The sequence below is a fragment of the Malikia granosa genome, from assembly GCF_002980595.1.
Classification (GTDB): Bacteria; Pseudomonadota; Gammaproteobacteria; order Burkholderiales; family Burkholderiaceae_C; genus Malikia; species Malikia granosa.
Genome location: NZ_PVLQ01000031.1, coordinates 1 through 54,115 on the forward strand (window position 1 = coordinate 1; position 54,115 = coordinate 54,115).

At 66.6% G+C, this 54,115-nt stretch carries 57 protein-coding genes (1 of these 57 cut by a window edge); 32 read left to right on the top strand and 25 right to left on the bottom strand.

Going from position 1 to position 54,115, the window contains the following annotated elements; all coding sequences use genetic code 11:
- The first annotated feature begins 361 nt into the window (after positions 1 to 361).
- From ytfE to C6P64_RS09675, 3 genes are all read left to right on the top strand, one after another.
- Positions 362 to 1,081, top strand: coding sequence for an iron-sulfur cluster repair protein YtfE (gene ytfE / locus C6P64_RS09665; protein ID WP_105748358.1), 720 nt, complete (start codon positions 362 to 364; stop codon positions 1,079 to 1,081).
- A gap of 71 nt (positions 1,082 to 1,152) precedes the next feature.
- Positions 1,153 to 1,875, top strand: a complete 723-nt coding sequence (serB, locus tag C6P64_RS09670) for a phosphoserine phosphatase SerB (protein ID WP_105748359.1) — start codon at positions 1,153 to 1,155, stop codon at positions 1,873 to 1,875.
- A 26-nt stretch (positions 1,876 to 1,901) separates the two neighbouring features.
- Positions 1,902 to 3,194 (top strand): DEAD/DEAH box helicase, encoded by a 1,293-nt coding sequence (locus C6P64_RS09675; RefSeq protein ID WP_105748360.1) that lies wholly within the window; start codon positions 1,902 to 1,904, stop codon positions 3,192 to 3,194.
- A gap of 4 nt (positions 3,195 to 3,198) precedes the next feature.
- Here the strand turns inward: C6P64_RS09675 and C6P64_RS09680 are convergent, their stop codons facing one another.
- On the bottom strand, positions 3,199 to 3,510 hold the full coding sequence (locus C6P64_RS09680; RefSeq protein WP_105748361.1) for a DUF6172 family protein: 312 nt from the start codon (positions 3,508 to 3,510) through the stop codon (positions 3,199 to 3,201).
- A 114-nt stretch (positions 3,511 to 3,624) separates the two neighbouring features.
- Between C6P64_RS09680 and C6P64_RS09685 the strand changes: the two genes are divergently transcribed.
- Positions 3,625 to 4,227: a 3'-5' exonuclease gene (locus C6P64_RS09685; protein WP_105748454.1), complete on the top strand. Its 603-nt coding sequence runs from the start codon at positions 3,625 to 3,627 to the stop codon at positions 4,225 to 4,227.
- A gap of 36 nt (positions 4,228 to 4,263) precedes the next feature.
- Here the strand turns inward: C6P64_RS09685 and C6P64_RS09690 are convergent, their stop codons facing one another.
- Positions 4,264 to 5,475 (bottom strand): aminotransferase-like domain-containing protein, encoded by a 1,212-nt coding sequence (locus C6P64_RS09690; protein WP_105748362.1) that lies wholly within the window; start codon positions 5,473 to 5,475, stop codon positions 4,264 to 4,266.
- A gap of 15 nt (positions 5,476 to 5,490) precedes the next feature.
- Between C6P64_RS09690 and nth the strand changes: the two genes are divergently transcribed.
- From nth to C6P64_RS09710, 4 genes are all read left to right on the top strand, one after another.
- Entirely contained in the window at positions 5,491 to 6,132 is a 642-nt protein-coding gene (gene nth, locus C6P64_RS09695) for an endonuclease III (RefSeq protein ID WP_105748363.1), read from the top strand.
- A complete protein-coding gene (gene aat, locus C6P64_RS09700; RefSeq protein WP_105748364.1) occupies positions 6,129 to 6,893 on the top strand; it encodes a leucyl/phenylalanyl-tRNA--protein transferase in 765 nt (254 codons plus the stop codon). The genes nth and aat overlap by 4 nt, the downstream gene beginning before the upstream one ends.
- 7 nt (positions 6,894 to 6,900) lie before the next feature.
- Positions 6,901 to 7,644, top strand: a complete 744-nt coding sequence (locus tag C6P64_RS09705; protein WP_105748365.1) for an arginyltransferase — start codon at positions 6,901 to 6,903, stop codon at positions 7,642 to 7,644.
- Between the two features lie 61 nt (positions 7,645 to 7,705).
- Positions 7,706 to 8,485: an IclR family transcriptional regulator gene (locus C6P64_RS09710; RefSeq protein WP_105748366.1), complete on the top strand. Its 780-nt coding sequence runs from the start codon at positions 7,706 to 7,708 to the stop codon at positions 8,483 to 8,485.
- 73 nt (positions 8,486 to 8,558) lie between these two features.
- Here C6P64_RS09710 and C6P64_RS09715 read toward each other — a convergent pair whose 3' ends face one another.
- From C6P64_RS09715 to C6P64_RS09745, 7 genes are all read right to left on the bottom strand, one after another.
- Complete coding sequence (locus C6P64_RS09715; RefSeq protein WP_245911691.1) at positions 8,559 to 9,701, bottom strand: D-alanyl-D-alanine carboxypeptidase family protein; 1,143 nt, start codon at positions 9,699 to 9,701, stop codon at positions 8,559 to 8,561.
- A 115-nt stretch (positions 9,702 to 9,816) separates the two neighbouring features.
- Complete coding sequence (locus C6P64_RS09720) at positions 9,817 to 11,358, bottom strand: 2-isopropylmalate synthase (protein WP_105748368.1); 1,542 nt, start codon at positions 11,356 to 11,358, stop codon at positions 9,817 to 9,819.
- A gap of 252 nt (positions 11,359 to 11,610) precedes the next feature.
- Positions 11,611 to 12,420 carry a CDP-diacylglycerol--serine O-phosphatidyltransferase gene (pssA, locus tag C6P64_RS09725; RefSeq protein ID WP_105748369.1) on the bottom strand — a complete coding sequence of 270 codons (810 nt, stop codon included), beginning with the start codon at positions 12,418 to 12,420 and terminating at the stop codon, positions 11,611 to 11,613.
- A 151-nt stretch (positions 12,421 to 12,571) separates the two neighbouring features.
- Positions 12,572 to 13,588, bottom strand: a complete 1,017-nt coding sequence (gene ilvC, locus C6P64_RS09730) for a ketol-acid reductoisomerase (RefSeq protein ID WP_105748370.1) — start codon at positions 13,586 to 13,588, stop codon at positions 12,572 to 12,574.
- Positions 13,589 to 13,708: 120 nt separating this feature from the next.
- Positions 13,709 to 14,200: an acetolactate synthase small subunit gene (gene ilvN, locus C6P64_RS09735; RefSeq protein ID WP_105748371.1), complete on the bottom strand. Its 492-nt coding sequence runs from the start codon at positions 14,198 to 14,200 to the stop codon at positions 13,709 to 13,711.
- A 97-nt stretch (positions 14,201 to 14,297) separates the two neighbouring features.
- Positions 14,298 to 16,073 carry an acetolactate synthase 3 catalytic subunit gene (locus C6P64_RS09740; protein WP_105748372.1) on the bottom strand — a complete coding sequence of 592 codons (1,776 nt, stop codon included), beginning with the start codon at positions 16,071 to 16,073 and terminating at the stop codon, positions 14,298 to 14,300.
- Positions 16,074 to 16,299: 226 nt separating this feature from the next.
- Positions 16,300 to 17,868: a methyl-accepting chemotaxis protein gene (locus C6P64_RS09745; protein ID WP_105748373.1), complete on the bottom strand. Its 1,569-nt coding sequence runs from the start codon at positions 17,866 to 17,868 to the stop codon at positions 16,300 to 16,302.
- 357 nt (positions 17,869 to 18,225) lie between these two features.
- Between C6P64_RS09745 and C6P64_RS17945 the strand changes: the two genes are divergently transcribed.
- From C6P64_RS17945 to C6P64_RS09760, 3 genes are read left to right on the top strand one after another with little or no spacing between them, the layout of a single operon-like run.
- Entirely contained in the window at positions 18,226 to 18,696 is a 471-nt protein-coding gene (locus C6P64_RS17945; RefSeq protein WP_146115893.1) for a hypothetical protein, read from the top strand.
- Positions 18,697 to 18,718: 22 nt separating this feature from the next.
- Positions 18,719 to 19,081, top strand: coding sequence for a response regulator (locus tag C6P64_RS09755; RefSeq protein ID WP_105748375.1), 363 nt, complete (start codon positions 18,719 to 18,721; stop codon positions 19,079 to 19,081).
- Positions 19,082 to 19,103: 22 nt separating this feature from the next.
- On the top strand, positions 19,104 to 20,873 hold the full coding sequence (locus C6P64_RS09760; protein WP_105748376.1) for a chemotaxis protein CheA: 1,770 nt from the start codon (positions 19,104 to 19,106) through the stop codon (positions 20,871 to 20,873).
- A 100-nt stretch (positions 20,874 to 20,973) separates the two neighbouring features.
- Here C6P64_RS09760 and cheY read toward each other — a convergent pair whose 3' ends face one another.
- The 14 genes from cheY to flhD form a co-directional block, all read right to left on the bottom strand.
- On the bottom strand, positions 20,974 to 21,363 hold the full coding sequence (gene cheY / locus C6P64_RS09765) for a chemotaxis response regulator CheY (RefSeq protein ID WP_105748377.1): 390 nt from the start codon (positions 21,361 to 21,363) through the stop codon (positions 20,974 to 20,976).
- A gap of 54 nt (positions 21,364 to 21,417) precedes the next feature.
- A complete protein-coding gene (locus C6P64_RS09770; RefSeq protein ID WP_105748378.1) occupies positions 21,418 to 22,491 on the bottom strand; it encodes a protein-glutamate methylesterase/protein-glutamine glutaminase in 1,074 nt (357 codons plus the stop codon).
- 33 nt (positions 22,492 to 22,524) lie between these two features.
- Complete coding sequence (gene cheD / locus C6P64_RS09775; RefSeq protein ID WP_105748379.1) at positions 22,525 to 23,148, bottom strand: chemoreceptor glutamine deamidase CheD; 624 nt, start codon at positions 23,146 to 23,148, stop codon at positions 22,525 to 22,527.
- A gap of 27 nt (positions 23,149 to 23,175) precedes the next feature.
- Positions 23,176 to 24,051, bottom strand: coding sequence for a CheR family methyltransferase (locus tag C6P64_RS09780; RefSeq protein WP_105748455.1), 876 nt, complete (start codon positions 24,049 to 24,051; stop codon positions 23,176 to 23,178).
- 13 nt (positions 24,052 to 24,064) lie between these two features.
- Positions 24,065 to 26,308 (bottom strand): methyl-accepting chemotaxis protein, encoded by a 2,244-nt coding sequence (locus C6P64_RS18715; RefSeq protein ID WP_281257960.1) that lies wholly within the window; start codon positions 26,306 to 26,308, stop codon positions 24,065 to 24,067.
- Positions 26,309 to 26,360: 52 nt separating this feature from the next.
- On the bottom strand, positions 26,361 to 26,879 hold the full coding sequence (locus C6P64_RS09790) for a chemotaxis protein CheW (protein ID WP_105748380.1): 519 nt from the start codon (positions 26,877 to 26,879) through the stop codon (positions 26,361 to 26,363).
- Between the two features lie 53 nt (positions 26,880 to 26,932).
- Positions 26,933 to 28,819 (bottom strand): chemotaxis protein CheA, encoded by a 1,887-nt coding sequence (locus C6P64_RS09795; protein ID WP_105748381.1) that lies wholly within the window; start codon positions 28,817 to 28,819, stop codon positions 26,933 to 26,935.
- Positions 28,819 to 29,604, bottom strand: coding sequence for a protein phosphatase CheZ (locus tag C6P64_RS09800; protein WP_105748382.1), 786 nt, complete (start codon positions 29,602 to 29,604; stop codon positions 28,819 to 28,821). The genes C6P64_RS09795 and C6P64_RS09800 overlap by 1 nt, the downstream gene beginning before the upstream one ends.
- A gap of 21 nt (positions 29,605 to 29,625) precedes the next feature.
- Positions 29,626 to 31,200, bottom strand: a complete 1,575-nt coding sequence (locus C6P64_RS09805) for a methyl-accepting chemotaxis protein (RefSeq protein WP_105748383.1) — start codon at positions 31,198 to 31,200, stop codon at positions 29,626 to 29,628.
- Positions 31,201 to 31,302: 102 nt separating this feature from the next.
- Positions 31,303 to 32,193: a flagellar motor protein MotB gene (motB, locus tag C6P64_RS09810; RefSeq protein WP_105748384.1), complete on the bottom strand. Its 891-nt coding sequence runs from the start codon at positions 32,191 to 32,193 to the stop codon at positions 31,303 to 31,305.
- Between the two features lie 6 nt (positions 32,194 to 32,199).
- Positions 32,200 to 33,060, bottom strand: a complete 861-nt coding sequence (gene motA / locus C6P64_RS09815) for a flagellar motor stator protein MotA (protein ID WP_105748385.1) — start codon at positions 33,058 to 33,060, stop codon at positions 32,200 to 32,202.
- Positions 33,051 to 33,914, bottom strand: a complete 864-nt coding sequence (locus tag C6P64_RS09820) for a class I SAM-dependent methyltransferase (RefSeq protein ID WP_105748386.1) — start codon at positions 33,912 to 33,914, stop codon at positions 33,051 to 33,053. Before C6P64_RS09820 ends, motA begins: the two co-directional genes overlap by 10 nt.
- The gene (gene flhC / locus C6P64_RS09825; RefSeq protein ID WP_245911694.1) at positions 33,883 to 34,470 is read right to left on the bottom strand and encodes a flagellar transcriptional regulator FlhC; all 588 of its coding nucleotides are present in this window, start codon (positions 34,468 to 34,470) and stop codon (positions 33,883 to 33,885) included. Before flhC ends, C6P64_RS09820 begins: the two co-directional genes overlap by 32 nt.
- A 14-nt stretch (positions 34,471 to 34,484) precedes the next feature.
- Complete coding sequence (gene flhD, locus C6P64_RS09830) at positions 34,485 to 34,802, bottom strand: flagellar transcriptional regulator FlhD (protein ID WP_105748387.1); 318 nt, start codon at positions 34,800 to 34,802, stop codon at positions 34,485 to 34,487.
- Between the two features lie 234 nt (positions 34,803 to 35,036).
- On the opposite strand from flhD, the gene C6P64_RS09835 reads away from it, so the two are divergent.
- Positions 35,037 to 36,455: a methyl-accepting chemotaxis protein gene (locus tag C6P64_RS09835; RefSeq protein ID WP_105748388.1), complete on the top strand. Its 1,419-nt coding sequence runs from the start codon at positions 35,037 to 35,039 to the stop codon at positions 36,453 to 36,455.
- Between the two features lie 16 nt (positions 36,456 to 36,471).
- Here C6P64_RS09835 and fliB read toward each other — a convergent pair whose 3' ends face one another.
- On the bottom strand, positions 36,472 to 37,710 hold the full coding sequence (gene fliB / locus C6P64_RS09840) for a flagellin lysine-N-methylase (protein WP_105748389.1): 1,239 nt from the start codon (positions 37,708 to 37,710) through the stop codon (positions 36,472 to 36,474).
- Positions 37,711 to 37,923: 213 nt separating this feature from the next.
- Between fliB and C6P64_RS09845 the strand changes: the two genes are divergently transcribed.
- The 7 genes from C6P64_RS09845 to C6P64_RS09875 all read left to right on the top strand — a co-directional run bounded on the left by C6P64_RS09845 (position 37,924) and on the right by C6P64_RS09875 (position 43,564).
- Positions 37,924 to 38,805 (top strand): flagellin N-terminal helical domain-containing protein, encoded by an 882-nt coding sequence (locus C6P64_RS09845; protein WP_105748390.1) that lies wholly within the window; start codon positions 37,924 to 37,926, stop codon positions 38,803 to 38,805.
- 112 nt (positions 38,806 to 38,917) lie between these two features.
- Positions 38,918 to 39,364: a flagellar protein FlaG gene (locus tag C6P64_RS09850; RefSeq protein WP_105748391.1), complete on the top strand. Its 447-nt coding sequence runs from the start codon at positions 38,918 to 38,920 to the stop codon at positions 39,362 to 39,364.
- Between the two features lie 25 nt (positions 39,365 to 39,389).
- A complete protein-coding gene (gene fliD, locus C6P64_RS09855; protein WP_105748392.1) occupies positions 39,390 to 41,408 on the top strand; it encodes a flagellar filament capping protein FliD in 2,019 nt (672 codons plus the stop codon).
- Between the two features lie 24 nt (positions 41,409 to 41,432).
- On the top strand, positions 41,433 to 41,879 hold the full coding sequence (gene fliS / locus C6P64_RS09860; protein ID WP_105748393.1) for a flagellar export chaperone FliS: 447 nt from the start codon (positions 41,433 to 41,435) through the stop codon (positions 41,877 to 41,879).
- 4 nt (positions 41,880 to 41,883) lie between these two features.
- Positions 41,884 to 42,219: a flagellar protein FliT gene (locus C6P64_RS09865; RefSeq protein ID WP_105748394.1), complete on the top strand. Its 336-nt coding sequence runs from the start codon at positions 41,884 to 41,886 to the stop codon at positions 42,217 to 42,219.
- A 39-nt stretch (positions 42,220 to 42,258) separates the two neighbouring features.
- Entirely contained in the window at positions 42,259 to 43,269 is a 1,011-nt protein-coding gene (gene fliK, locus C6P64_RS09870) for a flagellar hook-length control protein FliK (protein WP_105748395.1), read from the top strand.
- Positions 43,253 to 43,564 (top strand): EscU/YscU/HrcU family type III secretion system export apparatus switch protein, encoded by a 312-nt coding sequence (locus C6P64_RS09875; RefSeq protein WP_105748396.1) that lies wholly within the window; start codon positions 43,253 to 43,255, stop codon positions 43,562 to 43,564. The genes fliK and C6P64_RS09875 overlap by 17 nt, the downstream gene beginning before the upstream one ends.
- A gap of 24 nt (positions 43,565 to 43,588) precedes the next feature.
- On the opposite strand, the gene fliE is transcribed toward C6P64_RS09875, so the two are convergent.
- Positions 43,589 to 43,948 (bottom strand): flagellar hook-basal body complex protein FliE, encoded by a 360-nt coding sequence (fliE, locus tag C6P64_RS09880; RefSeq protein ID WP_105748397.1) that lies wholly within the window; start codon positions 43,946 to 43,948, stop codon positions 43,589 to 43,591.
- A gap of 232 nt (positions 43,949 to 44,180) precedes the next feature.
- Here fliE and fliF point away from each other — a divergent pair, with 232 nt between their 5' ends.
- The 13 genes in view from fliF to fliR are tightly spaced (at most 31 nt apart) and all read left to right on the top strand, a layout consistent with a single transcriptional unit that may run on beyond the window.
- Positions 44,181 to 45,935, top strand: a complete 1,755-nt coding sequence (fliF, locus tag C6P64_RS09885) for a flagellar basal-body MS-ring/collar protein FliF (RefSeq protein ID WP_105748458.1) — start codon at positions 44,181 to 44,183, stop codon at positions 45,933 to 45,935.
- Entirely contained in the window at positions 45,928 to 46,920 is a 993-nt protein-coding gene (fliG, locus tag C6P64_RS09890; RefSeq protein WP_105748398.1) for a flagellar motor switch protein FliG, read from the top strand. The genes fliF and fliG overlap by 8 nt, the downstream gene beginning before the upstream one ends.
- Entirely contained in the window at positions 46,913 to 47,620 is a 708-nt protein-coding gene (locus C6P64_RS09895) for a flagellar assembly protein FliH (protein ID WP_105748399.1), read from the top strand. The genes fliG and C6P64_RS09895 overlap by 8 nt, the downstream gene beginning before the upstream one ends.
- Entirely contained in the window at positions 47,617 to 49,008 is a 1,392-nt protein-coding gene (gene fliI / locus C6P64_RS09900; protein WP_105748400.1) for a flagellar protein export ATPase FliI, read from the top strand. Before C6P64_RS09895 ends, fliI begins: the two co-directional genes overlap by 4 nt.
- A 31-nt stretch (positions 49,009 to 49,039) precedes the next feature.
- Positions 49,040 to 49,480 (top strand): flagellar export protein FliJ, encoded by a 441-nt coding sequence (fliJ, locus tag C6P64_RS09905; RefSeq protein WP_105748401.1) that lies wholly within the window; start codon positions 49,040 to 49,042, stop codon positions 49,478 to 49,480.
- A 2-nt stretch (positions 49,481 to 49,482) separates the two neighbouring features.
- Positions 49,483 to 50,760 carry a flagellar hook-length control protein FliK gene (locus C6P64_RS09910; protein ID WP_105748402.1) on the top strand — a complete coding sequence of 426 codons (1,278 nt, stop codon included), beginning with the start codon at positions 49,483 to 49,485 and terminating at the stop codon, positions 50,758 to 50,760.
- Positions 50,761 to 50,790: 30 nt separating this feature from the next.
- Positions 50,791 to 51,288 carry a flagellar basal body-associated protein FliL gene (fliL, locus tag C6P64_RS09915; protein ID WP_105748403.1) on the top strand — a complete coding sequence of 166 codons (498 nt, stop codon included), beginning with the start codon at positions 50,791 to 50,793 and terminating at the stop codon, positions 51,286 to 51,288.
- 2 nt (positions 51,289 to 51,290) lie between these two features.
- Positions 51,291 to 52,295, top strand: a complete 1,005-nt coding sequence (gene fliM, locus C6P64_RS09920) for a flagellar motor switch protein FliM (protein WP_105748459.1) — start codon at positions 51,291 to 51,293, stop codon at positions 52,293 to 52,295.
- A complete protein-coding gene (gene fliN, locus C6P64_RS09925) occupies positions 52,285 to 52,698 on the top strand; it encodes a flagellar motor switch protein FliN (protein WP_105748404.1) in 414 nt (137 codons plus the stop codon). The genes fliM and fliN overlap by 11 nt, the downstream gene beginning before the upstream one ends.
- Entirely contained in the window at positions 52,695 to 53,030 is a 336-nt protein-coding gene (fliO, locus tag C6P64_RS09930; protein ID WP_105748405.1) for a flagellar biosynthetic protein FliO, read from the top strand. Before fliN ends, fliO begins: the two co-directional genes overlap by 4 nt.
- Positions 53,020 to 53,790, top strand: a complete 771-nt coding sequence (gene fliP, locus C6P64_RS09935; RefSeq protein WP_105748406.1) for a flagellar type III secretion system pore protein FliP — start codon at positions 53,020 to 53,022, stop codon at positions 53,788 to 53,790. The genes fliO and fliP overlap by 11 nt, the downstream gene beginning before the upstream one ends.
- 10 nt (positions 53,791 to 53,800) lie before the next feature.
- A complete protein-coding gene (gene fliQ, locus C6P64_RS09940) occupies positions 53,801 to 54,070 on the top strand; it encodes a flagellar biosynthesis protein FliQ (protein ID WP_105748407.1) in 270 nt (89 codons plus the stop codon).
- A 3-nt stretch (positions 54,071 to 54,073) separates the two neighbouring features.
- Positions 54,074 to 54,115 carry the beginning of a flagellar biosynthetic protein FliR gene (gene fliR, locus C6P64_RS09945; RefSeq protein WP_105748408.1) on the top strand. It continues 747 nt past the right edge of the window, so only the first 42 of its 789 coding nucleotides appear in the window; the start codon lies at positions 54,074 to 54,076; its stop codon lies beyond the right edge, outside the window.

A 54,115-nucleotide genomic window follows, 5' to 3' on the forward strand; every position in this document is an offset into this window, starting at 1 on the left:
ACGTACAGGATGGCGTTGACCACCTCGAAGTTGTCCAGCCGCACGTTGCCCCGCTGGCGTGGCAGCAGTGGAGCGATCTGTTCGAATTGCTCGCGAGTCAGTTGCATCGCAACAGTTTCGAGCCAAGTCCACTGCCTTGTCAACTTGCGTTAACAGGCCCTAGTGAGGGCTAGAAGCGCTCGACCAACGTGAAGTCGGTCTCGGTGCGGCGCACCACGTCGCCCAGGTCGATCTGCGCTGCCGGCTGCATAAGGCACAGGCCGGCGCTGCGGAATGTTCTTGCTCGCCAAAAAAATATTCATTTCACATGAATTTTTTAGCTAGAATATTCATACCAAATGATTATTTAAGGAGTGAGCTCATGGATACCGTCGATACCCTGGCCCCCGACACCCCGCTGGCCGACCAGTCGCTGGGACAGATCGCCGTGGCGCTGCCCGGTGCCACCGCCCTGTTCCGGCGCCTGAAGCTGGACTTCTGCTGCGGCGGGCAGGTCAGCCTGCGCGCGGCATCCGAGGCGCGCGGCCTGGACCTGCCAGCCCTGCTGCAGGATCTGGCCAAGCTCGAGCGCGACGACCAGCCGCCCGCCGAGTCGCAACCCGGCGCCCTGATCGACCATATCCTGCAGCGCTACCACCAGGTGCATCGCGAGCAGTTGCCCGAGCTGATCCGCATGGCGCGCCGCGTGGAAGCTGTGCACCGCGATCATCCGCAGGTGCCCACCGGCCTGGCTGCCCACCTCGAGACCATGGAGGCCGAACTGCTCGAGCACATGGCCAAGGAGGAGACGGTGCTGTTCCCGATGATCAAGGCCGGGCCGCCGCCGTTCGTGGTGCATCCGATCGGCGTCATGCGCGAGGAACATCTGCAGCATGGCGAGGCGCTGGAACGCCTGATGGCGCTGAGCCAGGACGCCAGGCCGCCAGCCGGCGCCTGCAACACCTGGCGCGCGCTCTATGCCGGCATCATTCAGCTGTCCGATGACCTGATCCAGCATATTCACCTGGAGAACAACCTGCTGTTCCCGCAGTTCGAGCCGGCCAGCGCTGCGGCCGCGGGCTGCGGCTGCAGCGGCCACTGAACCCGGCGGGCGACAACCGGCACAATACGGGTTTCGGCCAGACCGGCCCGTATTGACCCTTTTTTGCGCCCATGACCCCCCAGGAAGTTTCCCCCGGCCTCGTTATCCAGAACTTTGTCCCGCCGCTGCGCCTGAGCGACTTCAAGCTGATCGCCTTCGACATGGACTCGACGCTGATCAGCATCGAGTGCGTCGACGAGATCGCCGACGCGGTTGGCCGCAAGGCCGAGGTCGCCGCCATCACCGAGGCCGCGATGCGCGGCGAGATCACCGACTTCAAGGACAGCCTGCGCCGGCGCGTCGCGCTGCTCAAGGGCGTGACCGTGGCCGACATGGAGCGCGTCTACACCGAGCGCCTGCGCATCAACCCCGGCGCGGCCGAGCTCATCAAAGCCTGCCAGGCCGCTGGCATGAAGGTGCTGCTGGTCTCGGGCGGCTTCACCTATTTCGCCGACCGCGTCAAGGCGCGCCTGGGCATCGACTTCGCGCGCTCGAACATCCTCGAGCTCGAGAGCGGCCCGAACTGCGGCGCACTCACCGGCCGCCTGGTCGACCAGTGCTGGGGCGACATCTGCGACGGCGCCGAGAAGCGCCGCACGATGCTGGAAGTCGCCAGCCTGCTCGGCATCGCGCCCGAGCAATGCATCGCGATGGGCGACGGCGCCAACGACCTGCCGATGATGGGGGCGGCCGGCCTGTCGGTGGCCTACCACGCCAAGCCCAAGGTGCGCGAGCAGGCCATGGTCGCAATCAACGAAGGCGGCCTCGATCGCCTGCTGGAAGTCCTGGTCTGAAGCGCCAGGCCCTACACTCCCACCCCATGTCATTTGCCTCCCTCGGTCTGTCCAACGCGCTGGTCAACGCCACGCGCGAACTCGGCTTCTCCACGCCCACCCCGGTCCAGGCCGAGGCGATTCCCGCCATCCTGAGCGGCGCCGATGTCCAGGCCCAGGCCCAGACCGGCTCCGGCAAGACCGCCGCCTACGCCCTGCCCCTGCTGCAAGGGCTGGCCAGCCAGCCGCTGGGCGGCTACCGGCGCCAGCTGCGCGCGCTGGTGCTGGTGCCCACGCGCGAGCTCGCGCTGCAGGTCGGCGAACTGCTGCAGGACCTGGCCGCGCGCCAGGCCGGCCCGGCGGGCAAAGCGCTGCGCGTGCAGGCGCTCTACGGCGGCGTCTCGATCAACCCGCAGCTGCTGGCCCTGCGCGGCGGCGCCGACCTGGTGGTCGCCACGCCCGGCCGGCTGCTCGACGTCATCGAGCACAACGGCCTGCAGCTCGACCAGGTGCGACAACTGGTGCTCGACGAGGCGGACCGCCTGCTCGACCTCGGCTTTGCCGATGAGCTCGACCGGGTGCTGAAGCAGCTGCCGGCCCAGCGGCAGAACCTGCTGTTCTCGGCCACCTTCCCGGCGGCGGTGCAGGGGCTGGCCGATGCGCTGCTGCATGAACCGGTGCAGATCCGGATCGACGAGCAGCAGCAGACCCCGGCCAGCATCGAGCAGCAGCTGATCGCGGTCGACGTGAACCGGCGCATCACCTTGCTGCAGCACCTGGTCGAAGACAAGGGCTGGAAGCAGGTGCTGGTCTTCGTTGCCAGCCAGCATGGCGCCGAGCAGCTGGCCGACAAGCTCTATTCGAGGGGCGTGTACGCGACCGCCTTCCACGGCGGCTTGAGCCAGGGCGGGCGGCGCCAGGTGCTCGATGAATTCAAGTCCGGCCGCTGGGACCTGCTGGTGACCACCGACCTGGCGGCACGTGGCATCGACATCAGCGGCCTGCCGGTGGTCGTCAACTACGACCTACCGCGCTCGCCGGTCGACTACACGCACCGCATCGGCCGCACCGGACGCGCTGGCTCATCCGGCCTGGCGATCAGCCTGGTGAGCGCCGAGACACTGCCGCACTGGAACCTGATCGCCAAGCGACAGGGCCTGCAGCTCGAAGCCGAGACGGTGGCCGGCTTCGAACCCTTGCAGCCGCTCGAGAGCGCGGCCAGCCAGCCCAGCAGACCCGGCAAGCTGCCTCCGGGCACCGGCGGCATCAAGGGCAAGCGCCCGAGCAAGAAGGACAAGCTGCGCGCCGCGGCGGCGGCAGCTGCGGCCAAGGACCAGTAGGCGATCAGTCCAGGTCGCCGGCCCGGGGCGCAACGCGGGCACCGCGCACGCCATGCTTGGCCAGGATCTCGACATAGACCTGGGTCGCGCCGTTCTGGGCGGCTTCGTCGACCCGGCCGGTCAGCTGGGACAGGTGCACGGTCTCGGCGCTGTCCTGGCTCAGGCCGAAGCGGCAGTCGAAGTCCCAGTAATCGACGCCGGCGGGCAGGTCGCGGCGACGCTCGCGCTTGAGGTATTTGCGCAGCTCGTGCTTGAGCGCATCGAGCACGCGGTCCGGGTGCCGGCCTTCGATCTGGAGCGGGAATGTCTTTTTCATGGGTATCCTGGTATCTGGCAGCGGGTCCGGATGGACGCGCGGCGGGAGCGTGATTATGCGTCGGCCAGCGCCAGGCCGTCACGGCGGCATTGCGTTATGCTGCCGACCATCCTTATGCGAAGCCGCCCCCTACCCCCCAGCAAGGAGCAGATCGACCTGCTCGCCCCCTTCGAACGGCTCGAACTCGAGCGCATCGAACTGGTCTCCACCCCGATGCAGGCGCAACTTGCGGCTGCCAGCCTGCGCGCGAGCAGCGCCTGGGGCTTCGACACCGAATCCAAGCCGACCTTCGCGGCCGGCCAGGAATCCGATGGTCCCCATGTGGTGCAGCTCGCGACGCTCGAGCAGGCCTGGGTGTTCCAGCTGCACGACCCGGACTGCCGGGCCGAGGTCGCGGCGCTGCTGGCCTGGCCGGGCGCAGTCAAGGCCGGCTTCGGCCTGGGCGACGACAGGAAGCGCATCCAGGCCAAGCTCGGCATCGAGCCGGTGCGGGTGCACGAGCTCGGACACGACTTCCGCCGCCAGGGCTACCGGCAGCAGATCGGCGTCAAGTCGGCGGTCGCGCTGCTGTTCGAGCGCCGCTTCGCCAAGTCCAAGAAGGCCGCGACCTCGAACTGGTCCCGGCTCGACCTGAGCGAATCGCAGCTGCTGTATGCGGCCAACGACGCCTGGGCCGCGCTGCGCTGCTACCACGCGCTGCTGCCGCAGCCGCGCTGAGCCAGGCCAGCGGGGCCGCTGCTGGCAGCCCGGCGCTCAGGCCGCGTGCAGCGCGCGCGCCAGGCGGCTGACGCCCTCGCGGATCTTCTCCACATCCGAAGTCGCAAAGCTCAGCCGCAGCGTCGCCGGGTCGGGCTGCTCGCAATAGAACGGTGCGCCCGGCACGAAGGCCACGCCCTGCTCGATCGCGCGGCGCGAGAACTCGTTGCCGTCCGCCACCTGGCCGCGCGCGCCGGTCAGGCGCGCCCAGACGAACAGGCCGCCCTGCGGCGCAACGAACTCGATCGCGTCGCCCAGCTCGGCCCGCAGGCCTTCGCACAGGGCGCGGGCGCGCTCGGCGTAGACGGCGCGCGCCTTCTCGAGGTTGGCCTTCATGCGGCCGGACTTGAGGTACTGGGCGGCGGTAGCCTGCGCGAAGGTGCTCGAGTTGGCGTCGCTGAACTGCTTGCACATCACGGCCTTGGCCAGCAGCTCGGGCGGCGCGATCATCCAGCCCAGGCGCAGGCCGGCCGACAGCGTCTTGCTCAAGGAGCCGCAATGCACCAGGCAGTCGCGGCTGCCCGGCACCTGTTCGCTCAGCGCCAGCAGGCTGGGCGGCGGCGGCGCGTCGAACCACAGGTCGCCATAGGGGTCGTCCTCGACGATCAGCGTCTGGTGCTTGGCGGCGATCTCGAGCACTCGTTTGCGGCGCTCCAGCGTCAGCGTCGCGCCGCTCGGATTGCCGAAGGTCGGGATCAGGTAGACGAACTTCGGGCGGTGCTCGACGATCAACTGCTCGAGGTGGTCGACATCGACGCCGTCGCCATCGACCGGCGCGCTGACCAGCTCGGCGCCATAGAGGCGGAAGCACTGGATGGTGGCCAGGAAGGTCGGTCCCTCGACGATCACCTTGTCGCCGGGCGAGATCAGCGTCTTGCCCAGCAGGTCGAGCGCCTGCTGGCTGCCGGTGGTCACGATCAGCTGATCGGCTGCCACCGGCGCACCCTTGGACTGCATGAAGCTTGATAGCTGCTCGCGCAGCGGCGTATAGCCCTCGGTCGCGCCATATTGCAGCGCACCAGCGGGCTCCTGCTCCAAGGCGGCCAGGGTCGCGGCGCGGATGCCGTCGACATCGACCAGCGCCACGTCCGGGAAGCCGCCAGCGAAGCTGATGATGCCGGGCTTGCCGAGCAGCTTGAACAACTCGCGGATGGCGGAGGTTTCGACCTTGTCGAGTCGGTCGGCGAAGCGGACGGCGGAGGCGCTCATGGGAAAATCGGAGGGATGAAAAAGGAACAGATCGAGCGCTTCTTCGCCACCTTGCAGGCGGCCAATCCGCGGCCCGTGACCGAACTCGAGTATACGAGCGTGTTCGAGCTGCTCTGCGCCGTGCTGCTGTCGGCCCAGGCCACCGACGTCGGCGTCAACAAGGCCACGCGCCGGCTGTTCCCCGTAGCCAACACGCCGCAGCAGATGCTCGACCTCGGCCTCGAAGGCCTGGAGGAGCAGATCCAGACCATAGGCCTGTACCGCAGCAAGGCCAAGCATCTGCTGCAGACCTGCCGCATCCTGCTCGACAAGCATGGCGGCCAGGTGCCGCGCACGCGCGAGGCACTCGAGGAACTGCCTGGGGTCGGCCGCAAGACCGCCAACGTGGTGCTCAATGTCGCCTTCGGCGAGCCGACCATGGCGGTCGACACCCATATCTTCCGCCTCGGCAACCGCACCGGACTGGCGCCGGGCAAGACCCCGCTCGAGGTCGAGCGCAAGCTGCTCAAGCGGATTCCGGCAAAGTATCTGGAGGACGCCCACCACTGGCTGATCCTGCACGGGCGCTATGTCTGCACCGCGCGCAAGCCGCATTGCGAGCGCTGCGCCGTGATCGATTGCTGCGACTACAAGGACAAGACTGCAGCCCGGCCATGAAGCGCCCGCCACCCCTGCCCTGGCTCGAGCCCGGCGACCCCTTTCCCCCGGTCGAACAGGCCTGGGGCGCCGGCACGGCGGCGCCCGGCCTGCTCGCCGCCGGCGGCGCGCTGGATGTCGCCACCCTGGTCCAGGCCTATGGACAGGGCATCTTCCCCTGGTACTCGGTCGGCCAGCCGATACTCTGGTGGAGCACTGACCCGCGCATGGTGCTGCGGGTGGCGGACTTCAAGCTGCAGCCCTCGCTGCGCAAGGAGATCCGGTCCGGACTGCGCAGCGGCCGGCTCGAGGTCCGCTTCGACCATGACTTCGAGGCCGTGATCCGCGCCTGCTCCGGCAGCCCGCGCAAGGGCCAGGACGGCACCTGGATCCTGCCCGAGATGATCGAGGCCTATTGCGCGCTGCACCGCGCCGGCCATGCGCACAGCGTCGAGACCTGGTGGGACGGCGAACTCGCGGGCGGGCTCTACTGCATCAACCTGGGCCGCATGGTGTTCGGCGAATCGATGTTCAGCCGGCGCAGCAACGGATCGAAGATGGCGCTGGCGGCACTGGTCGCGGCCTGCGAGTCCTGTGGCATAGAGGCCATCGACTGCCAGCAGAACACGGCCCACCTGGCCTCGCTCGGCGCGTGCGAGCAGCCGCGGCAGGACTTCCTGCGACTGGTGCGCCAGCAGGTCACGCGGCCAGCGCCCGCCTGGCATTTCGACCCCCTATACTTGTCCGCATGGCTGGACCGTCGAGCAACGTCACCTTCGTGAGCGCCACATGAACCAGGGTCAGGAACTTCCGCTGCAGGCCTTGCAGTTCTATGCCACCGCGCCCTACCCCTGCAGCTACCTCGACGGGCGCCAGGCACGCTCCCAGGTCGCGACGCCAGGCCACCTGATCCACAACGACGCCTACTCCGAACTGGTCCAGCGCGGCTTCAGGCGCAGCGGCCTGTTCACCTACCGCCCCTACTGCGACGGCTGCCAGGCCTGCTTGCCGCTGCGCGTCGATGTCGCGCGCTTTGTGCCCCGGCGCAGCCAGCGCCGCGCCCAGGCCCGCCATGCCGACTTGCAGACCCGAGTGCTGAGCCTGGGCTTCGACCCGGCCCATTACGCCCTCTACCTGCGCTACCAGCGCGCGCGTCACACCGGCGGCGGCATGGACCATGACAGCATCGAGCAGTACGATCAGTTCCTGCTGCAGAGCCGGGTCAACTCGCGCCTGGTCGAGTTCTTCCTGCCCGCGACCGATGACGCGCCCGAGCAACTCAAGATGGTGTCGCTGATCGACGTGCTGGCCGACGGACTGTCGGCGGTCTACACCTTCTACGAGCCCGACGCCGGCGCGGCCTACGGCACCTACAACGTGCTGTGGCAGATCGCCCAGGCCAGCAGCCTGGGCCTGCCCTGGGTCTACCTCGGCTACTGGATCGCCGACAGCCCCAAGATGGCCTACAAGCGGAACTTCGCCCCCTACCAGCTGCTGCGCGACGGCGTCTGGACCGAGGGAGATGCGGACTGAAAACGCGTTCCGGGCCGATCCTTATTTCATCTTGTAAAATGGCAGCGATCAACTTCCTGCCATGACCAGACGCCCCGACCTCATTCCCAGCCATCCCAGCGTTCAGGTGATCGAACGCATCTTCACCTTGATGGACGTGCTCGCCTCGCGCGAGGAGGCCCTGTCGCTGAAAGAGATCAGCGAGAAGACCGGCCTGCACCCATCGACCGCGCACCGGATCCTGAACGATCTGGCCATCGGACGCTATGTCGACCGGCCCGAACCGGGCAGCTACCGGCTCGGGATGCGGCTGCTCGAGCTCGGCAACCTGGTCAAGGGCCGCCTGAGCGTGCGCGACACCGCGCTCGGGCCGATGCGCGAGCTGCACAAGCTGATCCAGCAGCCGGTCAACCTGAGCGTGCGCCAGGGCGACGAGATCGTCTATGTCGAGCGCGCCTACAGCGAGCGCTCGGGCATGCAGGTGGTGCGCGCCATCGGCGGCCACGCACCGCTGCACCTGACCTCGGTCGGCAAGCTGTTCCTGGCGGCCGACGATCCGCAGCGCGTGCGCGCCTACGCGACCCGCACCGGATTGATGGGCAATACCCCGAACAGCCTGACCCAGCTGCCGGCGCTCGAGCGCGAACTGCAGCAATGCCGCCAGCTCGGCTGCGCGCGCGACAACGAGGAGCTCGAGCTCGGGGTGCGCTGCATGGCCGCCGGCATCTACGACGACCAGGGCAAGCTGGTCGCTGGCCTGTCGATCTCGGCGCCGGCCGACCGGCTCGACGAGGGCTGGCTGCCCAAGCTGCAGGCCACGGCCAACGCGATCAGCCACGCGCTGGGCTGCCCCGACAAGTAACCGGCTCTAGACGCCAGACAACGAGAAGGGGCGCCCGCAGGCGCCCCTTCTCGTTGCAGCATAAGCTGCTGGCTCAGCCCTTGCGCATTGCCATGCGCTCGATCGCGTCGGCCGAGACGACCGATTCGACATAGCGGCGCACCCGCTGCGCATCGCCGATGCGCGACGACTTGTCGGCCGCATCAAGGAAGACCATGATGACCTGGCGCCCGGCGAGCTTGGCCGACATCACCATGCAGCGGCCGGCCTCGGAAATGTAGCCGGTCTTCTGCAGACCGATGTCCCAGTTGGGATCGGCGGTGAGGCGGTTGCTGTTGTGATACTGCAGCACGCGCCGGCCCGATTCGACCGAATAGCCCTGTGAGGTCGAGAACTCGCGCAGCAGCGGGCGCTGGTAGGCGGCCGCCACCAGCAAGGCGAGGTCGCGCGCGCTGGAGCGGTTCTCGACCGACAGGCCGGTCGGCTCGACATAGCGGGTGTCGCGCATGCCCAGCTCGGCGGCCTTGGCATTCATCAGCCGCACGAAATTGACGATGCCACCCGGATAGGTGCGGCCCAGCGCATGGGCGGCGCGGTTCTCGCTCGACATCAGCGCCAGGTGCATGGCCTCGCCGCGCGTCAGCTTGGTGCCGACCGACAGGCGCGAGCCCGTGCCCTTGTAGATGTCGAGGTCATCCTCGGTGATGGTGATTTCCTCGTCCAGCGACAGCTTGGCATCGGCCACCAGCAGCCCGGTCATCAGCTTGGTCAGCGAGGCGATCGGCATCACGGCCTTGTCGTTCTTGCTGACCAGCACCTCGCGGCTGTTCTGGTCCATCACGAACACCGCATTGGCGCTGAGCTTGGGCAGCCCATCGGCACCCGAAGCCGCCTCGTGCTTGCGCTCGCTGGCGCTGACGGCGGAGGCCGCCGCCAGGCCGCCACCGGCCACTGCCGCTGACTTGGCCGCGATCACGGCGGCACGACGGCCCTTGCCGGACTGGGGACGGCTCGCGCTGGCCTTGGCCTGCACGACTGCCGCCTTGGCCGTCCGCTTGGCACGGGCGGCCACCACGCGCGCCTTGCTGGCGGCCTGCACCTTGGCCTTCTGCGCTGCAACGGGTTTCTTCTTGACGGACGCCGCCATGAGCGAGGGAGGCGCCATCAGGGAAAGCGTCACCCCCAAACTCAAGGCAGCAGTCGCGCGGCGCAGCCACTGAAGTTTGCCATGGGTCATTTGCTTACACTCCAAACTCATAAAAACCAACACTCGGAAGTATAAAACGACAGCAAACGACTAACAATATCAAATTCAGTACCAGTAGCCTAGGAGGCCTGCTCTGCTACGCCGTTCAGAGCTGGGCCGAGACCCGCTCGATCTTGCTGTGCAGCTTGTTGAGCGCGCTCAGGTAGGCCTTGGCCGATGCGACCACGATGTCCGGGTCGGAGCCGACGCCGTTGACCACCCGGCCGCCATGCTGCAGGCGCACCGTGACCTCGCCCTGGCTCTCGGTCGAGCCGGTCGTGATCGCGTTGACCGAGTACAGCAGCAGCTCGGCGCCGCTGCTGACATGCTGCTCGATCGCCTTGAGCGAGGCGTCGACCGGGCCGTTGCCCTCGGCCTCGCCGGTGAACTCCTTGCCATCGACCGTGAACACGACCTTGGCGCGCGGACGCTCGCCGGTCTCGCTGTGCTGGGCCAGCGAGACGAAGCCGTACTGCTCCTTGGCCGCGGTCACACTCTCGTCGCTGACCAGCGCCAGGATGTCCTCGTCGAAGATCTCGCTCTTGCGGTCGGCGAGTTCCTTGAACTTGGCAAACGCGGTGTTGATCTCGCCCTCGGACTCCATCTCGATGCCAAGCTCCTGCAGGCGCTGCTTGAAGGCATTGCGGCCGCTGAGCTTGCCGAGCACGATCTTGTTGGCGCTCCAGCCCACGTCCTCGGCGCGCATGATCTCGTAGGTGTCACGCGCCTTGAGCACGCCGTCCTGGTGGATGCCCGAGGCATGCGCAAAGGCATTGGCGCCGACCACGGCCTTGTTCGGCTGCACCACGAAGCCGGTGGTCTGGCTGACCATGCGGCTGGCCGGCACGATCTGGCTGGTGTCGATGTTGACGTCGAGACCGAAGTAGTCGCGCCGGGTCTTGACCGCCATCACGATCTCCTCGAGCGAGCAGTTGCCGGCGCGCTCGCCCAGGCCGTTGATGGTGCATTCGACCTGGCGCGCGCCGCCGATCTTGACGCCGGCGAGCGAGTTCGCCACCGCCATGCCGAGGTCGTTGTGGCAATGCACCGACCAGATCGCCTGGTCCGAGTTCGGCACCATCTCGCGCAAGGTCTTGATGAAGTTGCCGTAGAGCTCGGGGATGGCGTAGCCGACCGTGTCGGGAATGTTGATGGTGGTCGCACCTTCCTTGATCACGGCCTCGACCACGCGCGCCAGGAAGGGCAGCTCGGAGCGGTAGCCGTCCTCGGCGCTGAACTCGATGTCGCCGATCAGGTTGCGTGCGAAGCGCACCGACAGCTTGGCCTGCTCGAGCACCTGCTCGGGCGTCATGCGCAGCTTCTTCTCCATGTGCAGCGGCGAAGTCGCGATGAAGGTGTGGATGCGGGCGCGGTTGGCGCCCTTGAGCGCCTCGGCCGAACGCGCGATGTCGCGGTCGTTGGCGCGGGCCAGCGAGCAGACCGTCGAATCCTTGATGTGGTCGGCGATGGTCTTGACCGACTCGAAGTCACCGTTGGAGCTGGCGGCAAAGCCAGCCTCGATCACGTCGACCTTCAGGCGCTCGAGCTGGCGCGCGATGCGCAGCTTCTCGTCGCGGGTCATGGAAGCGCCGGGCGATTGCTCGCCGTCACGCAAGGTGGTGTCGAAGATGATCAGTTGGTCGCTCATTTGATACTCCTTGAAGCCGGCTCGTGGCCAGCACAGACAGACCCCCGCAGCATCCAAAACAAACGGCCCGCTGCGGGTGCATACGGGCCGTTGATGCTGAAAACGCGCGCGCTATCCAGCCTGCCCTTGCGGCATCAGTGCTAGTAGCAGTTGGCGTGCGGATTTCATATCTCTCAATGTATCACAAAGAAATCCGACATTCGATAGAAAGAATCCATCAGGGAGATGCGGATTTTCCCTGTCGGCACGGGTTCAGTCGTGCAGACCGCGCTCGTCGGGCTCGTCGGTGGTGGTGCTGATCACGCTGGTCGGCTGGCCCTTGGCCTTGCGCACCGCATAGATCACGTAGCCCGACAGCGCATAGCAGACGAACAGGCCGAACAGCACGGTCGGCGGATGGATGTTGATGACCGCGATCACCAGCGCCACCAGCACGATGGACGCAAACGGCACGCTCCTCTTCATCGACAGGTCCTTGAAGCTGTAGAACGGCGCATTGGTGACCATGGTCAGGCCGGCATAGAGGGTGATCGCGAACATCGGCCAGGCCAGCTCGTCGGCGGACAGGCCGGCCTCGGTCGCGAGCCAGATGAAGCCGGCCACCAGGGCGGCGGCCGCCGGCGAAGGCAGGCCCTGGAAGAAGCGCTTGTCGACCACGCTGGTGTTGACGTTGAAGCGCGCCAGCCGCAGCGCGGCGCAGGCGCAGTAGACGAAGGCGGCGATCCAGCCCCAGCGGCCCAGGTCGCGCAGGCCCCATTCGTAGGCGATCAGCGCCGGCGCGGCGCCGAAGGACACCATGTCGGACAGCGAGTCCATCTGCTCGCCAAAGGCGCTCTGGGTATGCGTCATGCGCGCGACCCGGCCGTCCAGGCTGTCGAGCACCATGGCGACGAAGATGGCCGCGGTCGCCAGGTCGTAGCGTCCGTTCATCGACATCACGATCGCGTAGAAGCCGCCAAACAGCGCGGCGAGCGTGATCATGTTGGGCAGCATGTAGATGCCCTTGTGGCGCTTGGACTGCACCGTCTCGGGGGTATTCAGGGAATCGGCTCCGTCGTGCATGGCTCGGATCAGGCTTGGAATGGGCAGGCTTTCATGGGGATCGAGTGTAAGCCAGCGCCAGGCCCGGCGGCCAGGAACATGAAAAAACCGCCTGCCGGCGCACCGGGGGCGGTTTTTTGGGCTGCCAGCCGGCCGCAAGGCCGGCGCAACATCAGTTGCGGGTCTGGTCGACCAGCTTGTTCTTGGCGATCCAGGGCATCATGCCGCGCAGCTTCTCGCCGACGACCTCGATCGGGTGCTCGGCGTTCAGGCGGCGACGGGCCGTCATCGACGGGTAGTTGGTGCGGCCTTCCAGGATGAACATCTTGGCGTATTCGCCGGTCTGGATGCGCTTCAGGGCATTGCGCATGGCTTCGCGCGACTTCTCGTTGATGACCTCGGTGCCGGTCACGTACTCGCCGTACTCGGCGTTGTTCGAGATCGAGTAGTTCATGTTGGCGATGCCGCCTTCGTACATGAGGTCGACGATCAGCTTGAGCTCGTGCAGGCACTCGAAGTAGGCCATTTCCGGCGCGTAGCCAGCTTCGGTCAGGGTCTCGAAGCCCATCTTGACCAGCTCGACGGCGCCGCCGCACAGCACGGCCTGCTCGCCGAACAGGTCGGTCTCGGTCTCTTCCTTGAAGTTGGTCTCGATGATGCCGCCCTTGCCGCCACCGTTGGCCATGGCGTAGGACAGGGCCAGGTCACGGGCCTTGCCGGACTTGTCCTGGTAGACGGCGATCAGCGACGGCACGCCGCCGCCCTTGAGGTACTCGGAGCGCACGGTGTGGCCCGGGCCCTTGGGAGCGACCATGATCACGTCCAGGTCGGCGCGCGGCACGACCTGGTTGTAGTGCACGTTGAAGCCGTGGGCGAAGGCCAGGGTGGCGCCCTGCTTCATGTTCGGCGCGACGTTGTTGTTGTACACCTCGGGGATGTTCTCGTCGGGCAGCAGGATCATGACCAGGTCAGCGGCCTTGACGGCGTCGTTGACTTCCATCACGGTCAGGCCGGCCTTGGCGACCTTGTCCCAGGACGCGCCGCCCTTGCGCAGACCGACGACGACCTTGACGCCGCTGTCGTTCAGGTTCTGGGCGTGGGCATGGCCTTGGCTGCCGTAGCCGATGATGGCAACGGTCTTGCCCTTGATCAGGGACAGGTCACAGTCTTTGTCGTAGAAAACGTTCATGGTTGCTCCAAAAAATTAGGGTGCCGTTCGCGGACGAGCCCGTCGAAGGGCATCGACAGGCTCAGCCCGAACGGCCAAGGCTGAGCCCGAAAAACCGGGTAGTTTAAACGCGAGACAGGGTCAGACGCGCAGGATGCGCTCGCCGCGGCCGATGCCGCTCGGGCCGGTGCGCACGGTCTCGAGGATGGCGCTGCGGTCGATCGCCTCGAGGAAGGCATCGTTCTTGGACTGGTCGCCGGTCAGCTCGATGGTGTAGCTCTTCTCGGTCACGTCGATGATGCGGCCGCGGAAGATGTCGGCCATGCGCTTCATCTCCTCGCGCTCCTTGCCGACCGCGCGCACCTTGACCAGCATCAGCTCGCGCTCGATGTAGCCGCCTTCGGTCAGGTCGACCACCTTGACCACCTCGATCAGGCGGTTCAGGTGCTTGGTGATCTGCTCGATCACCTCGGGCGATCCGGTGGTCTGGATCGTCATGCGCGACAGCGAGGGGTCCTCGGTCGGCGCGACGGTCAGCGACTCGATGTTGTAGGCGCGGGCGGAGAACAGGCCCACGACGCGCGACAGCGCGCCAGCCTCGTTCTCGATCAGGACGGCGATGATGTGTTTCATTTCAGCAATTCCTCTTCTTGCCGCCCTCCCCCGACGCCGGTAAGCGGCGGGCTTGGCGGGCAATAGATTCTTCTGGGACGGTTGGGAGGGAGGCGGCTTACAGTTCTTCCGAACCGAGCAGCATTTCGGTGATGCCCTTGCCGGCTTCGACCATCGGCCAGACGTTCTCGGTCGGGTCGGTGCGGAAGTCGAGGAACACGGTGCGGTCCTTGATGGCGCGCGCCTCGCGCAGCGCAGGCTCGACATCCTCGGGGCGCTCGATCAGCAGGCCGACATGGCCGTAGGCCTCGGCCAGCTTGACGAAGTCGGGCAGCGCATCCATGTAGCTGTGGCTGTAGCGGCCCTGGTAGACCAGTTCCTGCCACTGGCGCACCATGCCGAGGTAGCGGTTGTTCAGCGCGACGATCTTGACCGGGGTGTCGTACTGCTTGCAGGTCGACAGCTCCTGGATGTTCATCTGGATCGAGCCTTCGCCGGTGATGCACCAGCAATCGGCTTGCGGCTTGGCCAGCTTGATGCCCATCGCGTAGGGCAGGCCGACGCCCATGGTGCCCAGGCCGCCCGAGTTGATCCAGCGGCGCGGCTCGTTGAACTTGTAGAACTGGGCCGCGAACATCTGGTGCTGGCCGACGTCGGAGGTGATGTAGCAGTCATCATCCTTGGTCAGGTTCCACAGCGTCTCGACCACGGCCTGCGGCTTGATGACCTCGGTGTTGCCGCGGTCGTAGGCCAGGCAGTCCTTGGCGCGCCAGCCCTCGATGGTGCTCCACCAGGCGGCCAGCGCATTGGCGTCGGGCTTGGCCTGCGACTCCTTGATCATGTGGATCAGCTCGGTCAGCACGTCCTTGACATCGCCCACGATCGGCACGTCGACCTTGACGCGCTTAGCGATGCTCGACGGATCGATGTCGATGTGGACGATCTTGCGCTCGACCGAGGCGAAATGCTTGGGGTTGCCGATCACGCGGTCATCGAAGCGCGCGCCCACCGCCAGCAGCACGTCGCAGTTCTGCATCGCGTAGTTGGCCTGCACGGTGCCGTGCATGCCGAGCATGCCGAGGAACTTGGGATCGGTCGAGGGATAGGCGCCCAGGCCCATCAGGGTGTGGGTCACCGGCACGCCGAGCAGGTCGACCAGGGTGCGCAGTTCCTGCACCGCATTGCCCAGCAGCACGCCGCCACCGGTGTAGATGTAGGGACGCTTGGCATTGAGCAGCAGCTGCAGCGCCTTGCGGATCTGGCCGCCATGGCCCTTGCGCACCGGGTTGTAGCTGCGCATCGAGACCGACTCGGGGTAGCCGTGATACGGCACCTTGATGAAGGACACGTCCTTGGGCACGTCGACCACCACCGGGCCGGGACGACCGGTGCGGGCGATGTGGAAGGCCTTCTTCATGGTCTCGGCCATGTCGCGCGCATCCTTGACCAGGAAGTTGTGCTTGACCACCGGACGCGTGATGCCGACCGTGTCGCATTCCTGGAAGGCATCCGAGCCGATCGCGGCGGTGCCGACCTGGCCCGAGATGATCACCATCGGGATGCTGTCGGAATAGGCGGTGGCGATGCCGGTGACGGCATTGGTCAGGCCCGGGCCCGAGGTCACCAGCGCGACACCGACCTCGCCCGTCGCGCGTGCGAAACCGTCGGCGGCATGGACGGCGGCCTGCTCGTGGCGCACCAGCACGTGCTGGATGGTGTCTTGCTTGTAGATCGCGTCGTAGATGTAGAGCACGGCGCCGCCGGGATAGCCCCAGATCTGCTGCACGCCCTCGGCCTGCAGGGCGCGCACGAGGATCTCGGCGCCCATCAATTCTTCGTGGGCCTGGCCGGAAGCGGCCGCTGCGGAGGCGAGTTCTGCCTTGTTGATTTCCATGATGAACCTTTCGGGTATTTCTCTAACGAAAAACCTAGGGTGCCCCTCGGACCTACCCTCGTGAGGCGGCCTCGGGACTTGAGGCCAAGGACATGGCATCGATCCGACGCGCGACCTTGACCCGTTTGCCTTGGGTGTAATTCAGTCCTCTATTATGGCACCAGCGCCGAAATCGGCCTGGCAATTGCGGCCCAATTGGGTACCGCCGCAACAGATCGGGCCTGATTCAGGCGCGGGCAGGCACCAGATCGCCCTGCGCGAAGACATTGATCGCGTCGGCCAGGCGATCGGCGCGCTGCTGCAGGCTTTCGGCAATCACCGCCGACTGCTCGACCATGGCGGCGTTCTGCTGGGTCACGCGATCGAGCTGGGCGACGGCATCGGCGATCTGGCTGATGCCCGAGGACTGCTGCACGCTGGCATGGCCGATCTCGGCGACCAGCTGGGCCACGCTGTGGACCTGGCGCACGATGTCGTCCATGGTGGACTGGGCCCCGCGGGCCAGGCCGGCGCCGGAGTTCATGCTGGCAACGCTGGCGCCGATCAGGTCCTTGATCTCCCTGGCCGCCACCGCGCTGCGCTGCGCCAGGCTGCGCACCTCGGTCGCCACCACCGCGAAGCCGCGGCCCTGCTCGCCGGCACGCGCGGCCTCGACCGCCGCATTGAGCGCCAGGATGTTGGTCTGGAAGGCGATGCCGTCGATCACGCCGATGATGTCGCTGATCTTGCGGCTGCTGGCGCTGATCTGCTCCATCGTCATCGCCACCTGGCCGACCACCACGCCACCCTGGCTGGCGACTTCGCGGGCCCCGCCAGCGAGCTCGGACGAGGCCTGCGCGCTGTCGGAATTCTTCTTGATGGTGGCCTGCAGCTCCTCCATCGAGGCGGCCGTCTGCTCGACGTTGGCCGCCTGCTCCTCGGTGCGCTGGCTCAGGTCTAGGCTGGCCTGGACGACCTCGCCAGAGGCCTGGCGCAGGCCATCGAGCTGGTGGCCGACATCATCGACCAGCGAGCGCACGTTGTGGCCGGCCTGGTTGATCGCGCGCAGCACCATGCCGATCTCGTCGATGCGACCGATGTTGACATCGTTATCGGGGCTGCCGGCCGCCACCTTGAGCGCCTGGCCCAGCACGACCTGCAGCGGACGGGCGATCTGGTGCTCGAGCCAGGCCGCGCCCAGCAGCGACAGCAGGGCCGAAATCGGCGCCAGCCAGAGCCAGGACGCCGCCGGCAGCGCCAGCAGCAGGCAGGCCAGCTGCAGGCCGGCCCAGCCCGCCAGGCTGGCCAGGCGGATGCGCGAGCGCACCGTCAGGTTCTGCAGCCGGTCGGACCAGCCGCGCAGCCAGCCGCGGCGCTGGATGCGGCCCTTGTAGAAGACCAGGCCGCGGGTCTGGCCGGAGACAAAGGCCGGATAGACGCGCTCGACCGCCTCGATGAAGCCGCGCGCCGTCTTGTTGCGCACCGACATGTAGCCAACCAGCTGGCCGCGGCGGTACATCGGCGTCATGTTGGCGCGCGCCCAGTAGAAGTCGCCGTTCTTGCAGCGGTTCTTCAGCACGCCACTCCAGACTTCGCCCTGGCGCACGGTAGCCCACATGTCGGCAAAGACCTGGGCCGGCATCTCGGGGTGACGCAGAATGCTGAGCGACTCGCCGAGCAGCTCATCGCGGGTATAACCGCTGTAGCGGACAAAGGCCTCGTTGACGTAGGTGATGCGGCCTTGCAGGTCCGTCATCGACATCAGGGTGACGTCATCGGGCAGCAACACTTCGTTGGGTGTCAGCGACTGGTTCATTTCTTGTGCTCCTTGGCTAGGCTTCACGGGCCGTCTGCGCGACCCTTGCCGACACGCCCTCGCCATCCCGTCAGCCAAGGCCTCAGGTCAGCGTGAAAAGGATTCCAGACTGTCAGAACCCCTATTTAGGTCTGCAATTTGCCTGGCGATCTGTCAAACAATGTATCATGATAGTCAGGCTTATCATGCATGGAAATTCGAGTCGTTCCCTGCCGTCCAGTCAGAGGGAGTCCCTGGCGGCTACATGCGATGTGCTTTCCAGCTTCTGGACGCAAGCCCGGCCTGGCTTGCGCTGCACGGCTGCAGCCGCCATCGCGTCCAGCTTTCCCGGTAATTTTTTGCGCCAGCAGCAGATTCATGAACAGTTCCCGCGTCGAGTCAGCCCCATCGGACCAGTTTCTGCAGGGTTTTTGCGAACTCGTCCAGGCGCAGCTGGAAGCAGCCAGCGCGGACCTGACGCAAACCGACAATCTGCTCGACGAAGCGATCGAACAGCTCAACACCTGTTTCAACGCGCTGGGCGAAGGCTTGCAGCAACATGAGGAAGCTAGAATGCCCGTCGATGGGCCCTCGCTGAGGCCGCATGTCCATCTGGCCATCACCAGCCTGCAATTCCATGATTTGACACGTCAACTGCTGCAACGCGTCAAGCTGCGCCTGCAAGGGCTGCAAATCGCTGCAGCTGCCGGACTGAGCCTGGAGGCGGCACCACAGAACGGGGCCCAGGCCCTCCAAGTACTCGAGACGCAACAGTCACAACTCGAATCCACCCTGCAGGGAGAGCTGCACCAGCAAGACCTCTCATGCGGCGACATCGAACTCTTCTAAACCGAACCAGCCATTTCCCGCCATGAAAGCCATCCTTGCTGTTGACGACTCCCGCTCGCTGAGACAAATGGTCAATTTCAGCCTCAAATCGGCCGGCTACGGCGTGACCGAGGCCGCCGACGGCGTCGAGGCACTCGCGCTGGCGAACCAGCGCCAGTTCGACCTGGTGCTGACCGACCAGAACATGCCGAACATGGACGGCCTGACGCTGATCAGGCAGCTGCGCCAGCTGCCCGGCTTCGCGCGCACGCCGATCCTGATGCTGACCACCGAATCCAGCGACGACATGAAGGCCCAGGGCCGGGCCGCCGGCGCCACCGGCTGGATCGTCAAGCCCTTCGACCCCGAGCGCCTGATCGCCGTGGTCAAGAAGGTGATCGGCTGAGGCTAGAACCCAGGGCGGCCCGATGGCAATCGATACCAGTCAGTTCTTTCAGATCTTCTTCGACGAAACCGAGGAATTGCTGCAGCAACTCGAAGCCCTGCTGCTCGATCTGGACATGCAGGCGCCCGACGTCGAGTCCCTGCACGCCATCTTCCGCATCGCCCATTCGATCAAGGGCAATGCCGCCACCTTCGGCTTTTCCGACCTGACCGACATCACCCATGTGATGGAGTCGCTGCTCGACGAGATCCGCCACGGCCATCTGCGCCTGACCGAGCTGCACCGTCACCTGATGCTCGAAGCCAAGGATGTGCTCAAGATGCAGCTCGACGGGCTGCAGCATGGGCTGGCGGTCGATGCCGAGCGGGTGCTGCAGGTGCGCGAGATGCTCGAGGCCCAGTGGAAGCAGGCCAGCCAGCCTGGCGCGGCAGCGGCTCCGGCGGAAGAGGACGAGGACCTGGGCTTCGGCTTCTTTGAGCCGCTCGAGGAGCTGCCGGCTGCCGCCGAGGCCGCGCCGCCATTGCCCCCTGCCCCAGCGGCCCAGCCCGTGGCGCCCTGCGCGCCCGAGTCGTCCACGCCCTCGCCGAAGCGCGACAGCAACGGCAGCCATGGCCTCGAGGCCTCGACGATACGGGTCAACATCGACAAGGTCGACCAGCTGATCAACCTGGTCGGCGAGCTCGTGATCACCCAGGCCATGATCTCGGCCTGCGGCAAGGATCTCGACCCGTCCGTGCACGACAAGCTGGTCCATGGCATCGAGCAGCTCAGCCGCAACACGCGCGACCTGCAGGACTCGGTGATGTCAATCCGCATGATGCCGATGGACTTCGTCTTCTCGCGCTTCCCGCGCCTGGTGCACGAGCTCTCGAGCAAGCTGGGCAAGCGGGTCGAGTTCGTGACCGAGGGCGGCGCGACCGAACTCGACAAGGGCCTGATCGAGAAGATCGTCGATCCCCTGACGCACCTGGTGCGCAACAGCGTGGACCACGGCATCGAGGCACCGCTGCAGCGGCAGCAAAGCGGCAAGAGCGAGGCTGGCTTGCTGCGGCTGTCGGCCACGCACCAGGGCAGCCATATCGTGATCGAGGTGGTTGATGACGGTGCCGGACTCGACCGCGCGAAGATCCTGCGCAAGGCTGCGGCCAGCGGCCTGGCGGTCTCGAACGAGATGAGCGACCAGGAGGTCTGGCAGCTGATCTGCCTGCCGGGCTTCTCGACCGCGGAGACCGTGACCGATGTCTCGGGTCGTGGCGTCGGCATGGACGTGGTCAGGCGCAACATCACGTCGCTGGGTGGCACGCTGGACATCAGCTCATCGCTTGGCCAGGGCACGCGCATCACGATCTCGCTGCCGCTGACGCTGGCGATACTCGACGGCATCTCGGTGCGGGTGGGCAGCGAGATCTACATCCTGCCGCTGAGCTATGTGGTCGAGTCCTTCCAGCCGGCGCAGGCGGACCTGCGCCACATCAGCGGCCAGGGCATGGTGATACGGGTGCGTGGCGAATACCTGCCAGTGCTCGCGCTGCACGAGCTGTTCGGCATCCAGCCCCGGTCGCAAGAGCCCTCGAGCGGCATCCTGGTGGTGGTGCAGATGGAGAGCCGCAAGGCCGCGCTCTGGATCGACGAGGTCATCGGCCAGCACCAGATCGTGGTCAAGAACCTCGAGACCCATTACCGCAAGGTGCCCAATATCTCGGGCGCGACCATCCTGTGGGATGGCAGCGTGTCGCTGATCGTCGACGTGGCGCATCTGCTGGGCCAGCAGCGCAGCCTGGCCGGGGCCTGAACCCGGGCTTCCTGGTGCCAGGAGGCAGCCGGCGGCGCGGGCCGTCGCGCGAGCGGCGGGTCAGCCTGGCTGCCAGGCGGGGCGCGCCCAGCCGCCCTGCTCAGTGCTTGAGCTTCTCGAGGATCTTGGTGATCTTCTCGTCCAGCGTCGCAGCGGTGAAGGGCTTGACGATGTAGCCGCTGGCGCCCGCCTGCGCGGCGGCAATGATGTTTTCCTTCTTGGCTTCGGCCGTGACCATCAGCACCGGCAGGGCCGACAGCGCGGGATCGGCGCGGATCGACTGCAGCAGCTGCAGACCGTCCATGACCGGCATGTTCCAGTCCGAGATCACGAAGTCGAAATTCTCGCGCTTGAGCTTGGCCAGGGCCGCGGAACCGTCCTCGGCCTCGTCGACGCTGGCATGGCCGAGCTCCTTGAGCAGGTTGCGCACGATGCGGCGCATGGTCGAAAAGTCGTCGACGACCAGGAATTTGAGAGTGGATTCAGACATGATGGGCGGAAATAAACGGGAAAAGGTCGGACGAACAAGACAATCGAAGCGGCCTCAGACGCGCAGCGCTCGACCGCTCTGCCGCGTCAAATGATCGAGCACCATGCTGGCGAGCCGGTCAATCGGGCCGATCTCGTGCACGGCGCCGGCAGCGATGGCTTCCTTGGGCATGCCAAACACCACGCAAGACGCTTCGTCCTGGGCGAAATTGTAAGCACCCGCCTGGCGCATCTCGAGCATGCCGGCGGCGCCATCGCGGCCCATGCCGGTCATGATGACGCCGACCGCGTTCTTGCCCGCATGCAGCGCGGCCGAGCGGAACAGCACGTCGACCGAGGGGCGGTGGCGGTTGACCGGCTCGGACTGCTCGATGCGGGTCATGTAGTTGGCGCCACTGCGCGCCAGCAGCAAGTGGGAATGGCCGGGCGCGATATACGCATGGCCGGGCAGGATGCGCTCGTCGCCACGCGCCTCGACCACGCTGATGCGGCTCAGGCTGTCGAGGCGGCGTGCGAACGAGGCGGTGAAGCCCTCGGGCATGTGCTGGGTGATCAGGATGCCGGGGCAGTCGGGCGGCATCTGGATCAAGAAGTCCTTGATCGCCTCGGTGCCGCCGGTGGAGGCGCCGATGATGATCAGCTTCTCGCTGCTGACCAGGCGGTTGCCGAGTGCCGGACGGCCGACGGGCGCCTTGGCCGGCTGGGCGCGCGCGCGCTGGACGATGCGATGCCTGGCCTGGTAGGCGGCCCGGATCTTGTCGGCCAGCAAGTCGGCATAGGCCTGCAGCCCACTGGCGATCGCGAGCTTGGGCTTGGCGACGAAGTCGACGGCGCCTAGCTCGAGCGCGCGCAGCGTGATCTCGGAGCCGCGGTCGGTCAGCGAGGACACCATGACCACCGGCATGGGCCGCAGCCGCATCAGGCGCTCGAGGAAGTCGAGGCCGTCCATGCGCGGCATCTCGACGTCGAGCGTCAGCACGTCGGGATTGGTCTGCTTGATCAGCTCGCGGGCGACCAGCGGATCAGGGGCCGTCCCTACCACCTCCATGTCGGGCTGGCTGCGCACGATCTCGGTCATGATGCGTCGCACCAGAGCGGAGTCGTCAATGATCAATACTTTGATGGTCATGTCTGCACTGCGCCGGCAGGGTCCCGGCAAGGTTCAAAAAAGGTCGATGTCGCCGCCGCTGACCGGCGCCTGTTTGAGGGTGGCGCCGAGGCGCTTCTGGTACTCGCGCTCGGTCGTCAGCACCGCGTTGTCGAGGTTCTGCTTGAGCTTGCGCACCATGACCTTGCCGCTGTGCGGGAAGAAGCAGATCTTGCGCGGGTAGATGTCGAGCAGGTCCTCGACCAGCACCGGGATGTTGTCGGTCTGCAGGTAGTTGAGCACGAAGCGGGCGTTGCGGGCGCCGACGTTGATCGAGGTCATGCCCGGCAGCACGTTGCCGCCGCCAAAGACCTTGGCCTCGAGGTGCTCGCGCCGCGCCCCGGCCTTGAGCAGGTCGTTGATCAGCACTTCCATCGCGTAGGCGCCGTAGCGCATCGACTCGGAAACCGGGCTGTCGGCATCGCCCGCGCCGTCGGGCAACAGGAAATGGTTCATGCCGCCAATGCCGCGCACGCGGTCCCGGATGCAGGCCGCGACGCAGGAGCCCAGCACCGTCGTCATCATCAGGTTCTGCTCGGTATAGAAATACTCGCCCGGCAAGATACGGACCGCCTTGCAGTCGAAGGTCTTGTCGAAGTAGTGGCCTTGCGCCAGCGGCTTGGTTTGCAACTTACTCATGCCTGATTGTGTATCTTCTGGCGCCGGTCAGGAGCGCGAGGCCTGACTGAGCTGGTAGACGGTCTTGCCGATCAGGGAAAAGTCCCGCGTGACGAAGGACAGGTTCTCCGAATGGCCCGCAAACAGCAAGCCGGACGGCTTGAGCAGGGGAGCAAAGCGGCTCAGGATCTGGCCCTGGGTCGGCTTGTCGAAGTAGATCATGACGTTGCGGCAGAACACCGCATCGAAAGGTCCCTTGATGGCCCACTTGTCGTCGAGCAGGTTGAGCGGCTTGAAGCTGATGAGCCGGCGCAGCTCGGGGCGCAGCCGCACATAACCGGCCTGCGGCCCCTTGCCGCGCAGGAAGAAGCGCTTGAGCCGCTCGGGCGACAGGCCGCTGACGCGCTCGAGCGGGTAGACACCGGCCTCGGCCTTGGCCAGCACCTGGGTATCGATGTCGGTCGCCAGGATGCGCGCCGGCGGCGTCAGCGTGCCAAAGGCCTCGCAGAGCGTGATCGCGAGCGAATAGGGTTCCTCGCCGGTCGAGCTGGCACAGCACCAGATCTCGATCGGACCCCCCTGGGCCTTGACATGCTCGGCCAGCACCGGGAAATGGTGCGCCTCGCGGAAGAAGGAGGTCAGGTTGGTCGTCAGCGCGTTGGTGAACTGCTCCCATTCGCTGCCGTTGGAATCGGCCTCGAGGGCGCGCAGGTAGCTGTCGAAGGAGTCGAGGCGCAACTGGCGCAAGCGGCGCGACAGCCGGCTGTAGACCATCTCCTGCTTGCCGTTGCCCAGGGCGATGCCGGCGCGCGCGTAGATCAGGCGGCGCACGCGCTCGAAGTCGTTCTGGGTGAACAGGAATTCCTTGCCGTCTCTGCCCTGGCGTGCCGTGGCATCGATGGCGGGCTGCAGGTCATTGCGCATCAGCATCACCGCCTCAGAACTCTTCCCAGTCGTCATCGCTCAAGGCGACCGGAGCCGCCTTGGCGCTCTTGTCGTCGCCTCCTGCCTGGCTCAGCGCCGGGCGCTTGAGTTCGGGCTCGGGCCGGCTGGCCGACGCAGCCTGGCGCGGGCTGGCAGCCGATGCCGGCCGCTTGAGCACCGAAGCCGGCTTGGCAGCAGCGACGGCCTTGGGCTTGACTGCAGCAGGCTTGGCTGCTGGCGCGGGCTTGGCGATTGCGACCGGCTGACGCGCAGGCAGAACGGCGTGCGGCTGGACCGAAGGCGTCTGAGGCGCAGAGAACTCGGCGTCCTGGCCAACCTTGAAGCTGCTGACCAGTTCGCGCAGCTGGGCGGCCTGCTCGCGCAAGGAACCGGAGGCTGCGGCAGCCTCCTCGACCAGGGCGGCGTTCTGCTGCGTCACCTGGTCCATCTGCGTGATGGCCGAATTGACCTGCTCGATGCCGGCGGTCTGCTCGATGCTCGAGGCCGAGACCTCGCCCATGATGTCGGTCACGCGCTTGACGCTGGTCACCATCTCGTGCATGGTGTCGCCGGTGCGGCCGACCTGCAGGCTACCCTGCTCGACCTTGGCGATCGAGTCGGCGATCAGGGTCTTGATCTCCTTGGCCGCCACCGCGCTGCGCTGCGCCAGGCTGCGCACCTCGGTCGCCACCACCGCGAAGCCGCGGCCCTGCTCGCCGGCGCGCGCGGCCTCGACCGCCGCATTGAGCGCCAGGATGTTGGTCTGGAAGGCGATGCCGTCGATCACGCCGATGATGTCGCCGATCTTGTGCGCCGAGCTGTTGATCGCCTGCATGGTCTCGACCACCTCGGTCATCTGCGCGCCGCCACGGCTGGCGACATCGGAGGCCGAGCTCGCCAGGCCATTGGCCTGGCGCGCGTTGTCGGCGTTCTGGCGCACCGTGGCCAGCAGCTGCTCCATCGAGGCGCTGATCTCCTCGAGGGCACTGGCCTGGCGCTCGGTGCGGCCCGACAGGTCGCCGTTGCCGGCCGCGATCTGGCCGGCGGCATCGACCACCTGGCCGGCACTGCCACGCACCTGCAGCACCATCTGGCGCAGGTTGGCCTGCATCAGTGACAGCGCGTGGACGATGCTGCCCTCGACCGCGTTGCGGGTATTGGGCATCGAGGTCAGGTCGCCCTGGGCGATCGTGCCGACCCAGCGCGTCACGTCGGCCGGCTCGCCGCCGAGCTGGCGCGTGACCGAACGGCCGCCGTGCAGCGAAATCGCGGTGCCGATGACCATGGTCGCGCCCATGCAGGCGAGCACCAGCAGCAGGCTGCCCCAGTCGGAGTCCAGCCGCTGGTCGAGCAACTCGCCGATCAGGGCCAGGCTGGCATCGGCGAGCGCGAGCTGCTGGTCGATCGACTCGGTCGTGGCCTGGAAATAGGCGGCGGCCGGATAGCTCAGCGCGCTGCCGGACGAGAGGTTGTCGTGCACGAGCGTCATGACCTTCTGCGAGGCGGCCTGGGCCGACTGCACCTGGTCCTTGAGGCGGGTGGAAACGACGTCGTTGAGGGCGAAGCTGTACTCGAAGCTGCCCTGGGCCCGGGTCTGCGCCTGCAGGCCCTGGGCCAGCAGCACGCCGACCTTGAGCTCGTCCTCGTTCGACATCGCCTGGGCGGTCAGGATGCCCGAGCCGACCGCGCGCAGCTGGCCCTGGGCCTCGGACAGGCTGAGCACCTCGTTGGCCGCGACGATCAGGTAGTAGTTCTCGGGCTGCGGATCGAGGATCAGCTTGGAGTCATTGAGGATGGAGCTGAAGACCTTGAAGGCATCGGCAATCACCGCGGTGTGCTCGGCAAAGCTCTCGGCGCGGGTCATGCCGCTGGCGTTGAGCTTGCTGCTCAGCGCCGCCCAGCGCTGGTTCAGCTTGTCCCATTGCTCCTGGGTCGCCGGCATGGACTGCGACTTGACATGGGCCTCGATCTTGGCCTGGCTGTCGGCGAGCGAACGCGCGACCGTCTTGAGCTTGTCCGCCGCCTGGGCGTTGCCCGCCAGACGCATCGAGGACAGGCCGCGATGCTGCTGCAGGTAGCGGATCACGTCGATCATGTCGCGCAGCGGCTGCACCCCGCGCTGCTCGTTCTGGGTCTGGCTGAGCGACGGCAGCTCGTGCTTGAGAAAGGAAAAGGTCGGCAGCGCAGCCAGCAGCAGGGACATGCAGCCCACGAGCAGGAAGCGGTAGCTGACCTTGATCTGGTTGAGGAAGTTCATCGAGGTTCCCGGGGAGAGACTAGGGACAGGCAGGCTGCAGCGCTGCGGCTTCTCAGGCCACGACCGCGTCGATCAGGCCCATCTCGGCGCTCGACATCAGCTTGTCGATGTCGATCAGGATCAGCATGCGCTCGTCCTGGGTACCGATGCCGACCAGGTAGTCGGTGCCGAAGGCCGCACCCATCTCCGGCGGCGGCTTGATCTCGTCGGACTTGAGCGTGATCACGTCAGAGACGGTATCGACCACCATGCCGACGATGCGACCGCTGATGTTGAGGATGATGACCACGGTCAGCGGGTCATAGGTCGGCGTGCCCAGGTTGAACTTGATGCGCATGTCGATGATCGGCACGATGATGCCGCGCAGGTTCACCACGCCCTTGATGAATTCAGGCACATTGGCGATGCGCGTGACCGCCTCGTAGCCACGGATTTCCTGCACCTTCAGGATGTCGATGCCGTACTCTTCCTTGCCCAGGGTGAAGGCCAGGAACTCCTGCCTCGGTCCGTCGGTGCTGTTGCCGCGGCCCCAGTTGCTGATCGCTGCGTCCTGCTTCTCACTTTGAATCATCACTGCTTCTCCATCTATGCAAAAAATAGTCAGACCGTTATCGGTATGCCGGCTCAACGCCCGCCGGCGAGCAGGAAGGCCACGTCAAGGATCAGCACCAGGCTGCCCTCGGCCGAACGCGCCGTGCCAGCGATGCCACGCGCGGGCATCGCGGTCAGCGGCTTGATCACCAGATCGGCGGTGCCCTCGACCAGGCAGACGCCGAGGATGTAGGGCTTGGGACTCGCGACCACGATGCCGATGCGTTCCTCGCGCGGCGTGTAGCCCAGCACCGAGGCCAGCGAGCGCACCGGCAAGGTACGGCCCTGGTCGCGGAACACCGGCTGGCCGCTCACGCTCATGAGTTCCTCGGGCAATTCGATCACGCGCTCGACCGCCGACATCGGCATGCCGACCAGCACCTCGCCAGCGCTGACCAGCATGGTCGGGACAATCGACAGCTCGATCGGCAGCCGGATCGAGAAACAGGTCCCCTGCCCCAGGGTCGACTCGATGTGGATGGTGCCGCGATGCTTCTCGACCGTGGTCTTGACCACGTCCATGCCGACGCCACGGCCCGACACGCTGGAGGCCTGGGCCTTGGTCGAGAGTCCGGGCAGGAAGGCCAGTTGCAGCGCATCCTCGTCGCTGACGACCAGGTGCTCGCCGATCAGGCCCAGGGTCTTGGCCTTGTGGCGCAGGCGCTCGGGGTCCATGCCGGCGCCGTCGTCGGCGACCTCGATCACGACATTGCCGGCTTCCTGCCAGGCGCGCAGCGAAATGCGGGCCTTTTCCGGCTTGCCGGCGGCCAGCCGCTTCTCGGCCGGCTCGACACCATGGTCGAGCGAGTTGCGCAACATGTGCACCAGCGGGTCGTAGAGGCTGTCGACCACGATGCGGTCAACCTCGGTCTCGGCCCCCTCGATGACGAGCTCGACCTGCTTGCCGAGGTCGCGCGAGAGATCGCGCACCAGACGCGGAAAGCGCTGGAACAGGCGGCCGACCGGCTGCATGCGGGTTGCCAGCGTGGCGCGCTGCAGCTCGGAGGTGTAGCGCGCCGCGCGCTGCAGCGTCTCGGCCAGGGCCGACATCAGCAGCATCGCCTCGTCTTCCTGCTTGAACAGCATCAGCTTCTCGAACAGCGCACCGGCCTGGTTGGCGGCCTGCACCGACTCGCCCGCCACTTCGAGCAGGGCGTCGAGCTTGTCGGCACGCACGCGCAGGCTCTCCTCCTTGGCGGACACCTGCTGCTGGCCATCGGGCGCCGGCTGGGCCTCGGCGGCTTCGCGCCGATCGGGCAGCTCGCGCCGGTCGGCCTGGGCAGCACGGCGCTCGGGCTCGATCGCCGGCAGGGCCGGCTCTTCCTCGGGAGGCGTGCCGAAATCGTCCAGCTCCGACGCGATAGACGCAGCGGCCCCGAGCGCCGAGGCTGGCAGCAAGGCTTCGTAGTAGGCCTGCCAGTCGATCTGACCGGGCAGGTTCTGCGGGCCAGGAGCGGCCGCCTGCGGCTGCTGGACCGGCGCAGGCTCGGACGCCACCGGCGCAGGCTCGGTTGCAGCCGCCTTGTCCTCGCCGATGCCTGCCATCACCGCGGTCAGGCGGTCCTCGAGTGCCGCCGGCATGGCGGGCAGCTGCTCGGGATTGACACCCTCGGCCAGCGCCGCGAGCTGGTCGGCGACGAAGCCGCTGGCCTCGAGCGCCACATCGATCGCCTGCTGGGTCACGGGCGCCGCGCCGGTGCGCAAGGCATCGAACAGGTTCTCGGTCAGATGGCAGGCCGCCACCACCGAAGGCAGGTTCATGAAGCCGGCGCTGCCCTTGATCGTGTGGAAGGCGCGGAACACCGCGTTCAGGATCTCGTGGCTGTCCGGCTGCAACTCGAGCGCCAGCAGATTGTCCTCAACTTGCGCCGCCAGCTCCAAGGCCTCGACGACGAACTCTTGCAGCATGTCGTCGATCATCAGAACCCCAGTTCGCCAAGCAAGCTGTCGACATCGGTCTGCCGCATCGAGGCCGTGGGCACGTTGGGGCCCGACAGCAGATCGACCTCGGCGTTGCGCGAAATGATCGGTGCGTAGTCGCGCAGCAACTGCGTCAACTGGCTCTCCAGATTGCCGGTCAGGGTCACCACCTTCTTGATGATCTGGCCGGTGATGTCCTGGAAGTCCTGCGCCATCATGATGTCCATCAGGCGCGCCTTCTCGGCGTCGGCGCCGGTGGCGACCCAGTCGGAGAAGTCGCGCGAATCGGCCGCCAGCTGCTTGAACTCGTCGAGGCTGAGCTTGCCCTCGAACATGGCCTGCCAGCGCTGCGACATCTCCTGCGCCTGGCGCGTCAACGCATCCTGGGCCGGCAGGCTCTCGTCAACCGCGTTGAGCACCTTGTTGGCCGCCTGCTCGGTCAGCGAAGCGATGTATTTCAGCCGCTCCTGCGAGTCGAACATCTCATGCACGGCATCGAACAGCGGGCGGTCCTGCCCGAGCTGGCGCAGCGCATCGTGCAGCTCGCGCACGATCAGACCCAGGCGGGTGTACATCGGCAGCGGCAACTGGTCGGCCGACTCGGGCAGATGGCTGCCCGGCTCCGGCAGCGTTTCCGCCGGACCGGGATCGGCCGCCACCGGCGCGGGCGCCGGGCTCACGGCTTCGCTGACCTCTGCCTCCAGGGGCTTGGCGCTGACACCAGCCTGATGCTGGGCGGCAGCCGCTTCGAACAAGGCGTCAAGATCGTCCAAATCGTCGCTCATCCATTCACTCCTGATTGCTGCTCACGCGACGGCGCGAGCGAGCTTGAAAACATTCATCGCCTGGCGCAACTGATCGGCTTGCTGGACCAGGCTTTCCGACGCCGCAGCGTTTTGCTCGACCAGGGCCGCGTTTTGCTGGGTCACCGAATCGAGGTGCACCACGGCGGTATTGATCTGGTTGATCCCCTGATTCTGCTCCTGCGTCAGGACGGCCAACTCGCCCATGATCTGCGAGACATCCTTGACCGACTTGACGATCTCCTCCATGGTCGCGGTGGCCTGTCCCACCTGGCGGGTACCTGCCTGCACCTTGGCAATCGAGTCGCCGATCAGCTGCTTGATGTCCTTGGCCGCTGCCGCCGAACGTCCGGCCAGGCTGCGCACCTCGCCCGCGACGACGGCAAAGCCGCGACCCTGCTCGCCGGCACGAGCCGCCTCGACCGAGGCATTGAGCGCCAGGATATTGGTCTGGAACGCGATGCCGTCGATCAAGCCGATGATATCGACGATCTTTTCGGCCGAAGCGCTGATCTCGTTCATCGTGCCACCGAAATGCGAGATCACCTCGCCGCCCTGCGAGGCCACGCCCGACGCCTTGGCCGCGAGCTGGTTGGCCTGCAGGGAATTGTCGACGCTCTGGTGCATGTTCGAGACGAACTGCTCCAGGCTGGCGGCCGTTTCCTCGAGGCTGGCGGCCTGGGCTTCGGTGCGCTGGGACAGGCTGAGGTTGCCAGCGGCGATCTCGGTCATGCCGGCCTGCATGGTGTCGACGTTGTCGCGCACATCGCCGACGATGGTGTTGAGGTTGAGCGCGACCTGCCTGAGGGCACGCAGCAGCTGGCTGAATTCATCGGTGCCCGCCACCTCGAGCTCGATCTTCATGTCGCCACCGGCAATCGTGCGCGCGACCCGGGTCGCATGCTCCAGCGGTGCAACGACCTGCCGGTACAGCGTGACCCAGAGCCACAGCGCCAGCAACAGGCCACAGAGCGACAGCAGGCCAAGCAGGCCCGGACCGGGCACCTGGCCCAGCAGGGCCGACAGCCCGAGGGCCGCCAGACCGGCGCTGGGCAAGCCCAGCCCCAGGGCCAGGCGCACGCTCAGGCGGGTCTTGCCGAGCTTGGCCCAGAAGCCGGCCAGGCCGGTGCGGACCACCGCTCCCTGCTCGATTGCCAGGCCCTGGGCCCGGCCCTCGCGGAACTGGCGGTAGATCGGCTCGACCGCCTGGATCGCTTCGCGCGCGGGCTTGGTGCGCACCGACATGTAGCCCGTGATCTGACCGTTCTCGTAGACCGGGGTCACGTTGGCATTGACCCAGTAGAAATCCCCGTTCTTGCAGCGGTTCTTGACCAGGCCCGTCCACGGAATGCCCTGCTTGAGGGTGGCCCACATGTCCTCGAACGCCTCGGGCGGCATGTCGGGGTGACGCACGATGTTGTGCGGCTGGCCCAGCAACTCATCCTCGGAGAAACCGCTGACTTCCACGAAGTAGGGGTTGACGTAAGTGATGCGGCTCTGGGTGTCGGTCATCGACACGATGGATCGGGTGTCGCTGAGCAGGTGTTCACGCTGGGTAACGGGCTGGTTGACGCGCATATTGTTTTTGTTCTTTGGAAACGAAGCTGACTGACTGATATTAACGGCAAAAAATTGCTGGAATTTATACTAAATACTCAAGAAGCTAAGATTTTCATTTCCTCACGAACCGTTCAAGGTAATAGTCTTCAGCCTGCCCTCGTTCATCGCGGCATCCTCGGCCCGCTTGTTGAGCAAGATGATGCTGATGCGGCGGTTGTTCGGGTTGAGCGGATCGTCGGGCTCGAGCAGCACCGCCGAGGACAGGCCGATGACACGGATCAGCCGCCCCTCGTCGAGACCGCCGCCGATCAGCACGCGCCGCGCCGCATTGGCCCGGTCGGCCGACAGCTCCCAGTTGCTGTAGCTCTTGCCGCCGCCCGCAAAGGGCGTGGCGTCGGTGTGGCCCGCCAGGCTGATGCGGTTGGGCATGCCGTTGAGCACCGGGGCGATCTCGCGCAGGATGTCCTGGGCATAAGGCTGCAGCTGGGCGCTGGCGAGCGCGAACATGGGCCGGTTCTGCTCATCGACGATCTGCACGCGCAAGCCCTCGGAGCTGACGTCGAGCAGCAGCTGCTTCTTGAACGGCTGGAGCTTGGGGCTGTCCTCGATCAGGGTCTCGAGCTTGCGCTTCATCTCCTGCATCTTGCGGGCCTCGACCTTCTCGCTGGCCTCATCCTGGCCGGAGGTGTCCGGCTTGCGCACCGGGCTGGGGCCGTCGCCCGCGCTCATGCCCTGCTGCATCAGGTCGCGTCCGCCCCCCGGCATGATGATGTTGCTCGCGCCGCTGGACGGTCCGCCGAGCAGCGAGGTCTTGAGCGGCGTCTGGAAATACTCCGAAATGCCCTTGAGCTTGGCGCCATCGACCGACCCCAGCAGCCACATCAGCAGGAAGAAGGCCATCATCGCGGTCACGAAGTCGGCATAGGCGATCTTCCAGGCGCCGCCATGCCCGCCTCCGGACACCTTCTTGATGCGCTTGACGACGATGGTCGGTGTTTTCTTGTCGGCCATGCGCGCTTACCTCGACTTGGCTTGCTTGATCTGCTCCTCGAGCTCCATGAAGGTGGGACGCTCGGTCGAGAACAGCACCTTGCGGCCGAACTCGACCGCCACCGTCGGCGGGTAGCCGTTGAGGCTGGCCAGCAGGGTCACCTTGATGCACTGGAAGGTCTTGGACGACTCGTGCAGCTTTTGCTCGAGCAGGCCCGCCAGCGGCGCGATGAAGCCATAGGCCAGCAGGATGCCCAGGAAGGTACCGACCAGGGCATGGGCAATCAGGATGCCGAGCTCGGCCGGCGGCAAGCCGACCGACTCCATGGTGTGGACCACCCCCATCACCGCCGCCACGATGCCGAAGGCCGGCAGGCCGTCGGCGATCTTGGAGATGCAATGCACCGGCACCTCGGCCTCGGCGTGGTGGGTGTCGATCTCGTTGTCCATCAGGTTCTCGAGCTGGAACGGGTCCATATTGCCCGACATCATCAGGCGCAGGTAGTCGGTGATGAACTCGAGCATGTGGTGGTCGGCCAGCACCAGCGGGTACTTGGAGAACAGCTCGCTTTGCTCGGGCTGCTCGATGTCGCCCTCGATGGCCATCATGCCGTCGCTGCGGATCTTGTTGAGCAGCGCGAACAGCAGCAGCATCAGCTCGAGATAGAGCGCGCGGTTGTAGCGCGAGCCCTTAAACAGGGTCGGCAGCGCCTGCATGGTGGCCTTGATCGCCTTGCCGTTGTTGCCGGCAATGAAGGCGCCGAGGGCGGCGCCACCGATCATCAGCACCTCCAGCGGCTGGAAAAGCACGACGATGTTGCCGCCAGCCAGGGCAAAGCCGCCCAGCACCGCAGCCACCACCACGATATAGCCCAGAATCACGAACACGACAACTTCTCCCAAAAAACGGCAGTCAGATCCGGCCCCATGCCGGCCGCCAGCACGCCATCAGTCCCCATGTGCCAGACATAGAGCGGTGGCACGCCCGCCAGCCCCGACCCAGGCAGCGCAATGGCGGCCTGGCCGGGAACGGCGAACTCGCAGCTGACGAAGCAGGCGCCCGGCTTGAGTTGAGCGGCCAGCTGTTGCCACAGCGCCGGCATGGCCGCCGGCGACAGGTAGGCCAATACCAGATCGTAAGGCGAGAGGTCATGCTGCCGGTAATCCTGGCGCAGGAAACGGCAGGCACTGCCTTGCCAGCGCGCCCGGCAACGGCTCCACAGCCAGGGCAGCGGCGCGAGCTCCAGCCCCAGCACCACAGGCGCGCCGGGCTGGCGCGCCAGATGGAGCGCCAGGCCCCCGAGGCCGCTGCCGAGATCGATCGCACGGGCACCAGGCCGCACCGGCAGGCAACGCGCCATCAGGTCCCAGACTGCAGGCCCGGATGCATAGAGCGGCACCCGGGTGGAAAAGGTCGTCCAGTAGACCAGCGCCAGCGCGACAAAGGCGCCCAGGAAGACGATGGGCGGCCAGTGCAGCGCGACAGCGCCATGCAGCGCAGCCGGGAAGACGGCATTGATCGCCAGCCACCAGGACGGCAGGCGCAGCCAGGCGCTCAGCAAGGCGCCGCTCAAGGCCTGGCAGGCCAGCCCGACCCAGGCCGAGGGCGGCTGCAAGCCCAGGGTCACCAGCAGCCAGCCGGCCAGCAGCACGCCGGCCGAAGCCCATTGCGGATAAGCCTGGGACCAGGCGACCAGCGCCGGCCCGGACTCAGTCCGGCTGGGTCGATCCGGCGCGGGCATCGAGCACCTTGCGCGTTTTGCCGGCGCGCGAAGGCACGCGGCAGAGCCCGCAGACGAAGCGCTGGCGACGCTGCGGCTGGACGATGAATTCACCACCGCACTGGCGGCAGCGCGCCGTCTCCAGCATCGAGCTGTTCAGGAAGCGCACCAGCGTCCAGGCCCGCGTGAGCGAGAGCACCGGCTCGGCACCCGGCTCGGGCGGCATCTGCTCGAGGTACAGGCGGTAGGCCTTGACCAGGGCATCGATGGATTCGAGCCCGGCATGCTGCATCAACTGGCGATGGATGCCGATGAAGAGCGAGGCGTGGATATTGGGCTGCCAGGTCAGGAACCAGTCGGTAGAGAACGGCAGCATGCCCTTGGGCGGGGATACGCCCAGCAGCTCCTTGTAGAGCTTGAGCAGGCGGTCGCGCGACAGGGTGGTCTCGGTCTCGAGCAACTGCAGCCGCGCGCCCAGCAGGATCAGGTCGATCGCGAGCTGGATCTCGCGCGACTCGCCCAGCACGGTCCTGGTCTTGCGGACCGGTCTTGCGCCAGCGGCGGCCGCAGCGGGCAGGCTGGCATCACGGGTCACAGGATCTCCTCGACCGGCTGGCCCGCCAGCAGGATGGCGGAATGCGCATGGGCGAGCTGGCGCTCCTTGCTGTCATGGGTGAGCATGCCGAGGATGGCGCCATCGTCGAAGCGGAAACGGGTCAGCATCATCGGGCTGCTCGCGAGCTTGATGATCTGGGCCGTGCTCAGGTTGTCGATCAACTGCGCGATTTCCTGGCTGATGCCGAGGCGATAGACCGCCATGGCCTGGTCCTCGCGGACCATGCGCTGAGCCAGCATCAGATAGCTCAGGTTGATGTCCCTGACTTCATCCATCAAGTTGCTACGATCCATCTCCCAACTCCAGGCTTTTGTCACGGCCATGCAGCGGCCTCAACACAGGTCAAATTGAACAGCGAGAAAACTTCCCACATTCATTTCGCAATCAAATGTATCATAAAACACAGAAATCAAGGTCATTTTCGACAACAAAACAACATAAAAACAAATAGCCCGGATTTCCACATCTGGGGAACTTGGCAGCCACGCTAGAGTCACAGCTTGTCCTACCCAGCCCACATCCTTGCCATGTCACAAGTCTTTGCACGGCGCCATCTGCGGGGCGCCCACCTGTTCGGCCTGCTGCTGCTGCTCATCGTCGGCGCCAGCGGCCAGGGGGCCTTGTATTGGCTGGAAGGCATCGCCGCCGACACACAGCTGCTCAGGCAGGCGCTGCAACACCAGCAACAGGCCCGCCAGGCGCTGGACGGACTGCGCACCGGCATCGAGCAGGCGCTGCAGCCGCAGGCCCAGGCCGAGCAGGAAGCACTGACGCAGGACGAGGCCAGCCTGTTCCTCGATGCGCATGCGACCGAGGTCGGCGCGGCGTTGGCCGCGCTCGAGGCGCTGCCGCTGGACGAACCGAGCCGCAGCGCGCTGCAGGCCCTGCGACCGACTCTCAAGGGCAGGCTGGCCGACATCCAGGGCGTGGCCCTGATCGGCCTGAAGACCGGTAGCACCAACCACCTGCCCGCGATCCGGCGCGCCCTCGACCGGCTGACCCACGAGCTCGACCAGTTCCAGTCCCTGCTGCTGGTCGAGCTGCAAGCCAGCCAGCAGGCTGCGGCCAGTGCACGGCAGCAGTCCCAGCTCGCGCTGGCCGCCCTGACAGGCCTGGCCCTATTGACCCTGCTGGCCAGCGGCACCTGGCAAGACCGCAAGCGGCAGGACCAGACCCAGGAGGAAGCGGCTACACTGCAGCCCCCGGCTCAAGCACCGGCACAGGACAGACCGCAGACCGTCGCCATCGAACGGGCCAAAGATCCGCAACAGGGCGAGACGCTCGCCATGCTGCGCCAGCTAAGCCAGAGCACCGACCAGCTGACACGGCTGGTCAGCCAGATCAAGACGCCGCCAGTCGCGACGGCCAGCCCCCCCACCCCAGCCCGACCAGCAGCCGCGCAGGTATCACGCCCGCCCAGCGCCGAGCCAGCGCGCGCCGCCCAGGCGCCGCATCCGATGGCCGACCTCGCGGGCGCGATCGACGACATCGCCTTCCAGAGCAGCATGCTGGCCATGAACGCCGAGGCCGCGCGCAGTGGCGCTCCTGGCCAGGACATCGCCCAGCTGGTTGACGAGGTGCGCCTGCTGGCCAGCCGCTCGGCCCAGACCGCCAAGGCCTTCAAGAGCCGCATCCAGCCCCAGCCTGCGATCGAACCCGTCACCGAACCCGCCAGGGAGCCCGCCAAGGCCAACTTGGCCGAACCCCGCCAGCCGACAACGCTCGAACCGGATGACGACGATGCCGGCGGCGTGGTGGTGCAGATCCGGCAGACCGTCGAACTGCCGCCCGCACCGCTGGCAGCCGCCAGGAAACAGCAGGACAAGGTGGTGGCACTCGAGCCGCATTTGGCAGCGCGCCAGGACGACGCCGAGCCGCAGTCAGCCAAGGCCAAGCCCAGCTCGACCGTGCTCAGGACCGGCAGCCTGCTGCGGACCCGGGGCTGAAGAACCCCGGGATTGATCAGGTGCGCAGGAAGCCGTAGACCTTCTCGAGCGCATCCCAGCCACTGTTCTTGAGCGCCGAGTTGGTCTGGGCAGCCCAGTTGGTGTCGTGCTGGAAACGGCGGCAGAACACCTGCACCGTCTGGCTCAGCTCGGCCGGGCCGGGCAGCTCGGCATCGGCGTTGCAGCGCGCGGCCAGCATCAGCCGCAGCAGGCCGAAGCGCGAGACGAGCATCAGGTAATCCTCGTAGGGCGTCGCGCCCTGGAAGGGAAACAGGTCACGGAAGATCTCGTTGAGCAGGTAATGCTCGAGCAGCTGGGGCGCCGCCTGCATGGCTTCGGCCAACCGATCGAGACCGCAGCGGTAATGCTCGACCAGTTGCTCGCTGCTTGCCTGCCCCGTTCCGGCATCCGCCCCCAGGCCGCGCGCGACGGCCTCCTGCACCGCTTGCTGCACGGGCGACAGCCTGCGACCCAGCTTGCCCTGCCACAGCAGGGCAAAGACCTGGGCCTGGATCGCGTGATTGGGCTGGAGTCCGCGCAGCGCGTCGAATACCAGGCCCTCTTCGACCATGGCCACGAAGTCCTGCAGCAGCGCCGGTATGCCCGCATGACCCGCCTGCTGCAGTGTGGCGGTCAGGCGCTCGCAGAAAACGCCCAGCACCGCCAGCCTCTGCCACAGCTCCAGCCCTTCGGTGCGCAGCAGCTGCAGGCAGAAGACCCGGACTTCGTTCATGGTCGACAGCGACAGGCCGAACCTGGGCTTGACGGCCTCAATCGTGCCAGCGCGCACCTGCAGCGGCATCTCGACGAAGTCGAAGGCATCGGGCTGCAACAGCGCCTGGCGCGCGGCCTCGGGGCAGGACAGGGTCAGCGACTGCTCGAGTTGGCCATTGAAGTCGCGCGAGGTGCGCGGGTAGGTGGCGCAGATGTTGGACAGGTAGTCCTCGCCCAGGTTGCGCTGGACCGCGCACAGGCGCTGCTCCAGGAAGGGGCATTCATGACTGGTGGCATCAAGCTCGATGCGCGCATAGTTGGCATCGCTGGCCTGGCTGCGCTGGCGCTTGACCCGCCGCTCCAGACGCTCGGCCAGCACCGGCACCTTGAGCTGACGGTAGGCATTGAAGGTCTTCTTGTCCAGGTTCACGCGCCAGCCGGTGCAGCAGTTGTCCTCGCAATCCGGGCCGATGCAGGCAAAGCGGCTGACATGCAGCGGAACGAGCGCCGTCAAGGTGCGCTTGGGGTGCAGAAGGCTCATGACAGGGATCCTGGACAGAGGCTGGAATGGCACCGAGTTTGACACAGGCCAGGGCTGGAAATTTTTTCAAAAAAAATCGTCAGCCACCCTCAAGTCCAGTCGCGGGGCGCCGTAACCCAAATCAACGGCGACAGAAACCCTGCCACCGCAGGCAAGCAAGCCCCCAGGGCGATACTTGCAGGCCCAGCGTATCAACCAGACCGGAGAATCATCATGGCTTCGTACATCAACACCAACCTCTCGTCGATGCAAGCTCAGCGCAGCTTGAGCAATGCACAATCTGCAATGAACAACTCGGTGCAGCGCCTGTCTTCGGGCCTGCGCGTGAACGGCGCCAAGGACGACGCGGCTGGTCTGGCAATCGCCACCGGCATGGATTCGACCACGCGCGGCCAGACCGTCGCGATGCGCAACGCCAACGACGCAATCTCGTTCAGCCAGACGACTGAAGGTGCACTGGGCAAGATCGGCGACACCCTGCAGCGCATGCGCGAACTGGCCGTGCAGTCGGCCAACGGCACCAACAGCGAAGACCAGCGTTCCGCGATGGACACCGAGTTCCAGGAACTGCAAAAGGAAATCACCCGCGTGACCGAGAACACCAAGTTCAACGGTATCCAGGTGCTGGGCCAGGGTGGCAAGCAGACCTTCCAGATCGGTGCCGGCACCAGCGCTGACAACCAGATCGAGATCAACGGCGCCGACCTGACCGACACGGCCAACAGCGCTACCGCAACCCTGGTGGATGGCGCCAAGGGTGGCACGCCCACCTTCATGATCAAGGAGTCGGCTGCGGGTGCTGCCGATGGCGTGGACAAGGCCAAGGCTGCAATCGACCAGATCGACAAGGCGCTGACGGAAATTTCCGGCCAGCAGACCATCCACGGTGCGGCCCAGAACCGCATGTCTTCGGTGATCTCGACGCTGCAGGTCTCGAACGAGAACCAGTCGGCTGCCCGCGGTCGCATCATGGACACCGACTTCGCGTCGGAAACCGCCAACATGGCGCGCAGCCAGATCCTGCAGCAGGCCAGCACGGCGATGCTGGCGCAGGCCAACCAGCTGCCCAACGGCGTGATGAAGCTGCTGGGCTAAGCCTGGCAGCCCTTGCGGGGAGCGGCCTGTGGCGCTCCCCTTAGCCCGCGCCCAGGGTCTGGCCCCCGGCGCGGGTTTGTTGTTCAATCAAGGGTAAAAAAAGGGTCACGCCATGTCCATACCTGCCCTCCCCTCCAGCCTCGCTGCCACCCCCCTGTTCGGTGCATCGGCGCCGGCCAGCGCTGCCAGGCCTGCCCCGGAATCCCACGCAGTCCAGGAAACCCGCACTGCCGCAGCGCCAGCTGCCGGCGAGACCGGCGAGCGCAGCCAGGTCGAAAAGGCCAGGAAGGCCGACGAGGCGGAGAAGGACGAGCAGGCCTCCAAGAAGGAACTCGAAGAGGCGGCAGCCAAGCTCAACGAGAAGCTCAAGCCCTTCATCAACGAAGCGGTGCGCTTCAAGGTCGACCAGGACAGTGGCAGGCTGGTCGTCGCCGTGGTCGACACCGAGAAGAATACCGTGATCCGGCAGATACCGAGCCAGGAGGCACTCAAGCTGAGCCGCGAGACCGACTCCGGCAGCAAGCAGCAGCCGGGCCTGCTGCTCAACACCCAGGCTTGAACGCCCCCCATTCAACGAGGTCATCATGGGACTTTCTTCCGCCGGCATAGGTTCTGGACTCGATGTCAATAGCATCGTGACGCAGTTGATGAGCCTGGAGCAAAGGCCGCTGACCGCGCTGACCACCAAGCAGAGCGACTACAAGGCCAAGCTGAGTGCCTTCGGCACCATCCAGAGCGGCATTTCCAGTTTCCAGACCACGCTCAAGAAGCTCAGCGACCCGAAGAACCTGCAGATCACCAAGGCCACGGCGGCCGATGCCACGGTGCTGGGCACCAGTGGCGGTGCGGGCGCGGTGCCAGGTGACTATTCGATCGAGGTAAGCAAGCTGGCGCAGTCGCAAAAGCTTGCCAGCGCCGGCCAGCTCAATGCCCAGGCGGTGGTCGGAACCGGCACGCTGACCTTTGACTTCGGCACCATCAGCGGCGGCACCCTGGGCACTGACGGCAAATATGTCGGCGCGGGCTTTACCAGCAATGGCGCGGGCAGCAAGCAAGTCACGATCGACAGCAGCCACAACACGCTCGACGGCATCCGCGACGCGATCAATGCCGCCAATATCGGCATCACGGCCAGCGTGATCAACGACGGCAGCAGCACGCCCTACCGGCTCGCGTTCAGCAACAGCCAGACCGGCGAAGCCAGCAGCATGAAGATCTCGGTCAGCGGCGACGCGGCGCTGGGCAATCTGCTGAACCACGACCCATCCGGCAGCCAGGCGCTGACGCAGACCGTGGCGGCGCAGAATGCCGAGCTCAAGGTCGACGGCCTGGCCATCAGCAAGGCCAGCAACACCATCAGCGACGTGGTGCCGGGCGTGACCCTGACGCTGAAGAAAACCAACGCCGGCAGCCCGACCAACCTGTCGGTGACGCGCGACATCGACACGGTCAAGGCCAACGTGCAGGAATTCGTCGACGGCTACAACAAGCTGACCGCCTCGCTGAAAAATCTGTCGAGCTATGACATCGCCAGCAAGAAGGGCGCGGCGCTGTATGGCGACTCGTCGGTGCGCAGCATGCTGGGTCAGCTGCGCGGCATGGTCACCGGCACCCTCACGGGCGGCGCCAGCAGCCTGACCCGGCTCAGCGACGCCGGCGTGTCCTACCAGGCTGACGGCACGCTCAAGCTCGACAACACCAAGTTGCAGAAAGTCATCGACACCCAGTTCGACCAGCTGCCGGGCCTGTTCGCGGCCAGCGGCGCCAGCAGCGACAGCCAGGTCAGCTATGTCGGCTCTACTGCCAAGACCCAGTCCGGCAGCTACGCGCTGACCGTCGGCCAGCTCGCGACCCAGGGCAGCCAGACCGGCGCTGCGGCAGCTGGCCTGGACTATGGCGCGCCCAACAATGCGCTGCAGGTCTCGCTCGACGGGCTGAGCGCGAGCATCAGCCTGAAGGACGGCAGCTATGCCTCGACCAGCGAACTGGTCAGCGACCTGCAGAGCCGCATCAACGGCAATTCGACCTTTGCCCAGGCCGGCTCGGCAGTGACGGTCAGCGCCGACGCCGGCGGCGTGCTGAACCTGATCTCCAACCGCTATGGCTCGAGCTCCAGCATCACGCTCGGTGGCGCGGCAGCCAGCCTGCTGCTGGGTGGTGCGGGCAGCGCGACGACAGGCCAGGCACTGACCGGCACGATCAATGGCGTGGCCGCGACCAGCATCGGCCAGACCCTGACTGGCGCCAGCGGCAATGCGGCCGAGGGCCTGAAGGTCTCGGTCAGCAACGGCAGCACGGGCGCGCGTGGCAATGTGCAATACAGCCAGGGATTTGCCTACCAGCTCGATCAATTGGCCAGCAGTTTCCTGGGTGAAAATGGTGCAATCTCGATGCGCACCGATGGCATCAACAGTGCGCTCAAGAAGCTCGACAGCGACAAGCTCACCCTCGAGGCCAAGCTGAGCCGCATCCAGAAACAGTACCAGGACCAGTTCACCAAGCTGGACACGACGATGAGCAGCATGAACTCGACCAGCGCCTACCTGACCAGCCAGCTCACTGCGCTGGCCAACAATCTGGGCAGCAACAGCAACAACAACTGAATCTAAACGCTAGGCAAAGACATCATGTTTGGATCGAACCGATCGGCCGCCAAGGCCTATGCCAAGGTGGGACTTGAAACCGGCGTGACGGCGGCCAGCCCGCACAAGCTGATTGCCATGCTGTTCGACGGCGCAATGATCGCCATCCTGCGGGCACAGAACCACATGCAGGCCGGGCAGATCGTGGAAAAGGGCCAGGCGATCTCGAAGGCCATCAGCATCATCGACAGCGGGCTGCACGCCAGCCTGAACCTCAAGGCGGGTGGCGAGGTGGCCAAGAACCTCGATGCGCTCTACGGCTACATGACGCAGCAGCTGGCCCAGGCCCACCTGAAGAACGACCCGGCCATCCTGCAGGAAGTCCATGGCCTGCTGAGCGAGCTGAAGTCGGCCTGGGACGCGATCGACCCCCAGGCAGCGGCGCGGGCCGAAGTCGGTACCGTACAGAACTTTGCCAGCGTGAAGGCCTAAGACCATGCTGAATGCCGAACAGGTGCTGGGCATCTACGAAAACGTCTCGGTCCTGACGCGCCAGATGCTGGCAGCCGCGCAGGCATCCGACTGGGACCAGTTGTCCGAGCTGGAATCGCGCTGCGCGCACGAGGTCGGCCTGCTGCGCAGCGAGGGCCAGTTGCCGGTGGCGTCGCTGAGCGCCGAACTGCGCGAGCGCAAGGTGCAGATGCTACGCCAGATCCTGGACGACGACCGGGCCATCCGCGACCTCACCCAGCCCTGGCTGCAGCGACTGCAAGGTCTGATCCACAACACCGGCCAGCAGCGCAAGCTCGAGCAGGCCTACGGTGGCTTCTGAGCCGCTCGGGCCGGATGAGCCCGTGAAGCCCGACCTGGCATGGTAGCCCGGCTCGACTCGACCAACGCCTCGCCCGTCGCGTCCGTCGTCACGCTGCGCGGGACGACGGTGCTTGGCGATCCGCGCCAGGACGGGGTCGCGCGGCTGGAACAGGTCGAGATCGGACGCACGCTGCAGGGCAAGGTGCAGGCGGCGCTGGGCGACGGCAGCGCGCTGGTGCGCTTTGGCAACGAGTCGCCGACAGCGCGCCCGCTCGAGTTGCGCCTGCAGTTGCCCGCGGGCTTTGCCGTCGGCGACTCGCTCGCACTGACCCTGCTGGCACGCGAGCCCAGGCTGACATTCGGGCTGCAGACGCACAGCGGCTCGGTGCAGACCCATTTCAGCGCGGCCGGCGAGCTGATCGGCCGGCTGCTGCAGCAGGCCGATCCCGGCCAGCCGGCACGCCCGCTGCAGGGCAGCGCGCCGCTGCTGGCAGCGCCCGGTGCCGATACAGCGCAGCTGACGCAGAACCTGCAGCAGTCGCTCGAGGGCAGCGGGCTGTTCTACGAATCCCACCTCGAGCAATGGAGCCGCGGCGAGCGCACGCTGGAGCAGATCCGGCAGGAGCCGCAGAACCGGACCGGCGGCGAGGCGCTGACGACGCAGCTGCTGCCGCAGCAGCTCGACACGCTGGAGCAGCGCCGCCTGGTCTGGCAAGGTGAGCTCTGGCCCGGCCAGCCGATGCAGTGGGAGCTGGTGCAGGACAAGGATCCGGACCGGCAAGCGCGCGAGCCGGGCCAGCCTGCGGCCTGGGAGACGGTGCTCAAGCTGGAACTGCCCCAGCTCGGCCAGGTCAACGCCACCATCCGGCTGCAGGGTGAACAGGCCCAGGTCAGGCTGCGCGTGCTGGATGAGGTAGCCGCCGCTGCGCTGCAGGCCGACCAGACCGGCCTGGACGATGCGCTGGCGGCAGCCGGCACGGTGCTGGGCGGCTTCCTGGTGCAGCGCGATGCGGCGGTGCCTGGCCAGCAGGCAGCAGACTGGATGGCACCCGATGAGCCGCAAGCCTGAGGCCATGCGCCAAGCCGTCGCCCTGGCCTACCAAGGTGGGCAGGCGCCCAAGGTGGTCGCCACGGGCAAGGGAGCGGTGGCCGACCGCATCATCGCGCTGGCACGCGAGCATGGGGTCTATGTGCACGAATCGCGCGAGCTGGTCGCGCTGCTGAGCGAGGTCGAACTCGACCGCGAGGTGCCACCCCAGCTGTACCGGGTGGTGGCCGAGCTGCTGGCCTGGCTGTACCGGATCGAGGCCGCGCTGCCGCCATCGAAGAAGCCACCGGCCAAGGCGCCGCGCGGACCGGCTTGAACCGGCGCAGGCCGACCGGACTGGTCAGACCTGCATGTTCATGATGTCCTGATAGGCCGACACCAGCTTGTTGCGCACCTGCACCGTGGCCTGGACCGCGATGCCGGCCTTCTGGCTTGCGACCATCAGGTCGGACAGGTGCACGCTGTCATCGCCAAGCGCAAAGCGCTTGCCGAGCTGGTCTGAGGTCTGCTGCAGCGCATTGACCTGGTCGAGCTGGGCCTTGAAGGCCTTGGCGAAATCGGGCTTCTCGGTCTGAGCCGCGCCCGCAGCGGCCGTGGCAGCAGCCGGGCCGGCAGCTTCCTGCGACCCCTGCACGCGCGCGACGGCGGCGCGCAGCTGCGCAGTCATGGCGGCGATCTGGCCGCTGTCGATGGCGATCATGGTTCGAGGTGGGCGACAAGCGCCGCGGGTCTGGCATCCATGGCGTAAAGGTAACACAGGCAGCGCCAAAGGCCCATATCAAGCAAGGGGCGATTTACCGATCTGTTCCGGCAAATAAGCACTTGAAAAGCCACGACAATATCCTAACTCTAGCCTTGTCCTGAATGTCCTGACTGTTTCGTGCGCAATCACTCCCTGACCTCTCCTGGCCGCCTTGCTGCGGCAGCCTGCCATGGCCACCGTTGCTGAAACCGCGCCCAAGGCCAGCGGCCTGACGGCGTTCTTCCAGAGTCCGCAGGGGCGCTATCTGGCGCTCGGCGCCGGCATGGCGCTGGTGGTCAGCATCATGGCCTCGATCTGGATGTGGAACCAGAAGCCCGAGTACCGGGTGCTGGTCAGCAATTTCTCGGACCGCGACGGCGGCGCGATGATTGCCGCCCTGCAGACCATGAACGTGCCCTACCGCTTCGCCGAGGGCGGCGGCGCGATCCTGGTGCCGGCCGAGCAGGTCCATGACGCGCGGCTCAAGCTGGCCGCGCAGGGCCTGCCCAAGGGCGGCAACGTCGGCTTCGAGCTGATGGAGAACCAGAAGCTGGGCTCCTCGCAGTTCCTCGAGCAGGTCAACTTCCAGCGCGCGCTCGAGGGCGAGTTGGCGCGCTCGATCAACTCGATCGGCGTGGTGCAGGCCGCGCGCGTGCACCTGGCCATCCCCAAGCCCTCGGTGTTCGTGCGCGAGCGCCAGCAGCCGACCGCCTCGGTGCTGGTCAACCTGCATCCGGGCCGCACGCTGGATGCGCAGCAGGTGTCGGCCATCGTGCATCTGGTCTCGAGCAGCGTGCCCGAGCTGACCGCCAAGAACGTGACGGTGGTGGACCAGAACGGCAGCCTGCTGTCCGACCCCGAGCGCCAGGCCGATGCCAACCGGCTCGATCCGGCCCAGGTCAAGTACGTGATGGACCTGCAGGACGGCATCGTCAAGCGCATCGAGTCGATCCTGACCCCGATGGTGGGCGCCGGCAATGTGCGCGCCGAGGCCACCGCCGAGGTGGATTTCTCGCGCAGTGAACAGGCGGCCGAAAGCTACCGCCCGAACAGCCCGCCCGAGGCTGCGGCGATCCGCAGCCAGAGCACGAGCGAAAGCAACGGCGCGGCCAATCCGGCGTCCGGGCTGGTCGGCGCCGCCTCCAACCAGCCCGGTGCCGAGCCCTCGGGCGCCCCGACCGCTCCCAGCACTCCGGCCACCACCACGGCGGCGAGCACGCAGAAGGAAAGCACGACCAATTACGAGGTCGACAAGACGGTGCGCTACGTGCAGCAACCGATGGGCGGCATCAAGCGCCTGACGGTGGCGGTGGTGGTCAACCACAAGCGCGTCGTCGATGCCGAGGGCAAGGTCAGCCTGCGGGCACTGACCGAGCAGGAAAAGCAGCAGCTCACTGACCTGGTCAAGGAAGCGATGGGCTTCAATGCCGAGCGCGGCGACTCGCTCAACGTGGTCAACAGCGCGTTCGCCGAGGCGCCGCGCGAAGTGATTCCCGAGCAGCCTTTCTGGCAACCCTATGCGACGGTGGACAACGCCAAGCAGGCGGCGCAATATCTGCTGTCGGCGGCGGCGCTGCTCTACTTGTATTTCGTGGTGCTCAAGCCGATGATCAGGCTGCTGCCCGGCAACAAGGCCAAGGAAGAAGAGGCCAAGCGCGCCGCCGAGCTCAAGGCCGCACAGGAAGCGGAACAAAAGCTCAGGCAGGAACTCGAAGAGGTCAGGGAAGCCCAGGAATCCAAGAAGGAGGCTTCGGCAGGCGAGAAGGCGCCGACAGGCAGCGCGACGTCAGCGGCAGAACCCGGTGCGGATGCGGCAGCGGGCACGCCGCCCGGCCTGAGGATGAGCAGCTACCAGCAGAACCTGCAGGCGGCCAAGCAGATGGCGCTGCAGGAGCCCAAGATGGTGGCCAACGTGGTCAAGAACTGGGTGAACGGCAATGAGTGATGAAGGCGTCGACAAGGCAGCGATACTGATGCTGGCGCTGGGCCAGGACGAGGCAGCCGAGGTCATGAAATACCTCGAGCCGCGCGAGGTGCAGAAGCTCGGCACGGCCATGTCGACCATGAAGGCGGTGTCTGGGCAGACGCTGGAGGCGGTGCTGCAGGAGTTCATCAGCAAGACCCAGCACAACACCGAGTTCGGCATCGACTCGGACGAGTACATCCGCAGCGTGCTGACCAAGGCGCTGGGCGACGACAAGGCGGCCTCGCTGATCAACCGCATCCTGGTCACCCGCGATGCCAGCGGCATCGAGAGCCTCAAGTGGATGGACGGCAAGTCGGTCGCCGAGCTGATCCGGCACGAGCATCCGCAGATCATCGCCACCATCCTGGTCCACCTGGAGCGCTACCACGCGAGCGAGGTGCTGTCCGAACTCTCGCCGCGGCTGCGCAACGACGTGGTGCTGCGCATCGCGACGCTCGAGGGCGTGCAGCCGGCTGCGCTGAGCGAGCTCAACGATGTGCTGACCAAGCTGCTGACCGGCAACGACAACCTGCGCAAGAAGGCGATGGGCGGCATCCGTACCACGGCCGAGATCATGAACTTCATGAACGGCGAGAACGAGAGCAAGATCATGGCCAACCTGCGCGAGTTCGACCCGACGCTGGCGCAGCAGGTGATGGACCAGATGTTCGTGTTCGACAACATCATGGACGTGGGCGACCGCGACATCCAGCTGATCCTGCGCGAGGTGCCGTCGGAGGCGCTGATCATCGCGCTCAAGGGTGCCAAGGACGAGATGAAGGAAAAGTTCTTCCGCAACATGTCGCAGCGCGCCGCCGACATGATGCGCGAGGACCTGGAAGCCAAGGGCCCGGTGCGGCTGTCGGAAGTGGAAAAGCAGCAAAAGGAAATCCTGCAGATCGTGCGCCGCCTGGCGGACGAGGGACAGATCTCGCTGGCCAGCTCGGACGACGCCTATGTCTGATTCGCGCCCGCCGGCCAGGCCGCAGACGGCCTACCAGCGCTGGGAATTGGCCTCGCTGGCCGAGGAGCCGGTGCGCAACGCGGCCGACGAGGCGGCGGCCAACGCCGAGCTGCTGGCGCGCGAACTGCGCACCGCACGCGAGACCGGCCTGCAGCAGGGCCAGCAGCAGGGCTACCAAACCGGCCTGCGCGAAGGCCGGCTGCGCGGCTACGACGAAGGCCATGCCGAAGGGGTGGCGCAGGCGCAGGCCGACAACCTGGCGCTGCAGCAGGAGCTGACCCAGGCCCTGACCCAGCTCGGCCAGCAGTTCGGCCAGGAGCTGGCCCAGGCGCGCGAACTGCTGGCCAGGCAGCTGCTCGACCTGGCACTGGACATGGCGCAGGCCATGCTGTGCCAGACGCTGGAGCTGCAACCCGAGCGCCTGCTCGGCGTGATCGAGCAGGCGCTGCAGGAACTGCCGCTGGTGCGCCAGCCGGCCGTGCTGCGTCTGCACCCGCAGGACCTCGAGCTGGTCAAGGCCGCGCGCGGCAGCGAACTGCAGGCCGCCGGCTGGCGCTTGCAGGCCGATGGCCAACTCGCGCGCGGCGGCTGCCTGATCGAGACCGGCGACCAGCAGATCGATGCCAGCCTGCCGGCACGCTGGCAGCGGCTGCTGCATTCGCTCGGGCGCGACGGCACCTGGCTGGAGCCCGCGGCATGACGGGCAGCCAGGCCAGCTTCGAGGCCTACCTGCGGGATTGCCGCCAGCGCGTGCAGCATTGCGCGCCGCTGCAGGCCTATGGCCGCGTGACCCGCGTCGCCGGCCTGGTGATGGAGGCGATCGGCCTGCGGCTGCCCGTCGGCAGCCCCTGCCATGTGCCGCTGCCGAGCGGCTTCCGGCTCGATGCCGAGGTGGTGGGCTTCGAGCAGGAGCGGCTGTTCCTGATGCCACTGGGCGATGTCGAGGGCGTGCAGCCGGGCGCCCCGGTGATTCCGACCGTCGCGGCGCGCTCCCAGCCGCGACTGCATGACCGGCGCGCCCAGGCCCGGCCGGCCTCGGACGGCCGCACCCTGCCCGTCGGCGCGGCCCTGCTCGGTCGCGTGCTCGACGCCACCGGCCAGCCGCTCGACCAGCTCGGGCCGCTGCAGGGTCACAGCATGGCGCCGCTGTACGCGCGGGCGATGAATCCGCTGCAGCGCGAGCCGATCTCGCAGACGCTCGATGTCGGCGTGCGCGCGATCAACAGCATGCTGACCGTGGGCCGAGGCCAGCGCATGGGCCTGTTCGCGGGCTCGGGCGTGGGCAAGAGCGTGCTGCTGGGCATGATGGCGCGCTACACCGCCGCGGACGTGATCGTGGTCGGGCTGATCGGCGAGCGCGGGCGCGAAGTCAAGGAATTCATCGAACAGATCCTGGGCGAGGAAGGCCTGGCGCGCTCGGTGGTGGTGGCGGCGCCGGCCGACAACCCGCCGCTGCTGCGGCTGCAGGGTGCGGCCTACACCACGCTGATCGCCGAGCATTTCCGCGACCAGGGCAAGAACGTGCTGCTGATCATGGACTCGCTGACGCGCTACGCGATGGCACAGCGCGAGATCGCGCTGGCGATCGGCGAGCCGCCCGCGACCAAGGGCTATCCGCCCTCGGTGTTCGCCAAGCTGCCGGCACTGGTCGAACGCGCCGGCAACGGCCGCGCCGGCGGCGGCTCGATCACGGCTTTCTACACCGTGCTGACCGAGGGCGACGACCAGCAGGACCCGATCGCCGACTCGGCACGCGCCATCCTCGACGGCCATATCGTGCTCAACCGGGTGCTGGCCGAGGCCGGCCACTATCCGGCGATCGACATCGAGCAGTCGATCAGCCGCGCCATGCATAACATCACTGACGAGGCGCACCAGAAGCGCACGCGCCGCCTCAAGCAGCTGATGTCGCGCTACCAGCGCAACCGCGACCTGATCAACGTCGGCGCCTACAGCCCAGGCAGCGACCCGCTGATCGACGAGGCGATCCGCATGCACGAGCGCATCGAGCATTTCCTGCAGCAGAGCATCCACGAGCGCGCCGGCATGGAACAGAGCTGGAGCGAACTTTCCGCTCTGTTTGCCTGATCGGGCGACTGGGCGGGAGCGATAATCAGGCATGGCAAATCCGAGCGTGATCGAGACGCTGATCGAACTGACGATGCAGCAATCCGAAGAAGCCGCCAAGCGGCTCGGCCAGGCCACCCGGCAGAGCGAGCAGGCGCAGGAGAAGCTCGACCTGCTGCGGCAGTATCGACAGGAATATGTCGAGCAGTTGCAGGCGCAACTGAGCCAAGGCCTGAACGTGGCGGGTCACGCCAATTTCCTGCGCTTCATCCAGGGCCTGGACCGTGCCATCCTGCAGCAGGATGCCGCCGTGCTGCAGTCGCAGCGCGTGGTCGAGCGTGAACGCGAGAGCTGGCGCGAGCATGAGCGCAAGCGCCTGTCCTACGGCACGCTGGTGCAGCGCGCCCAGCAGGAGGCGCTGCGCCGGGCCAATCGCCAGGACCAGAAACAAACCGATGAGCGGGCGGCACGTCGCCGCTCGCAGCTGGGCTGATCATGAACGCGAACGACTTGTCACTGTCCGCAACGGGCAAGGTTGGCGCTGCTGCCGGCCTGACGGGCCAGCCGGCAGCCGGCTGGCGCGCCGCCGGCTCCGACTCGAGTTTCGAGCAGGAGCTGCGACGCCAGACCGAGGCGGGCCCATCGGCCGATGCCGCGGCTGCGGCCAAGGCCAAGCCGGCGACCAAGGCCGAACCGGAACCGGCCGCGGACGGACAGGCGACTGACGCGAAAGAGGACAAGGTGGGCGACCCGGCAGCCGACTGGCTGGCCCTGGTCGACGGCATGCGGGCCAGGGCCGAGACCCAGCCGGCGGCGGCGCCGGTCGCGCCCGAGCCGGCCGCCGAGTCACTGACAGCCCTGGCAACGCCAGGCGCAGGCGATGCGATCAGCACGGCCAATGCCGCGGGACTGGCCACCGAGCCTGCCCGCAGCGCCGGCCCGAAGACCGCCGAACGCGAGGCCAGCGAACCGACTACGGCCAATGCCGCGGACGGTGCCCAGCTCCAGCCCCCGCTCACCCCCCTCTCGACCATGGTGCCGGCCTTGCAGCCTGCGGCCCCGGCCAGTCCCACGGCGGCAGCGCCAGCCACGACTGAACTGGAGTCCGCCTCCGATGCCCTGGGCGCACGGGCGCAGCCCCGGCTGGTCACCCAGCCCGAGGCGGGTGAACTCGATGCGATCAGCGCGCGCGCGCTGGCCGCCGCCCTGCCCCAGCCGAGCAACCGTCCGGCCGTTGCGGCCGGAGCTGGCCCTGGCGCCGAAGCGCTGACCGCACCCGATCCGATGGCCCAGGCCCTGCCGGCGACCCAGGCCACCGCCACCGGAGCAGAACCGCTGGTCGATGCGCCGCCGGTGCAGCGCCATGTGGCGACGCCGATGGGCCAGCGCGGCTGGGACCAGGCCGTCAGCCAGCAGGTCAGCTGGCTGGTCAGGGACCAGCTGCAAAGCGCCAGCCTGAGCCTGAATCCGCCCCACCTGGGCCCGATCCAGATCACGTTGCAGCTGGACCAGCAGCAAGCCTCGGTACAGTTCGTCGCGGCCGCCCCTGAGGTGCGCCAGGCGCTGCAGGAAGCGCTGCCGGTACTGCGCGCCATGCTGGGCGAAGCCGGCATCTCGCTCGGACAGGCCGATGTCGGCTCGCGTCAGTCCGGACGTGAACAGGCCGCCCCGCAGCGCGCGGCACGCGGCACCCAAGCGGTCGAGGACGAGCCGGTCGAAGCCCTGCTGCCGCCACGCGCGCAGGGCAGCGGCCTGGTCAACCTGTTTGCCTGATTTTCTTCATTTCTCTTCATTCCAAGTCACATGGCCACTGCTGCCCCCAAATCCTCCGACGCCGATGCCGGCGCAGACAAGAAACCAGCCTGGAAAAAATGGCTGCCGATTGCGCTGCTGGCCCTGGTCGGGGCTGGCGCGGCGGGCGGCTGGTTCATCTGGAAGGGTTCCTCCAAACAGGAATCCCATGCCGAGGAGCAGGCCGCCGCCGCCCTGCAGCCCCCGGTCTTCCATCCGCTCGAGCCCTTCACCGTCAACCTCAATGGCGACGGCCAGTTCCTGCAGATCGCCCTCACGCTGCAGCTGGCCAGCCAGAAGGAAGTGGAACACCTCAAGGTCTACCTGCCGCAAGTGCGCAGCCGCCTGCTGATGCTGATATCGTCCAAGACCGGTGAGGAGATCTCGAGCACCGAGGGCAAGCAGCATCTGATCGAGGAGATCATGGCCGCCGTGCGCGAGCCCTTCGCTCCCGGCCTGCCCGAAGTCAAGATCAGCAACGTCTTCATTACCTCGTTCGTGATTCAATGAGTGTGACCGAAAAGTTCCTGTCCCAGGACGAAGTCGATGCCCTGCTCAAGGGCGTGACCGGGGAACAGGATGTCGCCGGGCCGGCCCCGAACACCGAGGGCATCCGGCCTTACAACCTGGCCACCCAGGAGCGCATCGTGCGCGGCCGCATGGCTACGCTGGAGCTGCTCAACGACCGCTTCGCACGCTTCCTGCGCGTCGGGCTGTTCAACTTCCTGCGCCGCAGCGCCGAGGTGCTGGCTGGCAGCGTGCGCGTGATCAAGTACAGCGAGTTCCTGCGCCACCTGGTCGTGCCGACCAACCTGAACCTGGTGCAGATCAAGCCGCTGCGCGGCACGGGACTGGTCGTGATGGACCCCGACCTGGTGTTCCTGTTCGTCGACAACTTCTTCGGCGGCGACGGGCGCTTCCAGACCCGGATCGAGGGCCGCGACTTCACCCAGACCGAGCAGCGCACGATACAGCGCATCCTGGCCATCATCTTCGAGAACTATGCCAAGGCCTGGGAATCGGTCTACCCGATCGAGTTCGAGTTTGTCCGCTCCGAGATGAACACCCAGTTCGCCACCATCGCGACACCCAACGAGATCGTGGTGGTGACCACCTTCAGCGTCGAGCTCGGGGTGGTCGGCGGCGAGATGCATATCTGCACGCCCTACTCGATGATCGAACCGATCCGCGACCTGCTGACGAGCAATATGCAGGGCGAGTCGCTGACGCTGGACCAGCGCTGGGTGCAGCAGATGAAGCAGCAGATCCAGGTCGCCGAGGTCGAGGCGGTCGCCAACCTCTGCACCGCCCCCTCGACGCTGCGCGACGTGCTCAATTTCAAGGTCGGCGACGTGATCCCGATCGAGATGCCGAAGACAGTCGAGCTCAAGATCGAGGAGGTACCGGTGCTCGAATGCAGCTACGGCCAACTCAACGGCCAGTACGCGCTGCGGGTCGAGAAGCTGCTGCAAGGCGGCAAGAGCATGCTATCGCAAGGAGTCCAAGATGAGCAATGACGACAAGGAAGGCGGCATCACGGCCGACGACTGGGGTGCCGCGCTGTCCGAGCAGGGACAGGCCGAGGCGCTGCAGGCCAAGCCAGCAGCGGCCAACGTGTTCCAGGACTTCGGGGACCGCAACGTCAAGTCCGGGACGACGCATGACATCGAGTTCATCCTCGACATCCCGGTGCAGCTGACCGTCGAGCTGGGCCGCACCAAGATCGCGATCAAGAACCTGCTGCAACTGGCCCAGGGCTCGGTGATCGAGCTCAACGGCCTGGCCGGCGAACCGATGGACGTGCTGGTCAACGGCTGCCTGATCGCCCAGGGCGAGGTGGTGGTGGTCAACGACAAGTTCGGCATCCGGCTGACCGACATCACGAGTCCGGCCGAACGGATCAGGAAGCTCAACCGATGATGGGCAGCCTGCTGCAAATCACGCTGGCGCTCGGCCTGGTGCTGGGACTGATCGCGGCGGCAGCCTGGCTGCTGCAGCGCCTGTACCAGCCACGCACGGGCCAGGGCGCGCTGATCCAGCTGCACGCCAGCGCCGCCCTGGGCGCGCGCGAGCGGGTGGTGCTGCTCGAGGTCGGCGGACAGTGGCTGCTGGTCGGCGTGGCCCCGGGCCAGGTCAACACCCTGCTGCAGCTGCCGGCGCCGCCGACCGATCTGCCAGGCCAGGCTGCCGATCCGCGCAGCGCAGCCAATTCCTGGCTCAACAACTACCTGAACCGGCACCATGAGCGCTGAAGCCCCCTCCCGCCAGCTGGGGCGCCGGGCCGGACTGGCCGGTCTGCTGCTCGCGCTGGCCTGCCTGCCGCTGGCCGCCCAGGCCCAGGCCTTGCCGGGGCTCGAGCTGGCGCGCTCGGCCAATGGCGGCCAGAGCTACAGCCTGAACCTGCAGATCCTGCTGCTGCTGACCTCGCTGACCTTCCTGCCGGCGGTGGTACTGATGATGACCTGCTTCACGCGCATCATCATCGTGCTGTCGCTGCTGCGCATGGCACTGGGCACCCAGTCGACACCGCCGAACCAGGTGCTGGTGGGGCTGGCGCTGTTCCTGAGCCTGTTCGTCATGAGCCCGGTACTCGACCGGGTCTATGTCGAGGCCTACCAGCCGCTGGCCGAGAACAAGATCTCGGTCAGCCAGGCGCTCGAGCGGGCGGCCGAGCCGATGAAGGGCTTCATGCTCAAGCAGACGCGCCAGGCTGACCTGGCCCTGTTCGTCAAGCTGTCCGGCCAGCCGGCACCGCAGGACGCCAGCGAGGTCCAGCTGCGCGTGCTGGTGCCCGCCTTCGTCACGAGCGAGCTCAAGACCGCGTTCCAGATCGGCTTTGCGGTCTTCCTGCCCTTCCTGATCATCGACATGGTGGTCGCCAGCGTGCTGATGTCGATGGGCATGATGATGGTCTCGCCCTCGATCGTCTCGCTGCCGTTCAAGCTGATGCTGTTCGTGCTGGTCGACGGCTGGCAGCTGCTGCTGGGCTCGCTGGCCGAGAGCTTTGCCTGAAGGAGATCCGATGACCCCCGACAACATCATGACGCTGGGCCGCCAGGCCATCGAGGTGACCGTCATGGTCGCCGCCCCGCTGCTGCTGGTCGCGCTGGTGATCGGCCTGGTGGTGAGCATCTTCCAGGCCGCGACCCAGATCAACGAAGCCACGCTGTCCTTCATCCCCAAGCTGCTGGGCATCTTTGCCACGCTGGTGCTCGCCGGCCCCTGGATGCTGGGCGTGCTGACCGACTACCTGAAGCTGATGCTGACCAGCCTGCCCACCCTGGCCGGCTAAGGCATGGTCGAGTTCACGACCGAGCAGCTGTTCGGCTGGGTCAGC

What these genes read in the sequence shown, in the direction of transcription:
- fliK (WP_105748395.1), top strand. Translation starts at nt 42,259, where the DNA reads ATGGTAGCCCGGCTCGACTCGACCAACGCCTCGCCCGTCGCGTCCGTC.
- nth (WP_105748363.1), top strand. Translation starts at nt 5,491, where the DNA reads ATGAAAAAGGAACAGATCGAGCGCTTCTTCGCCACCTTGCAGGCGGCC.
- C6P64_RS09895 (WP_105748399.1), top strand. Translation starts at nt 46,913, where the DNA reads ATGTCTGATTCGCGCCCGCCGGCCAGGCCGCAGACGGCCTACCAGCGC.
- cheY (WP_105748377.1), bottom strand. Translation starts at nt 21,363, where the DNA reads ATGTCTGAATCCACTCTCAAATTCCTGGTCGTCGACGACTTTTCGACC.
- C6P64_RS18715 (WP_281257960.1), bottom strand. Translation starts at nt 26,308, where the DNA reads ATGAACTTCCTCAACCAGATCAAGGTCAGCTACCGCTTCCTGCTCGTG.
- C6P64_RS09745 (WP_105748373.1), bottom strand. Translation starts at nt 17,868, where the DNA reads ATGAACCAGTCGCTGACACCCAACGAAGTGTTGCTGCCCGATGACGTC.
- C6P64_RS09800 (WP_105748382.1), bottom strand. Translation starts at nt 29,604, where the DNA reads ATGAGCGACGATTTGGACGATCTTGACGCCTTGTTCGAAGCGGCTGCC.
- C6P64_RS09690 (WP_105748362.1), bottom strand. Translation starts at nt 5,475, where the DNA reads ATGAGCGCCTCCGCCGTCCGCTTCGCCGACCGACTCGACAAGGTCGAA.
- ilvN (WP_105748371.1), bottom strand. Translation starts at nt 14,200, where the DNA reads ATGAAACACATCATCGCCGTCCTGATCGAGAACGAGGCTGGCGCGCTG.
- aat (WP_105748364.1), top strand. Translation starts at nt 6,129, where the DNA reads ATGAAGCGCCCGCCACCCCTGCCCTGGCTCGAGCCCGGCGACCCCTTT.
- fliD (WP_105748392.1), top strand. Translation starts at nt 39,390, where the DNA reads ATGGGACTTTCTTCCGCCGGCATAGGTTCTGGACTCGATGTCAATAGC.
- C6P64_RS09805 (WP_105748383.1), bottom strand. Translation starts at nt 31,200, where the DNA reads ATGCGCGTCAACCAGCCCGTTACCCAGCGTGAACACCTGCTCAGCGAC.
- fliQ (WP_105748407.1), top strand. Translation starts at nt 53,801, where the DNA reads ATGACCCCCGACAACATCATGACGCTGGGCCGCCAGGCCATCGAGGTG.
- C6P64_RS09790 (WP_105748380.1), bottom strand. Translation starts at nt 26,879, where the DNA reads ATGATTCAAAGTGAGAAGCAGGACGCAGCGATCAGCAACTGGGGCCGC.
- C6P64_RS09845 (WP_105748390.1), top strand. Translation starts at nt 37,924, where the DNA reads ATGGCTTCGTACATCAACACCAACCTCTCGTCGATGCAAGCTCAGCGC.
- C6P64_RS17945 (WP_146115893.1), top strand. Translation starts at nt 18,226, where the DNA reads ATGAACAGTTCCCGCGTCGAGTCAGCCCCATCGGACCAGTTTCTGCAG.
- C6P64_RS09780 (WP_105748455.1), bottom strand. Translation starts at nt 24,051, where the DNA reads ATGCGCAATGACCTGCAGCCCGCCATCGATGCCACGGCACGCCAGGGC.
- C6P64_RS09755 (WP_105748375.1), top strand. Translation starts at nt 18,719, where the DNA reads ATGAAAGCCATCCTTGCTGTTGACGACTCCCGCTCGCTGAGACAAATG.
- pssA (WP_105748369.1), bottom strand. Translation starts at nt 12,420, where the DNA reads ATGCACGACGGAGCCGATTCCCTGAATACCCCCGAGACGGTGCAGTCC.
- C6P64_RS09795 (WP_105748381.1), bottom strand. Translation starts at nt 28,819, where the DNA reads ATGATCGACGACATGCTGCAAGAGTTCGTCGTCGAGGCCTTGGAGCTG.
- C6P64_RS09675 (WP_105748360.1), top strand. Translation starts at nt 1,902, where the DNA reads ATGTCATTTGCCTCCCTCGGTCTGTCCAACGCGCTGGTCAACGCCACG.
- C6P64_RS09685 (WP_105748454.1), top strand. Translation starts at nt 3,625, where the DNA reads ATGCGAAGCCGCCCCCTACCCCCCAGCAAGGAGCAGATCGACCTGCTC.
- C6P64_RS09835 (WP_105748388.1), top strand. Translation starts at nt 35,037, where the DNA reads ATGTCACAAGTCTTTGCACGGCGCCATCTGCGGGGCGCCCACCTGTTC.
- C6P64_RS09820 (WP_105748386.1), bottom strand. Translation starts at nt 33,914, where the DNA reads ATGCCCGCGCCGGATCGACCCAGCCGGACTGAGTCCGGGCCGGCGCTG.
- fliO (WP_105748405.1), top strand. Translation starts at nt 52,695, where the DNA reads ATGATGGGCAGCCTGCTGCAAATCACGCTGGCGCTCGGCCTGGTGCTG.
- C6P64_RS09760 (WP_105748376.1), top strand. Translation starts at nt 19,104, where the DNA reads ATGGCAATCGATACCAGTCAGTTCTTTCAGATCTTCTTCGACGAAACC.
- C6P64_RS09720 (WP_105748368.1), bottom strand. Translation starts at nt 11,358, where the DNA reads ATGAGCGACCAACTGATCATCTTCGACACCACCTTGCGTGACGGCGAG.
- C6P64_RS09770 (WP_105748378.1), bottom strand. Translation starts at nt 22,491, where the DNA reads ATGACCATCAAAGTATTGATCATTGACGACTCCGCTCTGGTGCGACGC.
- C6P64_RS09910 (WP_105748402.1), top strand. Translation starts at nt 49,483, where the DNA reads ATGAACGCGAACGACTTGTCACTGTCCGCAACGGGCAAGGTTGGCGCT.
- ytfE (WP_105748358.1), top strand. Translation starts at nt 362, where the DNA reads ATGGATACCGTCGATACCCTGGCCCCCGACACCCCGCTGGCCGACCAG.
- fliJ (WP_105748401.1), top strand. Translation starts at nt 49,040, where the DNA reads ATGGCAAATCCGAGCGTGATCGAGACGCTGATCGAACTGACGATGCAG.
- C6P64_RS09875 (WP_105748396.1), top strand. Translation starts at nt 43,253, where the DNA reads ATGAGCCGCAAGCCTGAGGCCATGCGCCAAGCCGTCGCCCTGGCCTAC.
- C6P64_RS09740 (WP_105748372.1), bottom strand. Translation starts at nt 16,073, where the DNA reads ATGGAAATCAACAAGGCAGAACTCGCCTCCGCAGCGGCCGCTTCCGGC.
- fliF (WP_105748458.1), top strand. Translation starts at nt 44,181, where the DNA reads ATGGCCACCGTTGCTGAAACCGCGCCCAAGGCCAGCGGCCTGACGGCG.
- fliB (WP_105748389.1), bottom strand. Translation starts at nt 37,710, where the DNA reads ATGAGCCTTCTGCACCCCAAGCGCACCTTGACGGCGCTCGTTCCGCTG.
- C6P64_RS09865 (WP_105748394.1), top strand. Translation starts at nt 41,884, where the DNA reads ATGCTGAATGCCGAACAGGTGCTGGGCATCTACGAAAACGTCTCGGTC.
- flhD (WP_105748387.1), bottom strand. Translation starts at nt 34,802, where the DNA reads ATGGATCGTAGCAACTTGATGGATGAAGTCAGGGACATCAACCTGAGC.
- fliI (WP_105748400.1), top strand. Translation starts at nt 47,617, where the DNA reads ATGACGGGCAGCCAGGCCAGCTTCGAGGCCTACCTGCGGGATTGCCGC.
- ilvC (WP_105748370.1), bottom strand. Translation starts at nt 13,588, where the DNA reads ATGAACGTTTTCTACGACAAAGACTGTGACCTGTCCCTGATCAAGGGC.
- C6P64_RS09850 (WP_105748391.1), top strand. Translation starts at nt 38,918, where the DNA reads ATGTCCATACCTGCCCTCCCCTCCAGCCTCGCTGCCACCCCCCTGTTC.
- C6P64_RS09715 (WP_245911691.1), bottom strand. Translation starts at nt 9,701, where the DNA reads ATGACCCATGGCAAACTTCAGTGGCTGCGCCGCGCGACTGCTGCCTTG.
- fliE (WP_105748397.1), bottom strand. Translation starts at nt 43,948, where the DNA reads ATGATCGCCATCGACAGCGGCCAGATCGCCGCCATGACTGCGCAGCTG.
- serB (WP_105748359.1), top strand. Translation starts at nt 1,153, where the DNA reads ATGACCCCCCAGGAAGTTTCCCCCGGCCTCGTTATCCAGAACTTTGTC.
- motB (WP_105748384.1), bottom strand. Translation starts at nt 32,193, where the DNA reads ATGGCCGACAAGAAAACACCGACCATCGTCGTCAAGCGCATCAAGAAG.
- fliS (WP_105748393.1), top strand. Translation starts at nt 41,433, where the DNA reads ATGTTTGGATCGAACCGATCGGCCGCCAAGGCCTATGCCAAGGTGGGA.
- fliG (WP_105748398.1), top strand. Translation starts at nt 45,928, where the DNA reads ATGAGTGATGAAGGCGTCGACAAGGCAGCGATACTGATGCTGGCGCTG.
- fliN (WP_105748404.1), top strand. Translation starts at nt 52,285, where the DNA reads ATGAGCAATGACGACAAGGAAGGCGGCATCACGGCCGACGACTGGGGT.
- C6P64_RS09680 (WP_105748361.1), bottom strand. Translation starts at nt 3,510, where the DNA reads ATGAAAAAGACATTCCCGCTCCAGATCGAAGGCCGGCACCCGGACCGC.
- C6P64_RS09705 (WP_105748365.1), top strand. Translation starts at nt 6,901, where the DNA reads ATGAACCAGGGTCAGGAACTTCCGCTGCAGGCCTTGCAGTTCTATGCC.
- cheD (WP_105748379.1), bottom strand. Translation starts at nt 23,148, where the DNA reads ATGAGTAAGTTGCAAACCAAGCCGCTGGCGCAAGGCCACTACTTCGAC.
- fliL (WP_105748403.1), top strand. Translation starts at nt 50,791, where the DNA reads ATGGCCACTGCTGCCCCCAAATCCTCCGACGCCGATGCCGGCGCAGAC.
- C6P64_RS09710 (WP_105748366.1), top strand. Translation starts at nt 7,706, where the DNA reads ATGACCAGACGCCCCGACCTCATTCCCAGCCATCCCAGCGTTCAGGTG.
- fliP (WP_105748406.1), top strand. Translation starts at nt 53,020, where the DNA reads ATGAGCGCTGAAGCCCCCTCCCGCCAGCTGGGGCGCCGGGCCGGACTG.